Origin of the sequence: Microbacterium sp. BWT-B31, assembly GCF_041379855.1 — a bacterium.
In the GTDB taxonomy this organism is placed as follows: domain Bacteria; phylum Actinomycetota; class Actinomycetes; order Actinomycetales; family Microbacteriaceae; genus Microbacterium.
In genome coordinates this window covers 1-44,408 of record NZ_JBFECU010000022.1, presented here as the reverse complement: position 1 = coordinate 44,408, position 44,408 = coordinate 1, and the positions used below count along the sequence as shown (strand labels likewise).

The 44,408-nt window shown below is 70.5% G+C and carries 43 protein-coding genes; 26 read left to right on the top strand and 17 right to left on the bottom strand.

Annotated features, from left to right (window positions below; translation table 11 throughout):
• Window positions 1-622 precede the first annotated feature (622 nt).
• Both AB1K54_RS16315 and AB1K54_RS16310 read left to right on the top strand, forming a co-directional pair.
• Window positions 623-1,240 carry a hypothetical protein gene (locus tag AB1K54_RS16315; protein WP_371203817.1) on the top strand — a complete coding sequence of 206 codons (618 nt, stop codon included), beginning with the start codon at window positions 623-625 and terminating at the stop codon, window positions 1,238-1,240.
• Complete coding sequence (locus AB1K54_RS16310; RefSeq protein WP_371203816.1) at window positions 1,237-2,091, top strand: hypothetical protein; 855 nt, start codon at window positions 1,237-1,239, stop codon at window positions 2,089-2,091. Before AB1K54_RS16315 ends, AB1K54_RS16310 begins: the two co-directional genes overlap by 4 nt.
• A gap of 10 nt (window positions 2,092-2,101) precedes the next feature.
• Here the strand turns inward: AB1K54_RS16310 and AB1K54_RS16305 are convergent, their stop codons facing one another.
• Together AB1K54_RS16305 and AB1K54_RS16300 are read right to left on the bottom strand one after the other, a co-directional pair.
• Window positions 2,102-3,562 carry a lipase maturation factor family protein gene (locus tag AB1K54_RS16305; RefSeq protein ID WP_371203815.1) on the bottom strand — a complete coding sequence of 487 codons (1,461 nt, stop codon included), beginning with the start codon at window positions 3,560-3,562 and terminating at the stop codon, window positions 2,102-2,104.
• 122 nt (window positions 3,563-3,684) lie between these two features.
• On the bottom strand, window positions 3,685-5,148 hold the full coding sequence (locus AB1K54_RS16300) for a phytoene desaturase family protein (RefSeq protein ID WP_371203814.1): 1,464 nt from the start codon (window positions 5,146-5,148) through the stop codon (window positions 3,685-3,687).
• A gap of 102 nt (window positions 5,149-5,250) precedes the next feature.
• Between AB1K54_RS16300 and AB1K54_RS16295 the strand changes: the two genes are divergently transcribed.
• Window positions 5,251-5,850 carry a hypothetical protein gene (locus AB1K54_RS16295; RefSeq protein WP_371203813.1) on the top strand — a complete coding sequence of 200 codons (600 nt, stop codon included), beginning with the start codon at window positions 5,251-5,253 and terminating at the stop codon, window positions 5,848-5,850.
• A gap of 58 nt (window positions 5,851-5,908) precedes the next feature.
• On the opposite strand, the gene AB1K54_RS16290 is transcribed toward AB1K54_RS16295, so the two are convergent.
• Entirely contained in the window at window positions 5,909-7,993 is a 2,085-nt protein-coding gene (locus AB1K54_RS16290) for an NAD(+) synthase (RefSeq protein WP_371203812.1), read from the bottom strand.
• Window positions 7,994-8,165: 172 nt separating this feature from the next.
• Here AB1K54_RS16290 and AB1K54_RS16285 point away from each other — a divergent pair, with 172 nt between their 5' ends.
• Entirely contained in the window at window positions 8,166-11,771 is a 3,606-nt protein-coding gene (locus tag AB1K54_RS16285) for a TM0106 family RecB-like putative nuclease (RefSeq protein WP_371203811.1), read from the top strand.
• Between the two features lie 66 nt (window positions 11,772-11,837).
• Entirely contained in the window at window positions 11,838-12,149 is a 312-nt protein-coding gene (locus AB1K54_RS16280) for a DUF3467 domain-containing protein (protein WP_371203810.1), read from the top strand.
• A gap of 140 nt (window positions 12,150-12,289) precedes the next feature.
• Here AB1K54_RS16280 and upp read toward each other — a convergent pair whose 3' ends face one another.
• Complete coding sequence (gene upp, locus AB1K54_RS16275) at window positions 12,290-12,922, bottom strand: uracil phosphoribosyltransferase (RefSeq protein WP_371203809.1); 633 nt, start codon at window positions 12,920-12,922, stop codon at window positions 12,290-12,292.
• A gap of 78 nt (window positions 12,923-13,000) precedes the next feature.
• Between upp and AB1K54_RS16270 the strand changes: the two genes are divergently transcribed.
• Window positions 13,001-13,432, top strand: a complete 432-nt coding sequence (locus AB1K54_RS16270) for a nucleoside deaminase (RefSeq protein WP_371203819.1) — start codon at window positions 13,001-13,003, stop codon at window positions 13,430-13,432.
• A gap of 35 nt (window positions 13,433-13,467) precedes the next feature.
• Here the strand turns inward: AB1K54_RS16270 and AB1K54_RS16265 are convergent, their stop codons facing one another.
• The 3 genes from AB1K54_RS16265 to AB1K54_RS16255 are packed head-to-tail and all read right to left on the bottom strand — an operon-like array spanning window position 13,468 to window position 16,533.
• Window positions 13,468-14,394: an LLM class F420-dependent oxidoreductase gene (locus AB1K54_RS16265; RefSeq protein WP_371203808.1), complete on the bottom strand. Its 927-nt coding sequence runs from the start codon at window positions 14,392-14,394 to the stop codon at window positions 13,468-13,470.
• Window positions 14,395-14,407: 13 nt separating this feature from the next.
• Complete coding sequence (locus AB1K54_RS16260) at window positions 14,408-15,370, bottom strand: cation diffusion facilitator family transporter (protein ID WP_371203807.1); 963 nt, start codon at window positions 15,368-15,370, stop codon at window positions 14,408-14,410.
• Between the two features lie 50 nt (window positions 15,371-15,420).
• A complete protein-coding gene (locus AB1K54_RS16255; protein ID WP_371203806.1) occupies window positions 15,421-16,533 on the bottom strand; it encodes an alpha/beta fold hydrolase in 1,113 nt (370 codons plus the stop codon).
• A 129-nt stretch (window positions 16,534-16,662) separates the two neighbouring features.
• On the opposite strand from AB1K54_RS16255, the gene proC reads away from it, so the two are divergent.
• On the top strand, window positions 16,663-17,508 hold the full coding sequence (proC, locus tag AB1K54_RS16250; protein WP_371203805.1) for a pyrroline-5-carboxylate reductase: 846 nt from the start codon (window positions 16,663-16,665) through the stop codon (window positions 17,506-17,508).
• Window positions 17,509-17,610: 102 nt separating this feature from the next.
• Here proC and AB1K54_RS16245 read toward each other — a convergent pair whose 3' ends face one another.
• Both AB1K54_RS16245 and AB1K54_RS16240 read right to left on the bottom strand, forming a co-directional pair.
• Window positions 17,611-18,282, bottom strand: coding sequence for a TrkA family potassium uptake protein (locus AB1K54_RS16245; RefSeq protein WP_371203804.1), 672 nt, complete (start codon window positions 18,280-18,282; stop codon window positions 17,611-17,613).
• A complete protein-coding gene (locus AB1K54_RS16240) occupies window positions 18,275-19,687 on the bottom strand; it encodes a TrkH family potassium uptake protein (protein ID WP_371203818.1) in 1,413 nt (470 codons plus the stop codon). Before AB1K54_RS16240 ends, AB1K54_RS16245 begins: the two co-directional genes overlap by 8 nt.
• A gap of 124 nt (window positions 19,688-19,811) precedes the next feature.
• Here AB1K54_RS16240 and AB1K54_RS16235 point away from each other — a divergent pair, with 124 nt between their 5' ends.
• A complete protein-coding gene (locus AB1K54_RS16235) occupies window positions 19,812-20,222 on the top strand; it encodes an ArsR/SmtB family transcription factor (RefSeq protein ID WP_371203803.1) in 411 nt (136 codons plus the stop codon).
• Window positions 20,223-20,228: 6 nt separating this feature from the next.
• Here the strand turns inward: AB1K54_RS16235 and AB1K54_RS16230 are convergent, their stop codons facing one another.
• Together AB1K54_RS16230 and AB1K54_RS16225 are read right to left on the bottom strand one after the other, a co-directional pair.
• Window positions 20,229-21,017 (bottom strand): ABC transporter permease, encoded by a 789-nt coding sequence (locus AB1K54_RS16230; RefSeq protein ID WP_371203802.1) that lies wholly within the window; start codon window positions 21,015-21,017, stop codon window positions 20,229-20,231.
• Complete coding sequence (locus AB1K54_RS16225) at window positions 21,014-21,937, bottom strand: ATP-binding cassette domain-containing protein (RefSeq protein WP_371203801.1); 924 nt, start codon at window positions 21,935-21,937, stop codon at window positions 21,014-21,016. The genes AB1K54_RS16230 and AB1K54_RS16225 overlap by 4 nt, the downstream gene beginning before the upstream one ends.
• Window positions 21,938-22,043: 106 nt before the next feature.
• On the opposite strand from AB1K54_RS16225, the gene AB1K54_RS16220 reads away from it, so the two are divergent.
• The 5 genes from AB1K54_RS16220 (at window position 22,044) to AB1K54_RS16200 (ending at window position 24,125) form a co-directional block, all read left to right on the top strand.
• The gene (locus AB1K54_RS16220; RefSeq protein WP_371203800.1) at window positions 22,044-22,955 is read left to right on the top strand and encodes a TetR/AcrR family transcriptional regulator; all 912 of its coding nucleotides are present in this window, start codon (window positions 22,044-22,046) and stop codon (window positions 22,953-22,955) included.
• Window positions 22,956-23,062: 107 nt separating this feature from the next.
• Complete coding sequence (locus AB1K54_RS16215; protein WP_371203799.1) at window positions 23,063-23,254, top strand: helix-turn-helix domain-containing protein; 192 nt, start codon at window positions 23,063-23,065, stop codon at window positions 23,252-23,254.
• Between the two features lie 83 nt (window positions 23,255-23,337).
• Window positions 23,338-23,436: a 30S ribosomal protein bS22 gene (locus tag AB1K54_RS16210; RefSeq protein WP_003792170.1), complete on the top strand. Its 99-nt coding sequence runs from the start codon at window positions 23,338-23,340 to the stop codon at window positions 23,434-23,436.
• A 136-nt stretch (window positions 23,437-23,572) separates the two neighbouring features.
• Window positions 23,573-23,866: a rhodanese-like domain-containing protein gene (locus AB1K54_RS16205; RefSeq protein ID WP_371203798.1), complete on the top strand. Its 294-nt coding sequence runs from the start codon at window positions 23,573-23,575 to the stop codon at window positions 23,864-23,866.
• A gap of 7 nt (window positions 23,867-23,873) precedes the next feature.
• Window positions 23,874-24,125 (top strand): glutaredoxin family protein, encoded by a 252-nt coding sequence (locus AB1K54_RS16200; protein WP_371203797.1) that lies wholly within the window; start codon window positions 23,874-23,876, stop codon window positions 24,123-24,125.
• Between the two features lie 8 nt (window positions 24,126-24,133).
• Here the strand turns inward: AB1K54_RS16200 and AB1K54_RS16195 are convergent, their stop codons facing one another.
• From AB1K54_RS16195 to aspS, 3 genes are all read right to left on the bottom strand, one after another.
• On the bottom strand, window positions 24,134-24,316 hold the full coding sequence (locus AB1K54_RS16195; RefSeq protein ID WP_371203796.1) for a YegP family protein: 183 nt from the start codon (window positions 24,314-24,316) through the stop codon (window positions 24,134-24,136).
• Between the two features lie 142 nt (window positions 24,317-24,458).
• Window positions 24,459-25,238, bottom strand: coding sequence for a tyrosine-protein phosphatase (locus AB1K54_RS16190; protein ID WP_371203795.1), 780 nt, complete (start codon window positions 25,236-25,238; stop codon window positions 24,459-24,461).
• Between the two features lie 57 nt (window positions 25,239-25,295).
• Complete coding sequence (gene aspS / locus AB1K54_RS16185) at window positions 25,296-26,636, bottom strand: aspartate--tRNA(Asn) ligase (RefSeq protein WP_371203794.1); 1,341 nt, start codon at window positions 26,634-26,636, stop codon at window positions 25,296-25,298.
• Between the two features lie 103 nt (window positions 26,637-26,739).
• On the opposite strand from aspS, the gene AB1K54_RS16180 reads away from it, so the two are divergent.
• The 11 genes from AB1K54_RS16180 to AB1K54_RS16130 all read left to right on the top strand — a co-directional run bounded on the left by AB1K54_RS16180 (window position 26,740) and on the right by AB1K54_RS16130 (window position 37,214).
• On the top strand, window positions 26,740-27,561 hold the full coding sequence (locus AB1K54_RS16180; protein ID WP_371203793.1) for a hypothetical protein: 822 nt from the start codon (window positions 26,740-26,742) through the stop codon (window positions 27,559-27,561).
• Complete coding sequence (locus AB1K54_RS16175; RefSeq protein ID WP_371203792.1) at window positions 27,561-27,890, top strand: transcriptional regulator; 330 nt, start codon at window positions 27,561-27,563, stop codon at window positions 27,888-27,890. The genes AB1K54_RS16180 and AB1K54_RS16175 overlap by 1 nt, the downstream gene beginning before the upstream one ends.
• A gap of 428 nt (window positions 27,891-28,318) precedes the next feature.
• Complete coding sequence (locus tag AB1K54_RS16170; protein WP_371203791.1) at window positions 28,319-29,440, top strand: hypothetical protein; 1,122 nt, start codon at window positions 28,319-28,321, stop codon at window positions 29,438-29,440.
• A 120-nt stretch (window positions 29,441-29,560) separates the two neighbouring features.
• Window positions 29,561-30,190, top strand: coding sequence for a histidine phosphatase family protein (locus AB1K54_RS16165; protein ID WP_371203790.1), 630 nt, complete (start codon window positions 29,561-29,563; stop codon window positions 30,188-30,190).
• 70 nt (window positions 30,191-30,260) lie between these two features.
• The gene (locus AB1K54_RS16160; RefSeq protein ID WP_371203789.1) at window positions 30,261-30,872 is read left to right on the top strand and encodes a TlpA family protein disulfide reductase; all 612 of its coding nucleotides are present in this window, start codon (window positions 30,261-30,263) and stop codon (window positions 30,870-30,872) included.
• The gene (locus AB1K54_RS16155; protein ID WP_371203788.1) at window positions 30,869-31,717 is read left to right on the top strand and encodes a cytochrome c biogenesis CcdA family protein; all 849 of its coding nucleotides are present in this window, start codon (window positions 30,869-30,871) and stop codon (window positions 31,715-31,717) included. The genes AB1K54_RS16160 and AB1K54_RS16155 overlap by 4 nt, the downstream gene beginning before the upstream one ends.
• Window positions 31,698-33,485, top strand: a complete 1,788-nt coding sequence (locus AB1K54_RS16150; RefSeq protein ID WP_371203787.1) for a cytochrome c biogenesis protein ResB — start codon at window positions 31,698-31,700, stop codon at window positions 33,483-33,485. The genes AB1K54_RS16155 and AB1K54_RS16150 overlap by 20 nt, the downstream gene beginning before the upstream one ends.
• 10 nt (window positions 33,486-33,495) lie before the next feature.
• Window positions 33,496-34,572, top strand: coding sequence for a c-type cytochrome biogenesis protein CcsB (gene ccsB / locus AB1K54_RS16145; protein ID WP_371203786.1), 1,077 nt, complete (start codon window positions 33,496-33,498; stop codon window positions 34,570-34,572).
• Window positions 34,573-34,614: 42 nt separating this feature from the next.
• Complete coding sequence (locus AB1K54_RS16140; protein WP_371203785.1) at window positions 34,615-35,112, top strand: DUF3817 domain-containing protein; 498 nt, start codon at window positions 34,615-34,617, stop codon at window positions 35,110-35,112.
• The gene (guaA, locus tag AB1K54_RS16135) at window positions 35,109-36,716 is read left to right on the top strand and encodes a glutamine-hydrolyzing GMP synthase (protein ID WP_371203784.1); all 1,608 of its coding nucleotides are present in this window, start codon (window positions 35,109-35,111) and stop codon (window positions 36,714-36,716) included. Before AB1K54_RS16140 ends, guaA begins: the two co-directional genes overlap by 4 nt.
• A 51-nt stretch (window positions 36,717-36,767) precedes the next feature.
• Window positions 36,768-37,214, top strand: a complete 447-nt coding sequence (locus AB1K54_RS16130; RefSeq protein WP_371203783.1) for a nitroreductase/quinone reductase family protein — start codon at window positions 36,768-36,770, stop codon at window positions 37,212-37,214.
• Window positions 37,215-37,339: 125 nt separating this feature from the next.
• Here the strand turns inward: AB1K54_RS16130 and ligD are convergent, their stop codons facing one another.
• From ligD to AB1K54_RS16115, 3 genes are all read right to left on the bottom strand, one after another.
• Entirely contained in the window at window positions 37,340-38,569 is a 1,230-nt protein-coding gene (gene ligD / locus AB1K54_RS16125; protein WP_371203782.1) for a non-homologous end-joining DNA ligase, read from the bottom strand.
• Window positions 38,570-38,602: 33 nt separating this feature from the next.
• Complete coding sequence (locus AB1K54_RS16120; RefSeq protein ID WP_371203781.1) at window positions 38,603-40,690, bottom strand: alpha/beta fold hydrolase; 2,088 nt, start codon at window positions 40,688-40,690, stop codon at window positions 38,603-38,605.
• Window positions 40,691-40,802: 112 nt separating this feature from the next.
• Window positions 40,803-41,720 (bottom strand): Bax inhibitor-1/YccA family protein, encoded by a 918-nt coding sequence (locus AB1K54_RS16115; protein WP_371203780.1) that lies wholly within the window; start codon window positions 41,718-41,720, stop codon window positions 40,803-40,805.
• Window positions 41,721-41,873: 153 nt separating this feature from the next.
• On the opposite strand from AB1K54_RS16115, the gene AB1K54_RS16110 reads away from it, so the two are divergent.
• Together AB1K54_RS16110 and AB1K54_RS16105 are read left to right on the top strand one after the other, a co-directional pair.
• Window positions 41,874-42,896 (top strand): glycerophosphodiester phosphodiesterase family protein, encoded by a 1,023-nt coding sequence (locus tag AB1K54_RS16110; protein ID WP_371203779.1) that lies wholly within the window; start codon window positions 41,874-41,876, stop codon window positions 42,894-42,896.
• 163 nt (window positions 42,897-43,059) lie between these two features.
• A complete protein-coding gene (locus tag AB1K54_RS16105; RefSeq protein ID WP_371203778.1) occupies window positions 43,060-44,256 on the top strand; it encodes a glycosyltransferase in 1,197 nt (398 codons plus the stop codon).
• Window positions 44,257-44,408: the final 152 nt, after the last annotated feature.

The following is a 44,408-nucleotide window of genomic DNA, read 5'->3' as shown; positions in this document are numbered from 1 at the left end:
CCGGAAGCTAAGCCTCTCAGCGCCGATGGTACTGCAGGGGAGACCCTGTGGGAGAGTAGGACACCGCCGGACACCCCCTTAACACGAATGGCCACCCCCACCGGGTGGCCATTCGCGGTTAACTGGCCATGGCCCGTCGACCACCACAAACGAACAGCGCAGCCCACAAGGCGATAGGAGTACATGATGTCGGACGAACGAGAGCCCCGGGAAGAGCGGCAGCGTCCGCGCTACAGCGCGTCAGGCGACGGGGCCGGACGCGGCTCTGATCGCCCTGCGGAGCGCCGTCCGTCATCCGACCGCCGCGATGATCGGGCCGGAGGTCGCCGCCACGATGGCGATCGTCCGGCTCAGCGCGGAGGTGACGCGCGAGGAGGCTCGCACTCGCACGAGGAGCGCCGTCAAGGAGGCAGGCCTCCGTATGGTGACGACAAGCACGGCGGCAAGCCGGGCGCTCCTTCCCGCGGAACAGGCTCGTCACGCGATGGCCACGCCGGTGGCAAGGGCGATCACGCTTCGGGCGGTCAGCGATCGCACGACCAGCGTTCGTCGGGTCGTCCCTATGAGCGCAAGCACCCCGGTAGCGCCGACCGCGCCGACCGGTCGTATCGTGGAGCGTCGAATGACGGACGCGATCGTCGACCCGCGCAGGGTGGACGTGCGGACGGCGACCGGCCCCGCACGGATCGTCCGCACGGTGATCGCTCTTACGGCGACCGCCCTCGTGCAGACCGTCCGTCTGGTGACCGGCCGCGTACTCAGCGTCCTTATGGGGATCGTCCCCGCGCGGATCGTCCGCACGGCGATCGCTCGTACGGCGACCGCCCTCGTGCGGATCGCCCGTCTGGTGACCGGCCGCGTACTGAGCGTCCTTACGGTGACCGCCCTCGTGCGGATCGTCCGTCTGGTGACCGGCCGCGTACCGAGCGTCCTTACGGCGACCGCCCTCGTGCGGATCGCCCGTCTGGTGACCGGCCGCGTACTGAGCGTCCTTACGGTGACCGCCCTCGTGCGGATCGCCCGTCTGGTGACCGGCCGCGTACCGAGCGTTCCTATGGGGATCGTCCCCGCACCGATCGTCAGCACGGTGACCGGCCGCGTACTGAGCGTCCTTACGGCGACCGGCCTCGCGGCGACCGCCCGTACCGGGATGCACCTCGTGACTCCCGTCCGCGCTCACCGCGTGACGACGACTCCCGTGGGGAGAGGCATCCGTCGCCGTTCCTGCCGGACGAGGTGACGCCCAAGGATCTCAACCCGGCCGCGCGCAACGAGCTCAAGACGCTGAGCAAAGAGAACGCGGAGCGCGTCGCGCGGCATCTCGCAATGGCTGCGGCGCTCATCGACGAAGACCCCGCGCTTGCGCATGAGCACGCGCTGGCGGCGACCCGCAGTGCCGGGCGCATCGCGGTCGTGCGGGAGACAGCCGCGATCACCGCGTACGCGATCGGCGACTACGCCCTGGCGCTGCGGGAGCTGCGCACGTACCGGCGGATCTCGGGCAAGGACGACCAGATCGCGCTCATGGTCGACAGCGAGCGCGGCGTGGGGCGCCCCGATCGCGCGTTGGAGCTCGGCCGCAGCGTCGATCGCTCCACGCTTGCGACGCCGGTGCGCGTCGAGCTCGCGATCGCGATGTCGGGCGCCCGCCTCGACCTCGGCGAGACGGAACGCGCGCTGCTCGAGCTCGACATTCCCGAGCTGGACCCGGAGCGTGCGTTCGAGTGGAGCCCCGCGCTCTTCGCGGCGCGAGCGGCCGTGCTCGACGAGCTCGGGCGCGCCGACGAAGCCGAGGAGTGGCACCGCCGGGCGGTCGTCGCCGCCGATGCGATCGACGACGCCACAGGCATCGCCGACTCGGAGGTCGTCTTCATCGAGGAGGTCCTCGAAGAAGTGCTGGACGACGCCGTCGACGAGGTACTCGACGAGTCCGACGAAGAGCTCGAAGAGCTCGAAGAGCACGACGAGCCGGACGAGGCACCTGAAGTCGAGGCGCCCGAAGGCGAGGAACCTGAAGTCGAGGCGCCCGAAGTCGAGGCGCCCGAAGGCGCAGAGCCGGACGACGAGATCGAAGAGCCCCAGGAGGGCTGAGCCCTCGACCTCAGCGCACGCCCCCGATCGCCGGGACCACCGTGCGCCGGCGGTCGCGCACCCACCGCTCCTGGGTGCGACGGAACTCCGCGCGGCTCGCGAAGCGATAGCGGTACGACACCACCCGCACCCAAGAGGGTCGTGCGCCGTCGAACGGGTCGTGTGCGAGAAGGCGCAGCGTCGGCGGGTCGGCTTCGAGCAGGCGCACGAGCAGCCTCGTGAACCAGTCCTCGAGCGACCGCCCGAGCGGCAGGAACCACATCAGCCAGTCCAGGCGCAGATGGTACGGGGCGAATTGGCGCGGCATCCGTCGCACGTCGCCGGGCTTGCCCTTGAAGGCGTACTCGCGCCAGGTCGCGGCATCCGGATCTTCATCCGTCGTGCCCTCGATCACGTACTCGATGCGCTCCTTCGTGACCGTGCCGAAGGCGCCGTAGGCGTTGGCGAGCTGCCATCGGTTGAAGCTCGCGTTCATCAGCTGCCGGTGTGCGAACAGGTTCCGCAGCGGCCACCAGCTCAGCACCGCGTAGAGCAGGGTCACCGCGCACGTCACGACGAGCCAGTACAACGGGATGCCGCGGCTCGGGCCGTCGCCGGAAGCAAGCCACGGGAACGACACGGCCGAGAACGCGATGACGATCGTCGACCAGTTGAGCCACGCGAAGTTGCCGGTTGCGACCAGCCACAGCTGCGTGGCGATCACGATCGCAGCGGCCGACGTGCCGACGATCTGCGGCCAGGGCCCGGCAACCCACAGCGACAGCAGCGGCACGAACAGCAGCCACGGCACGACGAGCTGCGCGAAGTGGTTGCCGATCACTTCGAGCTCGTGGAACCACCGCGGCAGCAGGTGCGCCTGGCGGCTGAGCGGGCCCGGCATGGGCTGCGTCTCGTGGTGGTAGGTCAGTGCGGTGAGGTCGCGCCACTCGCGCCCCCCGCGGATCTTGATCATTCCGGCGCCGAACTCGAGCCGGGACAGCAGCCACCACAACAGCACGATCACCGCGGTCGGCGGGGGCTGGTCGTCCGAGCCGAGGAAGGCGGCGAGGAAGCCGGCCTCGCACAGCAGCATCTCCCACCCGAACCCGTAGAAGGTCTGGCCGATGCTGGTGATCGACAGGTACCCGAGCCACAGCGCGAGGAAGCACAGCATCGGCACCCAGGGCGGGCCGAGCTGGGGGATGCCGGCCACCAGCGTCGCCGCGACGGCGATGCCCGACCAGCACAGCGCGACCAGCCGCCGGTCGGTGTATCGCCACCAGCGGAAGAGGGTCGGGCGGAGCATCCGCGCCCGTGCCTTCGACGAGCGCGCCCAGCGCAGCAGTTCGGGAGCAGGCAGCAGTCCGTGCTCGCCGAGGAGGGGGCGGAACTGGTTCAGGGTCGAGACGAACGCGATGAGGAAGAGCGCCGCGACGCCCCGCTGGAGCACCTGGCGGGCCAGCTCGAAGTCGACCGCTGCGAAGCCGTCCACGGGTCACCCGCACCGGTGGCCGCTGCTGCAAAACTCCTTCGATCCGTTTGCGCAAGCCGCGCGGAGGCCGGCCTCAGCCGCCGGAGGGCCCGGATCGAAGGAGTTCTGCAGACACATGTCGGTCAGCGCCCGAAGAGATCCTCGGGGTCGACGCGCTCGCCGAGGGCGTCGCGGATCGCGGTGCGCGCGGCGTACCATCCGGGCATGCCGGTGACGCCGGGGCCGGGAGGGGTCGAAGCCGACGCGAGGTAGACGCCCTTCATCGGCGTGCGCCACGGGACGGGCGAGACCACCGGGCGGCGGAACGCCTGCGCGAACGTGAACGCACCGCCCAGGATGTCGCCGCCGATGTCGGCCGGGTTGAACTCGGCGCGCTCACGCGCCGACATCGCGTGCGTCGCGAGGATGCGATCGCGCAATCCCGGGGCGAAGCGCTCGACCTGCCGCGTGACCAGCTCGGTCGCGTCGAGCGTCGAATCCGGCGGAACGTGCAGGTACGTCCACAGCACGTGCTTGCCCGCCGGTGCGCGGGAGTCGTCGAACACCGACGGCTGCACCGTGAGCACGTACGGGTGGTCGGTGACGCGGCCGCGGGCCACCGCGTTCTCGCTCGCTTCGACCTCGGCGCGCGTGCCGCCGAGATGCACAGTGGGGGAGCGCGCGACCTCGGGGTTCGCCCACGGGACGGGCCCGTCCAGCGCGAAGTCCACCTTCGCGACGGCCGGTCCGTAACGGTAGCGCGCGATCGCGCGCGCATAGGCGGGCGGCGTGTCGGGGTGGGTCACGGCCAGGCGCGGCGACGCGTCGAGCAGCAGCACGTCGCCCGCGTGCGGGTCGCCCCAGTCGAGGCCGGCGAGCGTGTCCACGCGACGGCCTGTCTCGATGACGCCGCCGTGGGCCTCGAGGTCGGCGACCAGCGCGTCGGCGATGCGCTGCGCGCCGCCGCGCGGGTACGCCCAGCCGTCGCCCGCGTGCGCGTGCGCCACGAGGAACAGCCCGGACGCGGCCGCGCCCACCGACGGGAGGGTCGTGTTCGCGTGGGCGAAGGCTCCGGTCAGCAGCGCGTCCGCCTCCTCGGTGGCGAACGTTCCGCGGCCCAGGCGCGAGCCGAGCTGCAGGGCGCGCAGACCGAAACGGGCCACGGTGACAGGATGCCGCGGCATCCGGATCAGCTGCGAGCCGGTGAAGTCGACCACACCGTCGAGATGCCGCGCGAGCGGCCGCGTGACGGCGCGCCAGGCGTGCCCGTCGCGCCCGAGCGCGTCGGCGGTGCGCTCGAGGTCGCGGTACGCGATCGCGGCGCGCCCGCCGTCCAGGGGCTGCGCGAACGAGATCTCGGGCGTGATCCACTCGATCCGCTCGCGCAGGCCGAACGCGCGCAGGAACGGCGAGGTCAGCGCCGCCGGATGCACCGCCGAGCACACGTCGTGCACGAACCCGGGGAGGGTGAGCTGGGCCGAGCGGATGCCGCCGCCCACCGTGTCGGCGGCTTCGAGCACCCGCACGGCGAATCCCGCCCGCGCCAGCGCCACCGCGGCCGCCAGCCCGTTTGGCCCGCTCCCGATCACCGTCGCACGTCGCGCCATGACGACAGTCTGGCACCCCGCCGTAAGAGGGGTTGGCCGTGAGGCGACGGTGCAACAAGATGGGATCGGGCGGTGCCACGAGCCGTCTGTGAAGAGGGGGCCATGCAATCAGTTCAGCTCGAGACGCCCAAGGGCATCTCCGCCCGGCTCGGCTGGGACCCGAAGATGAGCGAGCACGATCGCAAGCGCGCGCTCGCGAAGGAGCTCGTCGCCGCTCGCCTCGGGATCGAGGAGCGCGAGATCACGGTCGGGCGGGAGCATCCGACGATCTTCGGCATGCGCACCGAGCTCTTCGCCGAGGTGGACGGTGTGACGGTGCCGGTTGAGATCCGCAACGTCAACTATCGGGCCGCGACGGTGGTCGCAGTCGCCGAACCCGAGTTCGTCTTCGGGCTCGATCTGCGCGACTCCCACCCCGACGACGTCTCGGTGCACGAGATGCAGCGTCACTCGCACATCTTCGACGAGGAGAACATCCCGAAGCTCCTCGAGCATTGGACGCGCGTATGCGCCATCCGTGAGGCTGACGGCCGCAAGAACCTGATCCGCGGAGACAGCGTCAAGCTCGACGCATCGCTTGCGAAGGGGTGGATGCCCGACCGCAAGCTGCGCTACAGCCTCGTCGACCTCTCGCGCGAGGGGTGGATCATCACCCTCGCGTGGGCGCCGAAGCCCGAGGACTGGGCTCCCGCGACCGAGTGAGCGGATGCCGCGGCCCGCGGTGATGCGCCGGTGGAGGCATCCGGCCGGCGCATCCGGGTCAGCGTAAGGCGTCGGGGGGCAGCGCCGCGTCGAGCTCGGCGAGCCACGCCGCCGCGTTGCCGTCGGACGGTGCGCGCCAGTCGCCGCGCGGCGACAGCGAGCCGGCCGGAGACACCTTGGGCCCGTTGGGGATCGCGGAGCGCTTGAACTGCGCGAATGCGAAGTAGCGCTGCAGGAACACCCGCAGCCACTTCGCCACGGTCGGCAGATCGTAGGCGTAGCGGTCCTCGTCGGGGAACCCGGGGGGCCAGGCGCCCGCGTCTTCGTCGCGCCACGCGTGCGAGGCGAGGAACGCGATCTTCGACGGCCGGAAGCCGTAGCGCAGCACGTGGAAGAGCGTGAAGTCGTGCAGCGCGTACGGCCCGATGCGGTCCTCGGTGGACTGCATCCGCCCGTCCTGCCCGACCGGAACGAGCTCGGGGCTGATCTCGGTGTCGAGCACCGACTGCAGCACCTCGGCGGCCTCGCGGCTCAGCTGCGCTGCCCCCTCGCCGCTGCCGTGCGAGATGACCCAGCGGATGAGGTGTTGGATGAGGGTCTTCGGCACGCCCGTGTTCACCGCGTAGTGGCTCATGTGGTCGCCGACGCCGTACGTCGCCCAGCCGAGCGCGAGCTCGGACAGGTCGGAGGTTCCGATGACCATGCCCTCGTGCAGGTTGGCGAGCCGGAACAGGTAGTCGGTGCGGATGCCGGCCTGCACGTTCTCGAACGTGATGTCGTGCACCGGCTCGCCGTCGGCGAACGGATGGCCGATGCGCTCGAGCATCTCGGTCGCGAGAGGCCGGATGTCGATGGTCTCGATCGAAGCGCCGACGGTCTCTGCCAGGGCGATGGCGTTCGACTTGGTGTGCTCGCTCGTCGCGAAACCGGGCATCGTGTACGCGAGGATGTCGCGGCGCGGCCGCCCCAGACGATCCATCGCCCGCGCGACGACGAGCAGTGCGTGCGTCGAGTCGAGTCCGCCGCTCACCCCGATCACCGGCTTCGGGCCGCCGATCGCGCGCATGCGCTGCACGAGGCCCGACACCTGGATGTTGAAGGCCTCGTAGCAGTCCTGCGCGAGCCGGGCGGGGTCGTCGGGCACGAACGGGTAGCGGTCGAGCGGGCGCTTGAGCCCGATGTCGGCTGACGGCGGATCGAGTTCGAAGTGCACGGTGCGCAGGGGAGAGGCATCGGTCTGCGTGCCCCGCCTGTTGTCATCGAACGTGCCCTGGCGCAGGCGATCCTGCCGGAGGCGGTCGAGGTCGACGTCGGCGACGCTGCGGCGCGGGCCGTCGGGGAACCGCTCGGTCTCGGCCAGCAGATTGCCCGACTCGTAGATCATCGTCTGGCCGTCCCACGAGAGGTCGTTCGTGGACTCGCCCATTCCGGCGGCGGCATAGGCGTACGCGGCGAGGCAGCGCAGCGACTGCGACTGGCACAGCGCCTTGCGGTCGTCGGCGCGGGCGATGGTGATGGGGCTGCCGCTCAGGTTCACCAGGACCGTCGCGCCGGCCAGCGCCGCGCGCGACGAGGGCGGGATCGGCACCCACACGTCTTCGCAGACCTCGGCGTGCAGCACGAGCCCGGGCACGTCGAGAGACTCGAACAGCAGGTCGGGACCGAACGGCGCCTCGAGCGCACCGACGCGGATGTCTTGGCCGGCCTGGTCGTCGCCGGGCGCGTACCAGCGCCGCTCGTAGAACTCGCGGTACGTCGGCAGGTGCGACTTCGGCGCGACGCCCAGCAGCTCGCCGCGATGGATCACCACGGCGCAGTTGTAGAGGCGGTTGCGGTGGCGCAGCGGCGCGCCCACGACCAGCACGGGCAGCAGTTCGGCGGATGCCTCGACCAGCCGCTCGACGGCGGCCTCGACGGCCTCGAGCACGGCGTCCTGCATCACGAGGTCGTCGATCGCGTAGCCGGTGAGCGCCAGCTCGGGGAACACCGCGACCGCGACCGCGTCGTCGTGGCACTCGCGCGCCGACTCGAGGATCGCGCGCGCGTTGGCGGCCGGGTCGGCGATCGCGACGGGGATCGTGCAGGCGGCGATGCGCGCGAAGCCCTGGCGGTACGCGCTCTCGAACGGGAGGGCGGTGATCACGCCCCCAGTCTGTCAGGTGTGCGCTCCGGCGTGGCGCCTGGCTCGCGAGCGCTGCGGTGTCCTGCGAGCGCTGCGCCCCGAGGTGCCGCGGTCGCACGTCTGCGGCGCGGGTCGCCGCGTACCGGATCGGATGTCGGAGACCGCGGGTACTGTCGAGCATGAAAGGGGAGGCATGCGTTACATCGAAGGCGAAGGCCGGTTCGTCTGGAGTGCGAGCGACCTGAAGGCCGCCGCCGAGTGCGAGTTCGCGTGGGTGCGCGCGATCGACGCGCGGCTCGGGCGCGTCGCCGCGGTCGAAGAGCCCGAAGACCTCACGCTCGAGCGCGCCGGGCGGCTCGGCCATCAGCACGAGCGACGCGTGCTCGAGGGCTACCGCGCGCGATTCGGCGCCGGCGTCGTCGAGATTCCCGAGACCCGGTCGTCGGATGCAGCGGCCCTCGCCGCCGCGGTGGCGCAGACCGCAGCCGCCCTCGAGTCCGGCGCCGATGTGATCTACCAGGCGGCGTTCTCCACCGACGACTTCGTCGGGTTCGCGGACTTCCTCGTGCGCGAGCCGCGCGCCGATGCCGCACCCGGCGCATGGATCGTGCAGGACTCGAAGCTCGCACGGCGCGCGCGCGTCACGGCGCTGATGCAGCTCGCAGCCTACGTCGCGCAGCTCGACCGGCTGGGCGTGCCGCGCTCCGACCGTGTCGAGCTGCTCCTCGGCGACGGCACCGTGAGCCCGCATGAGGTCGACGACCTGCTCCCGGTGTTCGAGCTGCGGCGCGAGCGCCTGCGGGCCCTCGTCGCCGACCGGCGGCTCGACCTCGGTGCGGCGGGCGAACCCATCGCATGGGGCGACCCGCGGGGCGAGCTGCAGGTCGTCGCGTGCGGGCGGTGCGCGACGTGCGAGCTCGAGGTCGAGGCATCCCGTGATCTGCTGCTGGTCGCCGGCATGCGCCCGGTGCAGCGCGAGCGGCTGCGCGCGGCGGGCATCGACACGATCGACCGCCTCGCGACTGCCGCCGCGCCGCCCGCGCGCATGAGCCCCGACACCTTCGCGAGCCTGCGCACGCAGGCCAGGCTGCAGCTGACGAGCCCTGCGGGCACGCCGGCGCCCGTCGTGGAGGCACCCGCCATCGCGCAGGCGGCCGCGGCGCCGGTGCCGACCTTCGAGGTCGTCGCCCCGACCGCGCTCGGCGCGCTTGCGCGCCCAGACCGCGGCGACCTGTTCTTCGACTTCGAGGGCGACCCGCTCTACACCGAGACCGACGGGGCGCAATGGGGCATCGACTATCTCTTCGGCTGGGTCGACGACCGCGAGGACTACACGGCGCTGTGGGCGCACTCGTTCGCCGACGAGCGCCGCGCGCTCGAGACGTTCCTCGATATCGTCGCGCTGCGCAGGCAGCAGCATCCGAACCTGCACATCTATCACTACGCCCCGTACGAGCCGACGCATCTCATGGCGATGGCGGCACGGCACGGGGTGCGCGAGGCCGACGTCGACCGGCTGCTGCGCGACGGCGTGTTCGTCGACCTGTACCCGATCGTGCGGCGCGCGCTGCGCGTCGGATCCCGCTCGTACTCGATCAAGAAGCTCGAGCCGCTCTACATGGGCGACGAGGTGCGCACCAGCGACGTGCAGAAGGGCGACGACTCGATCGTGCGATACGTCGAGGCCCGTGCCCTGCAGGAGGACGGCGACCTCGTCGGCGCCGCGGCGATCCTCGACGACCTCGCCGACTACAACCGCTACGACTGCGTGTCGACACGGCGCCTGCGCGACTGGCTCGTCGACCGAGCGCGTGAGGCGGGACTGCGCCCGGCGCTCGATCCAGAGCCCGACGAGCGAGTCTACGAGCCGTCGCCTCGTGCGCTCGCGCTCGCCGCCCGCGCGGCCGAGCTGCCGGAAGACTCCGCCGACGCCGTCGCCCTCCGGCTCGGATCCGCCGCGATCGACTACTACCCCCGTGAGGCGAAGTCGTTCTGGGCGACCCACTTCCTGCGGCTGCGCGAGCCGGTGTCGGTGTGGGAAGAGACGCGAGACGTCGTCATTCTCGACAGCGCCCGCTGCCGCGTCGTCGAGGACTGGCACCGACCCGAGGGCGCGCGCACCGAGCGGCGCCTGCTCGAGGTGCGCGGCGAGGTCGCTCCGGGCACGCGCCTCACCGAAGGCACCGCGCCGTTCGCGCTCTACGAGCAGCCGGTCGAGTTCCCGTTCGAGGCCAGACCGCGGTGGATCCACGCCGATCACCGTGTGACGGTGAAGGAGGTGCTCGACGACGGGGCGATCGTCGAGGAGTACGCCATCGACGGCTTCACCTGGGAGCAGCTCCCGATCGCGATCACCCCCGAGGCCCCCCCGCGTGCGGGCAACCAGCAGCTCGCGATCGACGCGTGGGCCGATGCGGTGATCGCCGCGGCCCCCGCCCTTCCCGAAGACCCCGCCACCGATATCCTGCGACGCAGGCCGCCCCGTTTTCTCGCCGCCGCGCTGCCGCCGTCGGACGGCGACGACATCGAGGCGATCACCCGCGCCATCCTCGATCTCGACCGCAGCTACCTCGCCGTGCAGGGCCCCCCGGGCACGGGCAAGACATTCGTCGGGTCGCACGTCATCGCGCGACTGGTGCGCGACCACGGGTTCAAGGTCGGCGTCGTCGCGCAGTCGCACAAGGTCGTCGAGCACATGCTCGGCCAGGTCGTGGCCGCGGGAGTCCCGCGCGAACAGGTCGCGAAGGCGCCGAAAGACTCTTCGCAGCCCGCCGAGTACACGGTGATCCCCAAGACCGGAGTCGCCGCGTTCACCGCGGAGCAGACCGCAGGCTTCGTGATCGGCGGCACCGCGTGGGACTTCAGCCACGAGGGGCGCATCCCCCGCGGCAGCCTCGACCTTCTGGTCATCGACGAGGCAGGGCAGTTCTCGCTCGCCTCGACGATCGCCGTCGCGCTCGCCGCGCCACGGCTGCTGCTGCTCGGCGATCCGCAGCAGCTGCCGCAGGTGAGCCAGGGCACGCACCCCGAGCCCGTCGACACCTCGGCGCTCGGCTGGGTTCTGGACGGCGCCGATGTCATTCCGCCGGAGTACGGCCGCTTTCTCGCGCGCACGTGGCGGATGCATCCCGCAGTCGCCGCCCCCGTGTCGCGCCTGTCCTACCGGGGAGAGCTGGAGTCGCATCCGTCGACGAAGCTGCGCGAGCTCGAAGGCGTCGCACGCGGGGTGCGGGCGGTCGCCGTGCGGCACCACGGCAACGCGACCCAATCGCCGGAAGAGGCATCCGTCGTCGTGGGCATCGTGCGCGACCTGCTGGGCAGGCCATGGCACGACACCGCAGGTGACGGTCAGGGCGGGCGGGTGCGGCTCGATCCGCGTCCGCTGTCGCAGAAGGACCTCATCGTGGTCACCCCGTACAACGCGCAGCAGGTCTGCGTCGAAGAGGCGCTCGCGGCTGCCGGATTCGGTGAGATCCCGGTAGGAACCGTCGACCGGTTCCAGGGGCAGGAGGCGGCGGTCGCGATCGTGTCGCTCGCGGCGTCGTCCGGGAGGGACGCACCGCGGGGCATCGAGTTCCTGCTGCTGCGCAATCGCCTGAACGTCGCCGTCTCACGCGCGAAGCACACGGCCTACCTCGTGTACTCGCCGGGGCTGCTCGACGATCTTCCGCGCACGCCCGAGGGCGTCGCCCGGCTCAGCGCGTTCGCCCGGCTCGTGGGCGAGGCGCATGTTCCGGTCACCGACGCGCCCGGCGCAGAGCCGCTCGCCACGGCGCCCGCGGTGTCGGTGGCGCGGTGACAGGCCGGGCCCGGCGCGGGCCTTGCGGCACCGGTTAGACTCGGCCCACCGAGGCAGGAGGCAGCCATGACCGACGCTCCCCGACAGTTCGAGATCGATCTTCCCCCTGAGCTCATCGGCGGCGCGTACGCAGACTTCGCCAACGTGTGGCACACGCAGACGGTGTTCGTCATGGACTTCGTCACGCTCGCCCAGCCGCCGCGCGACGACATCGATCCCGAGACAGGCGAGCACCGCACCGTGGTGCCCGCCAGAGTCGTGAGCCGCATCCGCATCCCGCCCGAGCAGGTGTTCGAGCTCGCCAAGGCGCTGACGCAGCAGCTCGAGTTCTGGGAACAGGAGACCGGCAGGCGCCCCGCCGCGCCGCCGCTCGGCTGACGCCCCCTATCGCCGCCATCGGGATGTGCGAAGAGCCGTCAATCCACGAGAGGGGCCGCAGCGCGACGTCGCAGCCTGGCCGAGCGCGCCCTGCGCACGCTGCGCCGCCCGTTCGGCACGGGGCGGGTGCCGCAGTTTCCTCACACCGTGCCGTACAGGCGATCTCCGGCGTCGCCGAGCCCCGGCACGATGTAGCCCTTCTCGTTGAGCCGCTCGTCCATCGCGCCGAGCACGAGGGTGACGTCCTTGTCGCCGACCTGGCGCTCGATCGCCTGCACGCCCTCGGGCGCCCCGAGGAGGCAGATCGCGGTGACGTCCTGCGCGCCGCGTCGGAACAGGAACTCGATCGCCGCGCCGAGCGACCCGCCGGTCGCGAGCATCGGGTCGAGCACGAAGCACTGCCGGTCGCTGAGGTCTTCGGGCAGGCGCTCGGCGTAGGTCGTCGGCTCGAGCGTCTCTTCGTTGCGGACCATGCCGAGGAACCCGACCTCGGCCGAGGGCAGCAGCTTCACCATGCCCTCGAGCATCCCGAGGCCCGCGCGCAGGATCGGAACGACGATCGGCCGCGGGTCGCTCAGCCGCACGCCCGTCGTCGTGGTCACCGGGGTGACGATCTCGACCGGCGAGACATGGACGCCGCGTGTCGCCTCATACGCCAGGAGCGTCACGAGCTCTTCGGTGAGCTGGCGGAACACGGGCGAAGGCGTCTCGCGATTGCGCAGAACCGTGAGCTTGTGCGTGATGAGCGGGTGGTCCGCGACGTGGATGCGCATACGCACAGGTTAGCGGCGAGCGCCGGGCGCCGTCGCTACGCTCGGGGTGTGGAGTTCGACGGGTCGGATGCGGCTGCGATGCGGCGCGCTCTCGCGCTCGCGTCCGACGCGGGGGCGGCCGGCGACGTGCCGGTCGGCGCGGTCGTGACCGATGCCTCGGGGGCGATCATCGGCGAAGGACGAAACCTTCGCGAGGTCACCCACGACCCCACGGCGCACGCCGAGGTCGTCGCGCTGCGGGAGGCCGCGGCATCCGCGGGCACGTGGAACCTCGAGGGGTGCACGCTCGTGGTCACGCTTGAGCCGTGCGTGATGTGCGCCGGGGCGGTGCTGCAGGCGCGAGTGTCCCGGCTCGTGTTCGGCGCGTGGGACGACAAGGCCGGGGCCGCGGGCTCGGTGTACGACGTGGTGCGCGACCGGCGCCTGCCGTACCGCGCCGAGGTCGTCGGGGGAGTGCGCGAGGCCGAGGCATCCGCCCTGCTGCGCGACTTCTTCGACGCGCGCCGCTGACCCTGCGGACGCGCCCGCGACGTCGTCGACCGCCGTCAGCGCGGCAGGTGCGGCAGCACCTCGGCACCGAGGAACTCGACGTGTTCGAGGTCCTGCAGGTCGAGCAGCTGGAAGTACACCCGTTCGATGCCGTGCGAGCGCAACACCTCGACGCGCTCGGCGATCTCGTCCGCGCCGCCGACGATGTTGACCCCGTCGCGCACCTGATCGAGCGTGCTGCCGATGCGTGCCGCGCGGCGCGCGACCTCGGTGTCGTCGGCGCCCGCAATGGTCGACATCGCGAGCGAGAGCTTGACGGATGCCGGGTCGCGGCCGATCCGCTCGCATGCCGCCCGCACGTTGTCGACGCGCTCGCGGATCTGGTGGTCCTCGGGGAAGCCGACGTTGTACTCGGTCGCGAACCGCGCGACGAGGTCGGGAGTGCGCCGCGGCCCGCTTCCGCCGATGATCAGCGGCACGGGACTCTGCACGGGCTTGGGCAGTGCCGGCGCGTCGTCGAGCCGGTAGTGCCCACCCGCGAAGGAGTAGCTCTCGCCCGGCGGGGTCGACCACAGCCCGGTCACGATCTCGAGCTGCTCTTCGAGCAGGTCGAACCGTTTGCGCGGGAACGGAATGCCGTACGCCTGGTGCTCACGCTCGAACCAGCCGGCCCCGAGCCCGAGCTCGACGCGGCCGCCCGACATCGCGTCGACCTGCGCGACCTGGATCGCGAGCACCGACGGGTGACGGAAGGTCACGGGCGAGACGAGGGTGCCGAGGCGGATGCCGGAGGTCTCGCGAGCGAGGCCGGCGAGGGTCGTCCAGGCGTCGGTGGGGCCAGGCAGGCCCTCACCTCGCCCGGACAGGTAGTGGTCCGACCGGAAGAAGCCGGTGAACCCGAGCCGCTCGGCCGCCTGCGCGTAGGCCAGCTGGTCGTCGTATGTGGCGCCGAGCTGCGGCTCGGTGAAGATGCAGTATTCCATGTGCCCCGGCGCCTCAGTCCGAGGCCTTGATCACGATCGAGTCGGTCGGCGGGTGCGGCTGATCGGGCCGGAACACGTCGGGTTCGAGGTAGATCACGCGCGCGGCTGGCACCGCGTCGCGCACTCGGTTCTCGATCGCGTCGATGTCGCGCGCGACATCGGACAGGGTGCGGTCCGTCGGGAAGCCGAGCTTTCCGGCGACGAGCAGTTCGTCGGGGCCGAGGTAGAGCGTCTTGAGGTGGATGATGCGCTCGGCCTCGGGCCCGGACTGGATCGCCTCGACGATGCGGTTGTGGTCGGTATCGGTGGCACCTTCGCCCACCAGCAGGCTCTTCGTCTCGATGCCGAGCACGATCGCCACGAGGATCAGCAGCGTGCCGATCATGAGCGTGCCGATCGCGTCGAAGAGGGCGTCGTGGGTGAGCGCGGTGAGTCCCACGCCGAGCAGAGCGAAGACCAGACCCGTGAGCGCGGCGACGTCTTCGAGCAGCACGACGGGCAGTTCGGGCGCCTTGGCGCGGCGGATGAACGACACCCACGACTGGCCCTTCGCACGGACGTGGTTGCTTTCGCGGACCGCCGTGCGCAGCGAGAACGACTCGAGCGCGATCGCGATCACCAGCACGACCAGCGGGATCCACACGTTCTCGAGCTTGTGCGGGTGGGTGATCTTCTCGACGCCCTCGTAGATCGAGAACAGCCCGCCCACCGAGAACAGGATGATCGAGACGACGAACGCGTACACGTAGCGCTCGCGTCCGTAGCCGAACGGATGCTCGCGGTCGGCGGCCCTGCGCGCCTGGCGGCCGCCCAGCAGCAGGAGCAACTGGTTGCCCGAGTCGGCGACCGAGTGGATCGCCTCGGCGAGCATCGAGGCCGAACCCGAGAAGAACCAGGCGGCGAACTTCGCCAGGGCGATGCCCAGGTTCGCCAGGAACGCCGCGATGATGGCCTTGCCGCCGCCGGATGCACTCATGGTCCGAGTCTACGGATTCCGCGACCGGGCCCACGCGCCCCCGACCGGTCTCAGTCCGACGAGCGCAGCACGATCTGCTCGGTCGGCGGCGCGGGGGATGCCGGCTGGCCCACGTAGCCGATGACCTCGAGCAGTGCCCGGCGGAACTCGATCGGACGCTCCAGGTGCGGCGTGTGGCCCGTGTCTTCCAGCGCCAGCTCTCGTGACTGGCCGCCCGCCGCCTCGTACGCGTCGAGCACGTCGCGCGTCTGCGTCACCATCGGCTGCACCGCAGCGACCTCGTCGCCGGGCCAGCCGGGCACGACCCCCATCGCCCCGAGATTGTTGAGGTCATAGAACGAGGAGTCCGAGACGATCACGTCCTTGAGGCCGTGCACCCAGAGGATCGGCGGCTTGTCGGCGAGGCCGACGATGCCTGACACGTCGAAGTACTTGGGAGCGAGCGTGTTGAGCACGCCGATCGTTCCCGCGGCGAAGCCCGGCCAGTTGTCGCTCGGCACGGAGTCGCCGGGGTAGTTGCCCTCGGCGGTCGAGGTGGAGTTGATCGACTGGACCCACACGTCCTCGTGGTCGGTCGCATACCCCTCGGCGACGTAATGCGCGCGGAAGACGTTCCGCGGCGAGACCGGTGCCTCGTCGCTCATGTCGTTCGCTTCCATCCGCGCCGCGAACTCGGCGTTGCCCGCGCCGCCGCCGACGCCCGCATCGTCGTCGGTGAGGCGTGAGCCGTCGCGCCGCGTGCCGCCGAAGCCGTACGGCGAGACGGGGGACTCGAGCGTGAGGCTCAGCACCGGGTGGTCCAGGGCGTACTGCATGATGACCCCCGCGCCCATCGACCACCCCACGAAGTGCGCGGTCGGGACGCCGAGCACCTCGAGCGTCGCGCGCACGTCGTCGCTGAAGTCGCGCACGCCCCGTGTCGCGTCGATCGGGGCGTGCTCGCTCGCCCCGTAGCCGCGCAGGTCGATCGCGATGACGCGCAGATCGGTCGGCAGGTCCTGCATGAGCTCCTGCCAGAACAGAGACGACGATCCGTTGCCGTGGATCAGCACGACGGTCTGCTCAGGGGGCGTCGTGGGGTCGTCGCCCTCTCGCTCCAGGAGCCCCACGGTCAGCCGAGGGGTCTGGACGCGTCGTTCGGTGATGCCGTCGAACAGGGTCATCGTGCGCTCCTCCATCGGGTCGCCGAGGGCGCCGCGGCCCCCTGCGCTCGACTATAGGCGCGCGGGTCGCGCATGTGAACGGCTTGCCGATGACGGATGCCTCGGCCGCGGCATCCGTAGGATTGCGGCATGACACACGACGCTGCGGCCCTCCCGCCGATCGCGATCCTCGGCGCCGGTTCGATGGGGGGCGCGATCCTGCAGGGGGTCGTTCGTTCGGGCCTGGCGGCCGGGGGAGTGACCGTCACCAATCGCACCGCCGCGAAGGCGGCGGCCGTGTCGGATCTGCCCGGGGTCGACAGCCTCGCCCTCGAGCAGCGCGCCGACGGCAACACGGTCGCCGCCTCGCGCGCCGAGGTCGTGCTCATCGGCGTGAAGCCGGTGATGGTCTCCGAACTGCTGCGCGAGATCGCACCCGCGCTGCGGCCGGGCACGATCGTCGTGAGCCTCGCGGCGGGCGTGACGATCGCGACCTTCGAGGGCATCCTCGGCGCTCAGATCCCCGTGGTGCGCTCGATGCCGAACACCCCGGCGCTCGTGGGCAAGGCCGTGACCGGCATCGCCGCCGGGGCGACGGCGAGTGCGAGCGACGTGTCGATCGTCCGTCGCCTCTTTCAGACGTGCGGGGCGGTGGTCGAGCTTCCCGAGTCGCAGATCGACGCGCTGTCGTCGATCTCGGGGTCAGGCCCGGCCTATGTGTTCCTGCTGATCGAAGAGCTCACGAAGGCCGCCCGCGGCAAAGGGTTCGCCGAGGCCGAGGCGCGGCTCCTGGCCGAGCAGACCTTCATCGGCGCGGCGGCGCTGCTCGAGGCATCCGGTGAGGGCCCGGCCGAGCTGCGCCGGCAGGTGACCAGCCCCAAGGGGACCACCGAGCGCGCCATCGCCGTGCTGCAGGCGGCGCACCTCGACCAGGTGTTCGCCGAGGCGACGGATGCCGCGCTCGCCCGCGCGCGCGAGCTCGCGGCGGGCGGGTAGTCGCCCGGCGACCCTCCCGCGATCTCGGCTCATCCTTGCGTCGACGGCTCAGAGTTCGAGCCGAAGACGCGAGGATGAGCCGACGAACGCGACCGGACCGCGTCAGCGGTCGAGCGAGGCGAACCGCTCGACGTCGCTGTTGGTGCCCGACACGATGATGAGGTCGTGGTTGGTCACCACGGTGTTCGCCTCGGCATAGCGGAACGGCTTGCCGGGGCTTTTCACGCCGACGACCGTCACGTTGTACTTCGTGCGCACGCCGGATTCGTTCAGGCCCACGCCGCGGATGAACTTCGGCGGGTACATCTTGGCGAGCACGAAGTCGTCGTCGAAGCGGATGAAGTCGAGCATGCGCCCCGACACCAGGTGCGCGACGCGCTCCCCGGCCTCGCGCTCGGGATAGATGACGTGGTTCGCGCCGACGCGCGCGAGGATCTTGCCGTGCGACTGCGAGACCGCCTTCGCCCAGATCTGCGGCACCTTGAGGTCGACGAGGTTGGCGGTGATGAGCACGGATGCCTCGATCGACGAGCCGACCGCCACGACCGCGACCTGGAAGTCCTGCGCACCGATCTGCTTCAGCGCGTCGATGTTGCGCGCGTCGGCCTGCACGGTGTGGGTGACACGCTCGGACCACTTCTGCACGAGCTCGAGGTTCTCGTCGATGGCGAGCACCTCGCGGCCGAGGCGATCCAGCTCACCCGAGCACGCGGCGCCGAAGCGCCCGAGTCCGATCACCAGCACGGGCGCGTCGCCGCGGATCTGCTCAACCAACGATCGGCCTTTCCACCGGCAGCGAGTACAGCTGCGAACGGGATGTCGCGGCCACAGCCGCGGCGAGAGTCACTGTACCAACGCGGCCCATGAAGATCGTCAGTGCCATGGCGTACACGGCCGGATCGGGCAGCTGCGCCGTCACGCCCGTCGACAGGCCCACCGTGCCGAACGCCGAGGTGACGTCGAACAGCACGTCGGCGACCGCCTCCTTGCTGATCTGGGCGATGACGATCGTCGAGACGGCGACGATCGTGGCCCCCCACGCCACGACAGACAGCGCGACGCGCTGCACGTCGCTCGGGATGCGCCGGCCGAAGGCCTGCACGGCGGGGCGGCCCTTCGCCTCGGAGAACACCGCGAGGGCGAGCACGGCGAGGGTGGTCACCTTGATGCCGCCTGCGGTCGAGGCCGACCCGCCGCCGACGAACATGAGCATCGATCCGACCACGAGGGACGACCCGTTGAGCTCGCCGATGTCGACGACGGCGAAGCCGCCGGAGCGCGTCATGGCCGAGATGAAGAAGGACTGGAACGTCGTGTCCCACGCGTTCATCGACCCGAAGGTCTTCGGGTTCCCGTACTCGAGTGCGAGGAACACGCCGGCGCCGACGAAGAACAGGAGCACCGTCGTGATGATCGTGAGCTTGGTGTGCAAGGGCCATTTGCGCACGTGCCAGTGGTGCTGCCACAGGGCGTAGATCACAGGGAAGCCGATGCTGCCGAGGAACACCCCGATCATGAGGATCGTGAGCAGCGCATAGTCGTCTGCGAACGGCGCGAGCCCGCCCGGGTTGGGGGTGAACCCGGTGTTGGTGAACGCCATCGCGGCGTAGAAGGGGGCCTCCCACAGCGCGTCGACCGGGTGGATGCCGGCCATGATCAGCGACGGGTACAGCGCCGCGGCGAGGATGATCTCGATGATGAGCGTCGACAGGGCCACCGTCCGCAGCAGCTGGCCGACCTCGCCCAGCCGCACGGTCTGACCCTCGTTGACGGGGCCGGCGTGGGCGCGCAGCGGGTTGGTGTCGCTGGCGGCGATGAGCTTCGCGCGAAGGCCCAGGCGCTTGGAGATCACCAGGCCCAGGATCGAGGCGAACGTGAGCACGCCGAGGCCGCCGACGTTGACGCCGATGAAGATGATGACCCGGCCGAAGGGCGAGAACGCGGTGGCGATGTCGATGGTCGACAGGCCCGTGACGCACACGGTCGACACCGCGGTGAACACGGCGTCCGCCAGCGGGATCGGCTCGCCCGTCGCCGACGAGGCGGGCAGCGACAGCAGCGCGGTGAACAGGAGGATGAGGATCGCGAAGATCGTCACGGCGAAACGGGCCGGCGACGAGGTCGTCGCGTCGCGGAGCGAGCTGAACCACGTGCGGGCGGTGCGGGGGATGCCGCGCATGCGCGACCCCGCCTGCTGCGTCGCCACGCGTCGCCCCCTCTTCGTCCTGCGCTCGCCCGGCATATCGGCTTCGTCCGAGACCTGAGTCATGGTACTCCGCGGGGCGCGCGGCTAGTCTGTCGACATGGCGGACATCTTCGACGTGATCGCGGACGGCACCCGGCGCGACATCTTGAAGCTGCTGCTGGATCGCTCCTCCGCCGGAGAAGACGGCACGAGCGTGTCGCACATCGTGCACGACCTGGGTGTCAGCCAGCCGACAGTTTCGAAGCACCTCAAGGTGCTGCGCGACGCGCACCTCGTGTCGGTGCGCGAAGAGGGCCAGCACCGCTATTACAGCCTGCTGACGGCTCCGCTGGATGAGATCGACGACTGGCTGGTGCCCTTCCTCGACATCGACGCCGCGGAGGCGGTCGCCGCGTCGTCCGCGGTGCTGCCCGAGTCGGCCGCGCATGCTGCCGACGTGGTGGGCCGCGCCGCGGCATCCGCGAAGCACGTTCTCGAAAGCGCGTTCAAGAAGCTGCCCGGCCGCTGAGGCCGCTCAGCGCCGCCCGGCCTTGTGGCGGAACACCCACGCGCCCCACGCGACGGCGACCGCGAGGATGCCCACGCACCACGCCAGCGCCCACCAGAGGTGATCGCCCACGGGGTGCCCCATCAGCAGCCCCCGGATCGTCTCGATGATCGGCGTCACGGGGAGCCATTCCGCGACGGGCCGCAGCCACTGGGGCATCGTGTCGATCGGCACGAAGGCACTGGACAGGTAGGGCAGGAACAGCAGGATGAACCCGAACCCGTTCGCGGCCTCGGGGCCGGAGGAGGCCAGCCCGATCGCGGCGAAGAGGTAGGTGATCGCAAGGATCCACAGGGCGATGATCGCCACCGCGCCCACCCACCCCCACGCATCGGCGGTCGGGCGGAAGCCGAGCAGCAGGGCGACCCCGATCACGATGCCCGTTGTGAGCAGGTTGCGTGCCAGGCTCGCCACGACGTGCCCGGTGAGCACGGCGCTGGCGCGCAGCGGCATCGTTCGGAACCGATCGATGATCCCCGCTTTCATGTCGCCGGCGACGTAGACCGCGGTTCCGGATGCCCCGAACCCGGCGCACACCAGGATGATGCCGGGCACGACGTAGTCGACGTAGTCGCCGGACGGGTCGAGCGCGCCTCCGAACACGAGAGTGAACACCAGCATCAGCAGGATCGGCAGCGCGATCGACATGACGAGCGCCTCGACGTCGCGGAACGAGTGCGTGAGGCTGCGCCGGACGAACACCGTCTCGGCGGTGAGGCCCGTGATGCGGGGACGGGGGAGGATCTGCGTGGTCATCGGGACTCCTGGAGGGCGGGTGCGGATGCCTCGGCCCGGCCCTGCGCCGAGCGGTCGGTGAGGTGCAGGAAGACGTCGTCGAGCGTCGGCCGGCGCAGCGACACCGTTCCGGCGGCGCCCGATTCGTCGAGCTCGTCGAGTGCGCGGCGCAGCCCCGGCACCGTCCCGTCGGTGGCGACCTCGCGCACGAGGTCGCCGTGGTCGTCGTGCAGCTCGACCGCGGCGCCGCCGATACGGGCCTTGAGCGCCGCGGCGGTGCCGACGGCGACCAGGTGCCCGTCGTCGAGCACGGCGATGCGGTCGGCGAGCTGGTCGGCCTCTTCGAGGTACTGCGTGGTGAGGAACACGGTGGTGCCCGACTGCGCGAGCGAGCGGATCACGTCCCACAGCTCCCTGCGGCTGCGCGTGTCCAGCCCTGTCGTCGGCTCGTCGAGGAACAGCACGGTCGGGGCGACGACGAAGCTGAGGGCCAGGTCGAGGCGCCGGCGCATGCCGCCTGAGTAGGTGCCGACGCGGCGAGTGGCGGCATCGGCCAGACCGAAGCGCAGCAGCAGCTCGCGCGCGCGCGCCTTCGCCGCCCGGGTCGTGAGGCCCGACAGCCGTGCGAGCATCACGAGGTTCTCGTGGCCGGTGAGCACGTCGTCGACCGCCGTCGACTGGCCGGTCAGGCTGATGCGGCGCTTGACCTCGTCGGACTGGGTGGCGACGTCGAAACCGGCGATCGTCGCGGTGCCGGCGTCGGGGCGCTGGAGCGTGGTGAGGATGTTGATGGTCGTGGTCTTGCCGGCGCCGTTGGGGCCGAGCAGGGCGAAGACCTCGCCGGGCGCGACGTCGAGGTCGAGCCCGGCGAGGACGACCTGTCGCCCGAAGGCCTTTCGCAGGCCGCGGGTCGAGATCGCCGGGGGCGTGGGGGAGTTCATGCGGGGCATCCCTTCTGCTGACTGTCGGTCAAGAAACTGTGTACGTAAGTAACTGTTTATGAGAGTAACACACTGTTTATTACATAAACAGTCCTAGACTGTCGCTATGACGGACACCGCGGACCCGGACCTTCCTCGAGGCATCGCGCTCGCGTGGGGCATCGCTGCCGACCCGCAGCGCGGCCCCAAGCGAGAGATGAGCGTCGAGCGCATCGTCGAGGCCGCCGTGGACATCGCCGATGCCGAGGGGCTGGGGGCAGTCTCGATGGCCGCGGTCGCCGCTCGCCTCGGGTACACGCCGATGTCGCTGTACCGCTACGTGAGCGCCAAGGACGACCTCATGCTGCTCATGCAGGAGGAGGCCACCGGCGTGCCGTCCGCCGAGATCGGCGCGACGGGCCGGTGGCGAGAGCGGCTCGAGGCCATCTATCGCGAGCAGCTCCAGCAGTACCTGCGCCACCCGTGGGTGCTGGAGATCCCCATCTCGGGCGTGCCGGCGACCCCGAACAGCGCGGCATGGATGGAGGCGGGCCTGGCCGCCCTCGACGAGACCGGCCTGTCGCACCAGGACCGCCTCGCGGTGATGCTGATCGTGACGGGCTCGGCGCACTGGGCGGGAACGATCATCGCCGGCTACCTGCGCCTGCAGCGCGAGCGCGGGGTCGACGAGATCGCGATCACGCAGTCCGAGGACGCGCTGTTTCGTGCGCTCATCACAGCGGACGCCTACCCGCACCTGCGTGCGGCGATCGAGGCGGGCGTGTTCCTCGACGACTCGGACGCGTTCGGCTTCGGGCTGGAGCGGGCGCTGGACGGCGTGGCGGACTACATCGCCGCCGTGCAGGCCGGCGCGGCTCCGCCCACGCCGGCGTGGCAGGGGCTCGACGACGCAGACATCGCCGACGACAAGCGCTTCCGCGAGGCGCGCAAGGCGGTGCGCGACGCCGAGAAGGCGCTGCGCGACGCGCGCAAGGTCGAACGGCAGGCCGCGCGCGAGGCGCGCGAGCGCCGGCGCTGACCCTCCCGCGGCGATCACATCGGCAACAGCCGTTTACACGCGTCGCGTGCGGCCCTAGAATCCTGGTCAGTACACCGATCCGTGGGGGAGGGGTGGAAGGAGGGGCGATGGCCGAGTTGCCGGACGTGCGGTTTCTCACGGTTGCCGAAGTCGCTGACCTCATGCGCGTCTCGAAGATGACCGTGTACCGCCTCGTGCATGCCGGGGAGCTTCCCGCCGTGCGCTTCGGCCACAGCTACCGGGTGCCCGAGTCGGCCGTGAGCGACCTCCTGCAACGGCCGGTCTTCGACGTCGGCTAGACTGTTACGAGGCATTTTTTCGTAACTGCCCGTTCCCGGGTGCGGCACGGCCGCGTCCAGACCCCGACATAGTGAGGTTTTCCGTGGGTTCTGTCATCAAGAAGCGCCGCAAGCGCATGGCGAAGAAGAAGCACCGCAAGCTGCTTCGCAAGACTCGCCACCAGCGCCGCAACAAGAAGTAACGCGGCATCGACACCAAGCGCCCCCACAGAATCTGCGTCCGATAATCGGTTTCAGAGTCTGTCGCCGGGGGCGCTTCGTGTCGCCGGGCTCGGATCGTCGGGCTCGGGTCGCAAGGCCCCCTGAGAAAGGTCAGCAGTGAAGTCGATCACCGTCCAGCAGCTTCGCGAGCGCGAAGGCGTTCCTCTCATCGACGTGCGCGAGCCGCACGAATACGCCGACGGGCACGTTCCCGGCGCGGTGAACCTGCCGATGTCGACGATCGGCGACAACCTCGACCAGCTGCCCGACAGCGCGTTCGACGTGATCTGCCAGGTCGGCGGGCGCTCTGGCCGCGTCGTGCAGGCGCTCGAGGCGCGAGGCTACGACGCCACCAACGTCGACGGCGGCACGGGCGAGTGGATCGCCCTGGGGTTCCCCGTCGAGCGCTGAGCACTCCGTGACGACCCTCACGCTGATCGGCAAGCCCGACTGCCACCTGTGCGACGTCGCGCGCGAAGTCGTCGAGACGGTCGTCGCCGACCTGCCCGAGGGCGCGGTCGACGTCGAAGAACGCTCGATCCTCGACGATCCCGCCCTCTACGCGCGGTGGTGGGAGAAGATCCCGGTCGTCCTCATCGACGGCCGCCTGCACGGGCACTGGCGCGTGTCGGCCGACCGGCTGCGCACCGCGCTCGCCGACGCAGGCTGAGCCCGCGGCTACCGCTCGACTTCGACGACCTCGGCGCCGGGCGCGTTCGTCTTGACCGACTCGATTCCGTTGAGCGCGCTCGCCTTCGACGAGTAGCCCTGGCTGGTCGCGATCACCTGGCCGTTTCCCGCCTTCAGGTTGAACCGGTACTCACCGGCCTTGTCGGTCCACAGTTCGAATGTCCCCGCCATCGCGGTGCCCCCTTCGATGAGCGGCTGCGACCGCGGTGGTCGCCGCCGGGCTCCGTCGCCACCTGAACGTTAGCGAGTGCGCGCGGGCCGCGGTAGGGGGGCGGATGCCTCGGCCGCGGCATCCGTCGACGTCACCGCGCCATCAGCCGACCAGCGCCCGCCCCAGCGCCTCGAGCTCGGCGTCGCTCAAACCGCCGGAGCGCAGGTAGGCGGCGGATCCGCCGTGCTCGGCATCCACCCAGGCCAGCGCCTTCTCGATCGCCTCGGGCGGCGTGCCCGTCGCGAGTTCGACGACCTGCGGAGTCAGCTCGATGCCGAGCTGGCGGATGCCCGCCTGGATGCGCTCGGCCCACTCGCCTGCGAGGTTTCCCGCGCTGGAGGCGTAGTCGGCGACGATCGCCTCGCGGTCTGCGCCGACGGCGTCCAGCAGCAGCGCGACCGACACGCCCGTGCGGTCTTTGCCTGCGGTGCAGTGTACGAGCACGGCGCTCGGCTGGTCGGGCGTCGCGGACGCCACGAGCCGCCCGACCTCGGCGAAGGCGGGCGCTGCGTTGTGCAGCATCGCGAGGTAGAGGTCGCTGAGCGCCGGGATCGCCGTGAGGATCCGGCTGAGATGCTCAAGGTCGATGACACCGTCGCGCACGATCGCCGCCATGCCGGGCAGAGCCCCTTCGAGCACCTCGAGCCGCACCATGCGGATCGGGCGCGTGGTCGGCAGCACGTCGGGCGCCCCGCGCCGCTCGAGCTCGGTGCGGAAGTCGACCACGACCCCGATGGGCGAGGCGGCGAGCTCGTCGATCCCCCGCGCGGTGAGCGCTGCCGGAGCCTCTGAGCGGAACAGCACGTTCTCACGCGTCGTGCCGCCGGAGGTCAGCGGCATGCCGCCGGTGTCGCGGAAGTTGACGAGTCCCTCGATCTGCATGGCGTCAGTCTAGGGACGCCATGCGGCGCCCACCGGTGGTGCCCGTCGCGCCCGCCTCTACGGCGCGAGCCGCGTCGGCCCGCGGAACAGGTACGTGACCTCGCGGATCGAGTCCTGCCCGAGCAGCAGCATCAGCACACGTGCGAGCCCCATGCCGAACCCGCCGTGGGGCGGGGCGCCATAGCGGAAGAAGTCGAAGTAGAAGTCGAGGTGCTCGGGCTCCAGGCCCTTCTCGCGGGCCTGCTCGATGAGCACGTCGACACGGTGCTCGCGCTGGGCGCCGGTGGTGATCTCGACGCCCTTGAACAGCAGGTCGTACGACTTCGTCAGCCCGGTCTCGTCGTCACGCATGTGATAGAAAGCGCGGATCTCGGGGTGGTAGTCGGTGATGAACACGAACTGGTGGCCGAAGGTCTCTTGCACGTAGGCCGAGATCTGGCGTTCACCCTCGGGGTCGAGGTCGCCGTCGGTGCGGGGGATCTCGTAGCCGCGTTCGGCGACGATGCGGCGCGCCTCGGCAAGCGGAATGCGCGGGAACGGGATCGCGGGCACCTGCACCTCGATGCCGAAGAGCTCCTCGATCTCGGCGCCGTGCTTCTCTTTCACTGCGGCGATCGCCGTCTGAAGCAGCTCCTCCTGCATCGCGGCGACGTCTTCGTGCGAGTCGATCCAGCTGATCTCGGCGTCGACCGACGTGAACTCGGTGGCGTGGCGCGACGTGAACGACGGGTCGGCGCGGAAGGCCGGCGCGATCTCGAAGATCTTGCCGAAGCCGGCGACCTGCGCCATCTGCTTGAAGAACTGCGGCGACTGGGCGAGGTAGGCCGTCTGGTCGCCGAAGTACTCGAGCGAGAACAGCTCGGCATTGGACTCGGATGCCGACGCCATGAGCTTCGGCGAATGCACCTCGATGTAGTCGCGCTCGATCCAGTACGAGCGCATCGCGTGCTCGAGGGTCGTCTGCACGCGGAAGATCAGGTTGTTGCGGCGCTGACGAAGGTCGAGAAAGCGCCAGTCCATGCGCTTGTCGAGGCCGCTGTCGGCGGCGATGGGCGTCTCAGGAAGGGCCGCGGCGGAGATCTCGAGCGTCGCGATCTTGATCTCGACGCCGCCGAGCTTGACGCGCTCGTCGTGCTTGAGGTCGCCGCGCACCGTGAGGAACGTGCCCGAGGCGAGGTTCGAGATGGTGTCGGTGAGGGCGAGGGCCGAGGCATCCTGCTCGGTGCCGTCTTCAGCCGGACGCGTGGCCGGGTTCACCAACTGCACCGCGCCGGTCTCGTCGCGAAGGATGACGAACTGCACCTTCTTCTGATCGCGGACCGTCTCGACCCACCCTGAGACGGTGACGGGGCCGTCTTGGCGGGCCTGCAGCTGGTTGACGAGAACGCGTTCACTCACGGGAGACAAGTCTACGTGGCAGGATGCCTCGGCCCGCCGTCCGGCGCTCATCGGCGCACCGTCGACGATTGACGGGACTTGCGCCAGAGAACATACTTGCCATGTGGAAAGTGAATCTCTGACCGGCTCCGCCGCACTCGACACGGTGCGCTCGGTGCGCGAGCGCGCGGGAGGAATGCCACGGCCTTTCGCGTGGCTGCTGCTGTGGGGTGCTGTGCTGATCAGCGCGTACCTCGGGGTGTGGCTGTTCATCAGCGCGGTCGGCCCGTCGTCGACCTGGGTCACCATCAGCCTGCTGCTGCCGACCGTCCTGCTGTACTCGTTGCTCGTGCAGGGGGCCCGCGAGCGGTTCGGCAGCCGCCTGCGCTTCCGGCGCACGACCGTGGCGGTGGCCGTCGCTGCGATCGTGCTCGTCTTCTTCGGCCTCGGCGGCATCTCCCTGTTCGGCGGCGGTTACCCGTGGTGGATCGCACCGCTGTTCACCGGGATCGCGCTGGTGATCCTCGGTGCGAAGCCTGCACTCCTGCTGCTGCGCCATCGAACGTGCGAGGGGAGCGGCGACCCATGGCGGTCGAGTCCGCTCGGCCTGCCGGCGAAGGTTCTGACCTCGGCGTTCGGCTGCTTCTTCGGCCTCTCGGTCGGGCTCGGCGGCGCCCCCATCGCGCAATGGGCTCTGACGATGGCGGGCCTGCTCCTCTTCGTCGTGGCGGCGTCCGCGCCGCGCGCGCGTTGGGGTATCGCCCGCGCGGGGTACGAGTGGGGGCGACTCCATTGGATCGCCTTCGGCGTGACAGTGGCGGCCGTCTATGCGGTCGCGATCGTGGGGTCGGTCGCGCCGTCGCCGCCGGTCGCCGTCTCGATCGCGTGCGGCATCCTGATCGCGATCCCGCTCATCGTCGCCGCCCTCCTTCCCCGTCCTCACTGATGGCACATCCCCGGCACGAGCTCGATGAGGCGTTCCTCACCCCTGTACGCCTCTCGCTGATGGCGGCACTCGTCGGCGACGTCGAACTCGACTTCGCCACACTGCGCGATCTGATCGAGGCCGACGACTCCGCGCTCAGCAAGGCGATCACGCACCTCGAGCGCCTCGGCTACGTGACGGTGACCAAGGGGTTCGTCACCAACCGTCCGCGCACGTGGGTCGCATCCACGGCGAAGGGGCGTCGCGCCCTGGGCCGCCACGTGCGTGCACTGCGCGCCATCACTGAGTCCGGGCGCGCCGCGGGGTCCGCCGGCACTATGCCGTCATGACCGCGCCGGGGCAGACCGGCCGCCACCCCTGCGGTTCACGGGTGTGCGGCGAAGAGCTCATCGTGCGGGGAGCGTGGGCTGTTCGGAATCGTCGTACTCAGCGGCATCCGGAATATCCAGACAAGTGATTGCCGGACGCGGGTCGAAGGTTCCCGGTCGGCGAGCATAATGACTACGTGGTACGTGGCTGGGGTCACGGCCACACCTGTTTTCGAGGTTGCGTGCCATCCCGAGGGCACTCGGCCAATGGGGTGGCGCGGCGTCTTCGTGTCGGTGCGTCGTGCGACCGGCTTGGGCCGCCGACGTCGCTCTCACAGAGTGTCGGTGTCCGGGAGCAACGCGGACCCGATACGCATGTGCGGCGCGTAGGCCGAAGCGCGTCGCTCGCACTTGGTTGAGCGGCATCTGGGGCATTGGGGAGTAGTGGGATGACTGTCGTGCAGACACGATCGAGGGTTGCTGAACGCTCGCTCGTCGGGGGATTGGGCGCGTTGGCGTTGGCGTTGGTGTTGGCGGGCTGCTCAGGGGGCGGCGGCGACGCGCAGTCTGACGCCGACCCCATCGACGTTCTGCAAGGGACATGGACTTGCGTTCAGGAGGCTGACCCAGGATCAGGCGCCGCATCCGAGTGGATCTTCACCGTGACCGACAACGGAATCACGATCGAGAATCCCGGCTCCGACATGGTGGCGGAGGAGTCGTACGAACTGAGTGGCACCGTTCTGACCCTCACCGACGTTGACGTCGATGGGGGGCGGTTGCAGGCAGGCTACGAGGATCCTGCTACTGCGGACCTCCCCACCGCTGTTCCTGCGGACGGCGAGAGCTTCACCACTGCGATCTCGCTTCCCAGTGGTGACGAGTGGGGACTGTCGGTCACTCGCGCGGGCGAGACCTACGTCATCAGGGTCGCTGAGCCGCAGGATGAAGTCTGGACCTGCGCCGCGGGCGACCAAGCGCCGACGCCGACAACCGACGCCCACTCCGAACAGCCCGAAGAACCCACGCAAGCCCCGTCGACGGCAGCCGACCTGTCAACGCCTATCGGATGGTGCCAGGCCGCGTTGTCAGACTCGGGCGTTCTCGACCTGTTGAGCGGGGCCGATGTCCGCGGGTCGGCTTTCATCTCCAACGCGGGGGCCGAACAGCTCGGATGGAGCTGGGACTGCACTTACAACTCCGCGGGAGTGGGCGGCGCGGCATCGGCGAACTTCGCACCCGCTGCTTGGGGAGACCCCGCGGAAGCGATCGACGACGTTCTCTCGCCCGATAATCCACTGTTCGCCTCGGAATCCAAGACCTGGAACGGGTCTCAGCCGGGTGCGGTCACCTACGGCACTCCGACGATGGGCGCGCTCACGCTGACGGGGGTGGCGCAGGTCACCGCCTCCGACGGCAGTCTCGGCACTCTGTCGCTGTCGATCTACTTCGGGGACGGCACGTCAGAGACGGTAGTGCCGACGGCGATCGCCGCGATGGAGGCGTACTTCGGGTTCGCGCAGACGAATCCGCCCTTCCCGACGACGGACGGCCCGGCACACTCCGGGTAGCGGTCGAGGTCGAGGCGATTGCGCAGCCGGCCAGACGGTGGAGTTCGAGATCACCTTCGATGCCTGGTCTGGGCCGAACCGTCTCGTGCTGCGCCGCCACCCCGCCCCTAGACTGACCCCGTGCCAGCCGATCGACTTCACCTCGTGCGTCACGGGGAGGTCCACAACCCGGGCCGCGTGCTGTACGGGCGGCTTCCCGGCTTCTCTCTGAGTGCGGATGGGCGTCATATGGCGCGGTCCGCGGCCGACTACATCCACTCCCTGCAGCGCCCCATCGCGGCGCTCATCTGCTCGCCGCTGCAGCGCACGCAGGAGTCTGCCGAGCCGTTCACGCACCTGTTCGGCATCGAGCCCGTGATCGACGAGCGGGTCATCGAGCCCACCAACGTCTTCGAGGGCCGGCGCATGGTGCGGGCGCTTCTGAACCCCTGGAACTGGCGTCACCTGCGAAAGCCGGCGCTGCCGAGCTGGGGCGAGCCGTATCTCGACGTCGTCGCGCGCATGAACCAGGCGATGACACAGGCGTGGGATGCCGCGGACGGCGGCGACGTCGTCATCGTGTCGCATCAGCTGCCGATCTGGATCACCCACCTCGCCGTCGCCGGCGAGCCCCTGCGTCACGACCCGCGCTCCCGCCGCTGCGCGCTGTCGAGCGTCACGAGCTTCGAGAGGGCCGGCGGAAAATGGACCGAGGTCGCCTACGCCGAGCCCGCGTCGACGGCCGGCGCCGTCGACGTCGGCGCGGTCTGACACGCCGCGGCCCCGGTGCTCAGCCGGCTTCCAGCCGGCGCACAGAAGACGCCCACGTAAACTTGGGCGCGTGCCTGCTCTTCGCTGCCTCACCACGCGCGCCGCGGCATCGGTCATTGTCGCCCTCGGGCTGACTGCGGGACTTGCGGCATGCGCGAACGACCCGCTCGCCGACCAGTACCGTTCGGGCGACAACAAGGGGTACATCGCGGGCGACTCGCGGTGGCAGGAGATCCCGACCGGCCAGCGCGGTGAGCCCGTCCAGTTCGAGGGCACGCTCGAGACCGGGGATGACGTGTCGAGCGCGGACTACGTGGGCGACGTGCTCGTGGTGAACTTCTGGTACGCCGCGTGCGGGCCGTGCCGAGCTGAGGCCGAAGACCTCGAGACCGCATACGGCGAGCTCGAGGGCGACGGGGTGTCGTTCCTCGGCATCAACACGAGCGACTCGCCCGAGGCGGCATCCGCATTCGCCGACACGTGGGGCGTCACCTACCACTCTGTGATGGCCGCCGACGACGGCGCCGTCAAGCTCGCGTTCGCCGACAAGACGCCGATCCAGGCGACGCCGACCACCCTCGTGCTCGACCGCGAGGGCCGCGTCGCCGCCCGCATCATCGGCGAGCTGCAAGAGGCCTCGATCCTCACCTCGATCGTGCGCACCGTGCTGGAGGAGCAGTGAACCCCGGCGCGCTCGTCGCCGACGGCGTGCTGTGGATCGCCCTTCCGGTCGCGATGCTGGCGGGACTCGTCTCGTTCCTGTCTCCGTGCGTGCTGCCGCTCGTGCCGGGGTACCTCGGGTTCATCGGCGGGGCGGTGACCGGCGGCGCGGGCCGCACCGACCGCAGGGTGCCGCGGCGAGATCAGGACGAGGCCGCCGATCCGGGCCTGCTCTCGGCGCAGTCTCCTGTCCCGGCGACAGCGACGGCTTCGGCGACGGATGCCCCCACCCGCAGCCGCCTGCTGCTGGGCGTGCTGCTGTTCATCGCCGGCTTCACCGTCGTGTTCATCGCGGTCAACGTGCTCGGCGGGGTCGCCGGGCGCTTCTTCGTCGAGTACGCCGACCTCATCACGAGGGTCATGGGCGTCGTCGTCGTCCTCCTCGGCCTGGTCTTCGTGGGGGTGTTCGGCATCGCCCAGCGCACGGTCCGCCCCGAGCTGCAGGGCAGCCTGGGTCTGATCGGCGCGCCGCTGCTGGGCCTGGCGATGGGCATCGGCTGGACGCCCTGCATCGGCCCGACGCTCACCGCGATCTTCTCGGTGTCGTGGAACCTCGGCGACCCGTGGCGGGCGGCCCTCCTCGGCCTCGCGTACTCGCTGGGCCTCGGCATCCCCTTCGTCCTGCTCGCCCTCGGCTTCGGGTGGGCGACCCGCTCGGTCGCGTTCCTGCGCCGCCACATCAGAGTCGTGAACCTCATCGGCGGCGGACTGCTGATCCTGCTCGGCGTGCTGATGGTGACAGGCGTCTGGTCGACCCTCATGGCGCAGCTGCAGGGGGTGGTGCAGAGTGTCCCACTCCCGCTCTGACAAGTCGGCCGACCCGCTGCGTCCCGATGACTTCGCCGGCGAGAAGGCGCATGCCGCGGGCACCGGATCGTGTGCCGCCGAAGGCGGCGTTTCGAGAGCATCCGACTCTGCGAACGACGACATCACCCAGCCCGCGCTCGGCTTCGTCGGGTGGCTGCGGTGGGGCTGGCGCCAGCTCACCTCGATGCGCACCGCGCTCGTGCTGCTGCTGCTGCTGGCGATCGCCGCGATCCCGGGATCGATCGTGCCGCAGCGCAGCGCCGACCCGAACGGCGTCACGCAGTACTTCACCGACAACCCCGATCTCGCGCCGGTCCTCGACAACCTGAGCCTGTTCGACGTGTACACGTCGCCGTGGTTCTCGGCGATCTACATCCTGCTGTTCGTGTCGCTGATCGGATGCGTCATCCCGCGCACGAAGCACCACTTCAAGGCTTTGCGCGCACAGCCTCCGCGCACGCCGGCGCGGCTGGGGCGCCTCGACGACCACCGCGAGGCGATCGTCGAACTGGCCCCCGGCGCCGACGCCGCGGCGACCGCCGAGACGGCGATGGCGCTCGCCGGGGAGCAGCTGCGCAAGGCCGGCTACCGCGTCGAGCGCTACGACGCGCGCGGGACGCTGTCGGTCTCGGCCGAGCGCGGCTACGCGCGCGAGACAGGCAACCTCGTCTTCCACACGTCGCTCATCGGCGTGCTTCTCGCGGTGGGCATCGGCGGCGGCTTCACCTATACCGGGCAGAGCGTGATCATCGAGGGGCGCACGTTCGTCAACACGATGCTCGACTACTCCTCGTTCAACCCCGGGCGCTTCGTGAACGGGGACGGCCTCACCCCTTACGCGCTGACCCTCGACGAGTTCTCGGTGTCGTACGTCGCGCCGGGTGTGAAGGGGTCGGGTCAGGCCGGCGACTTCGTCGCGCACGTGACGACGCAGTTCCCGGGCGAGGAGCCCGCCGACGGCGAGGTGCGCGTCAACCACCCGCTGAACGTCGCAGGCGACAACGTGTACCTCATGGGCAACGGCTACGCCCCCACGATCACGGTGCGAAACGCCGACGGCGAGGTCGTGTACTCCGAGTCGGTGCCGTTCCTGCCGCAGGACGCCAACATGACCTCGCTCGGGGTCGTGAAGGTCACCGACGGGATGCCGCAGCAGCTCGGTCTGGTCGGCTTCTTCTATCCGACCGCACAGGAGCTGACCACCGGCGCGTTCACCTCGACCTACCCCGACCTCGTCTACCCGATGATCACGCTCGACGTGTACGCGGGCGACCTCGGCATCGACGACGGAACCCCGCGCTCAGTGTACACGCTCGACCCGACCGGCATGGAGCAGCTCACCGGCCGCGCGATCGGCGTCGACTCGATCGAGCTGCTGCCCGGCCAGACCGCCGACCTGCCGAACGGCCTCGGCACGATCACGTTCGAGAACGAGTCGCCCGCAGGCGCGCAGGACCTGTCCGAGTCGGTGAAGCGCTTCGTCTCGTTGTCGGTCCACCGCGACGTCGGGGCGCCCTGGGTGCTCGCGTTCGCCGTGCTCGCGGTGCTGGGGCTGCTGTCGGCGCTGTTCGTGCCGCGTCGCCGCATGTGGGTCAAGGCGACGCCCGACGGCCACACGCTGCGCCTCGAGTACGCCGGACTCGCCCGCGGCGAGGACCCGACGCTCGCCGCCGCCGTCGACCAGGTCGCGCAGAGGCACGGCGACGCACTCGAGACCGCGCTTCGCGCCCACGCGAAGTCGGCCGCATCCGAATCGACCCCGAAGTAGAATGGCCGCCATGCCCGCAACCGAAACGCTGTCGCTCGATGAGGTGTCGGTGCTGCTCGTGTGGACCGCCATCGCGATCTACGCTCTGGCGTTCATCGCGTACGCGATCGACCTGTCGCGGCGCTCGGCGGTGTCGATCGAACAGAAGGATGCCGCCCGCGAGCTCGTCGGCGCCGGCTATGTCTCTGCCGCGGTTGCCGGGCGCGAGACGATCGGGCAGGTGCGCGCCGCCGAAGCGGCCGCGCAGGCGCGGCTCGAAGCCGCCCCGGCGCAGCGGACGCGCTATCTGTGGGCGCGCATCGCGACCTCCCTCACGGTGCTCGCGTTCCTCTTCCACCTCGCAGGCGACCTCACGCGCGGCATCGCCTCCGGGCGGGTGCCGTGGTCGAACATGTACGAGTTCGCCCTCACCGGCACCTTGCTCATCGTCGCGGTGTATCTCGTGACCCTCTTCAAGTACGACCTGCGATTCCTGGGCGTGCTCATCACGGGGCTGGTCGTGCTGCTCCTCGGCGGCACGCTCGTGGGCGGTCTCTACGTCGAGATCGTGCCGCTGGCCGATCCGCTGAAGAGCGTATGGCTCGTCATCCACGTGTTCGTCGCGTCGCTCGCAACAGCCCTGTTCGCCCTCGCGTTCGGCCTGTCGGTGCTGCAGCTCATGCAGGCGCGGCGCGAGCGCAAGGTCGCGCTGGCCGAGTCAACGGATGCCGCGGCGGTCGAGGCATCCGTCAAGCCGGTCAAGACCGGCCCCGGCTTCCTGCGCACCCTGCCGAGCGCCGACGCGCTCGAGTCCCTCGCGTACCGCTTCGCGATCATCGGCTTCATCTTCTGGACCTTCACGCTCATCGCCGGGTCGATCTGGGCCAACGACGCGTGGGGCCGCTACTGGGGCTTCGACACGAAGGAAGTGTGGACCTTCGTGATCTGGGTGCTGTACGCCGGCTACATCCACGCGCGTGCGACACGCGGCTGGCGCGGCTCGCGCTCGGCATGGCTGTCGATCATCGGATTCACCGCGGTCATCTTCAACTTCACGATCGTGAACCTGTTCTTCAAGGGGCTGCACGTCTACAGCGGCCTGAGCTGACGGCGAGCCGAGGCCGCGGCATCCGTTGTCTAGACTGGAACCATGCCCGCAGCCCCCAAACTCGCCTCTTTTCCGGCGATCCGCGGAGCCCTGAAGTTCTACCAGGTCTGCTCGATCATCACCGGCACGATGCTGCTCCTTCTGGTCGCCGAGATGATCGTCAAGTACGGATTCGGCTACGAACTGTTCGCCGGAGGTTCGGGCGGGTTCCTGTGGTTCGCCCCCGTCGTCGAGGGCCCGAGCGGCAGCGAGTCGACCGGCGACGGTCTCAACCTGTCGCTGGGCATCCTGATCGCCCACGGCTGGTTCTACGTGGTGTACCTGTTCGCGTGCTTCCGGGTGTGGAGCCTCATGCGCTGGCCGTTCCCGCGGTTTCTGCTGCTGGCGTCGGGCGGCATCGTGCCGCTGCTGTCGTTCTTTCTCGAGGTGCGCGTCGCGCGCGACGTGAAGCGCTACCTCGCCGAGCGCGAGGCGCCCGCGGACACCCTGGCCGAGCACTCCAGCCTCACCACCACCCTCGACATCGAAGGCACGAAGTGACCGAGCAGACCGAGACTTCCCCCGAGCCGGCGGCAGCCACCCAGCAGCGACCCGTCCTGGTCGTCGACTTCGGCGCGCAGTACGCGCAGCTGATCGCGCGGCGTGTGCGCGAGGCCGGGGTCTACAGCGAGATCGTCCCGCACACCGCCACCGCCGCCGACATCGCGGCGAAGAACCCGGTCGGCATCATCCTCTCGGGCGGCCCCTCGTCGGTGTACGAAGAGGGAGCGCCGCGACTCGACGCGGGCGTGTTCGACCTCGATGTGCCGACCCTCGGCATCTGCTACGGCTTCCAGGTGATGGCCCAGACCCTCGGCGGCGAGGTCGCGAACACGGGCCTGCGCGAGTACGGGGCGACGGATGCCGCGGTCACGGGCGACGGCGGGGTGCTCCTTGCCGGCCAGCCCGTCGCGCAGAACGTGTGGATGAGCCACGGAGACCAGGTCGCGCGTGCTCCCGAGGGCTTCGACGTGCTCGCGTCCACTTCGGCGACGCCGGTGGCCGCATTCGGGAACGACGAGCGGCGCCTCTACGGCGTGCAGTGGCATCCCGAGGTCAAGCACTCGGACTACGGGCAGCGGGTCATCGAGAACTTCCTGCACCGGGCCGCGGGGCTTCCCGCCGACTGGAACAGCGGCAACGTCATCGCCGAGCAGGTCGATCGCATCCGCGCCCAGATCGGGAGCGGCCGGGTGATCTGCGGACTGTCGGGCGGCGTGGACTCCGCCGTTGCGGCAGCGCTCGTGCACAAGGCCGTGGGCGACCAGCTCGTGTGCATCTTCGTCGACCACGGACTGCTGCGAAAGAACGAGCGCGAGCAGGTCGAGCAGGACTACGTCGCCTCGACCGGCGTGCGGCTGGTCACCGTCGACGCGCGCGAGCAGTTCCTCACCGCGCTCGCCGGCGTCAGCGACCCCGAGCAGAAGCGCAAGATCATCGGCCGCGAGTTCATCCGCACATTCGAGGCGGCCGAGAAGCAGCTGGTCGCCGAGGCCGAGGCCGACGGCGAGCCGATCCGCTTTCTCGTGCAGGGCACGCTGTACCCCGACGTGGTCGAGTCCGGCGGCGGCACGGGCACCGCGAACATCAAGTCGCACCACAACGTCGGGGGGCTTCCCGAAGACCTGCAGTTCGAGCTCGTCGAGCCGCTGCGCACGCTCTTCAAGGACGAGGTCCGCGCGATCGGTCGCGAGCTGGGGCTTCCCGAGGTGATCGTTGGCCGCCAGCCGTTTCCGGGCCCCGGCCTCGGCATCCGGATCGTGGGCGAGGTCACCGCTGACCGCCTCGAGATTCTGCGCGACGCCGACGCCATCGCCCGCGAGGAGCTGACCCGGGCGGGACTGGACGGCGAGATCTGGCAGTGCCCGGTGGTGCTGCTGGCCGATGTGCGCTCGGTGGGCGTGCAGGGCGACGGCCGCACCTACGGCCACCCCATCGTGCTGCGCCCGGTCTCTTCGGAGGACGCCATGACCGCGGACTGGACGCGCCTGCCGTACGACGTGCTGTCGAAGATCTCCAACCGCATCACCAACGAGGTCCGCGACATCAATCGGGTCGTGCTCGATGTCACCTCGAAGCCCCCGGGGACCATCGAGTGGGAGTGACGCCGAGGCGCCGGCTGCGTGCCCGGGCCGCTGAGCGGGCATGATGGACGCGTGACCGAGCGGTACATCAGACCCACCCGCGCCGACGGCGTGTTCAACGGCTTCGTCGGGTTCCTGACACGCATCGGCCTGCCCCTCGCGGGCAGCCGCGTCCTCGCGGTGCGCGGGCGCACCAGCGGCCAGTGGCGCACGACCCCGGTGAACCCGCTGCGTGTGAACGGCGTGCGCTATCTCGTGGCGCCCCGCGGCAACACGCAGTGGGTGCGCAACCTGCGGGTCGCCGGCGGGGGAGAACTGCGCAAGGGCGGCAAGGCCGAGCGCTTCACGGCGGTCGAGATCGCCGACACCGACAAGCCCCCGGTGCTGCGGGAGTACCTGCGCGCGTGGGCGTGGGAGGTCGGCATGTTCTTCGAGAACGTCGACAAGAACTCGCCCGACGAGCGACTCGCCGAGATCGCGCCGGGCTTCCCCGTGTTCCGCATCGAGCCTGCGGGGTAGTGCGGGTCGCGGGTTCGGGTCGTCTTCTCGTCTTGCCTGCGGCTCGCTCAACGCCTCGCGGGTGAGCCGCCGGGCCAGGGCTTCCCCTCTCTGGGCTCAGGCGGCCGGAGGCTCCGCGCGGCGCGTCAGCGATGCGTGGCGGGGCCGTGGGGAGGGTCGTAGTCCGCGAGCAGCGCGCCCTGCGCGGGCCGGTCCGCCTTCGGCACATGCTGCAGGTTGATGCGCACGCGGTACCACAGCGAGCTCGACCCGCGCATGCCGTCCACGAGCACGTCGGCGGGATGCAGCATCCGGGCGATCTCGACGTTCTCGGCGCGCCAGCGCTCGAGCACGGCCTCGGCCTCGGGCTTCGTGCGGGTGCGCGCGATCTCGATGAGCGGCATCGTCGAGGCGCGCCGTCCTGAGCCGTCGCCCGATCCGCGCGGCGGCTTCTCGGCGGGGCCGAGCTCGGCGGCGAGGGCGAGCAGTCCGTCGAGCACGCCGACCGCGTCGTCGATGCCCGCGTGCGGGTCGCCGATGTCGGCGTAGCGCTCGCGGACGGTGCGCACGGTGAACTCGTCGGGGCGGCGCATCCGCACCTCGTCCCACGCGAGCGGGGTCGACACCCGCGCGTCCGGCAGTGGCCGGATCGAATACGCGGATGCCACGGTGCGGTCCTTCGCGTTCTGGTTGAAGTCCACGAACACGCTCTCGCCGCGCTCCTCCTTCCACCACTGCGCGCTCGCGAGCCCGGGGGCACGCCGCGAGACCTCGCGGGCGAGGGTCTCGGCGGCCAGGCGCACGTCGGCGAAGCTCCATCGCGGCTCGATGCGGACCAGAACGTGCAGTCCCCGCGACCCGCTCGTCTTCGGCCAGCCCGTGAGACCCACGTCATCGAGCACGTCCCGTGCGACGTGCGCGACGTCGACGATCTGGGCCCATTCGACCCCCGGCATGGGGTCGAGGTCGACCCGCAGCTCGTCGGGGTGGTCGAGGTCTTCCGCGCGCACCGCGTGCGGGTTGAGGTCGAGGCATCCGAGGTTCACGACCCAGGCCAGGCCCGCGGCATCGCGCACCACCGCCTCTTCGGCCGACGTGCCCCGCGCATAACGCAGGATCGCGGTGTCGATATAGGCCGGATGCCCCTCGGGGACGCGCTTCTGGAAGAAGGGTTCCTGCGTTATGCCCTTCACGAAGCGCTTGAGCACCAGGGGCCGCCCGCCCGCGCCGCGCAGCGCGCCGGCGGCGACGGCGATGTAGTACTCGATGAGGTCGAGCTTGGTCAGGCCGGGCTGGGGGAACACGACCTTGTCGGGGTGCGACACGCGCACCTCGTGCTCTGCGACCTGGACGAAGGTCTCGGCTCTTGCCGCCACCCTCGCCACGCTAGCGACGGGCGGATGCCTGCGCTACGGCGTCAGGAACCCGCGCACCAGCAGCCACACGCCCAGTCCCACCAGGGCCAGGGCCGACAGCGACAGGAACACGCGGTGGCCCACGCCGCCGTCGTCGTCGACCCACGCGCGCACGACGGTGACGACCAGCAGGACTGCGCCGGCGAACGCCATGTACGGCAGCACGACGAACGGCCACGTCCACGACGGCAGTCCGAACCCGGCGACGAGCTGGTCGACGCTCAGGACCACGATGGCCATCGCCGCGAGGTAGGCGACGTAGAGCCCCGATGAGAACGCTGCCGCGGGGACGGCGCCGGCAGGCGCGGTGCCTGCGCCGCGCATCACCCGGCGCAGGCCGTATACAGCGGTGTAGACGAGCGTCGCGACGGTGAGCGCGAGCGTCGAGAGCAGGATCGCGATCTGCAGCGGCTCGCCCTGCTGCAAGACGTCGCGGTTCAGGAGGAACACGGCCGACGTGGTGTCGATGCCGTCGCCGACCACGAACTCCGCCGGCCGCGCGCTGCCGACGCATGCGCTGTCGGGCTCGCCGCTGGGGTCGTCGAGGAACTCTTCTGCCATGGAGGCCGCGCACGGGTCGTACCAGTTCGCCCAGACCGAGCCGTGACCTTGCGTCGGGAAGACGAACGAGTAGTGGTTCTCGAGCGTCGCTGCGGCGGCATCGGCCCACGAAGCCGGAGTGATCGGATCGTACCCGCCCGACATGAGCAGCGTCGGGATCGAGCTGGACACCCGGGCGTTCTCGCCCTCGCCCGCCGCCGGCACCTGCCACAGCTCGCACTCGTCGCGCCGGTCGGTGACCGAGAGGTGTTCCAGCAGGGGGTCGGCCGCAAGCTCCTCGCTCAGCCGCGTCTCGTCGGTGAACGGCACCTCCTCGGCGCACTCGATCGACAGGTCGAGACCCTCGCTCAGCCAGCCGTACGAGTCCACGAACCGCTGGGCGAGGGGCAGGGCGACGCTGTCGTCGCCCTTCGCGAGGCGATCGATCACGAACGGCAGCACGCGCACGAGTCCCGCGTCGTAGAACGCGTCGAACAGTCCCGCGGTGATCGCGGTGTCGTCGAGGTCGAGGGTGACCGCGGTGCCGTCGGGCGTGTCGACCGTGATGGTGATCGGCTCGCGCGCGGTGCGCTCCAGGAGCGACCGCAGGCTCTCCTCCAGGTCGGGGTAGGCCGTGCGGCACCCCACGGCGTCGGCGCACGCGTCGAAGAGATGGCCCACCGCGCCGAGGAAGCCTGCGGGGACCACCTCGTAGCGGTTGACGTTCGGCGGGTAGACGCCGTCGAGGATCACCGACCGCAGCCCGTCCGGATGATCCCGCATCGCGGTCAGCGCGAGGCGGGCGCCGTACGACGTGCCGTACAGGTTCCAGGCGCCGTAGCCGATGGCCGCGCGCAGGTCCGCCAGATCGGCCGCGCTGGCCGCGCTCGTGTACGCCGCCAGGTTCACCCCGTCGGCGATCAGGCGCTGGTGGCACTCCTCGATCAGTGACAGGTAGCGCGCCCGGCCCGCGCTGCCCGTGGGCCACGCCCCGTCGACGGGGAACGCGTCGGCGCTGTTCTCGGGGCAGTCGAGGGTGGGATCGGAGGCCTGGTCGCCGCGCTGCTCGACGAGGATCACCTCGCGGTCGTCGGTGGCCCAGTCGGCGTGGTCGAGGAAGTACCACAGCGCCGAGACCGAGCCGCCGCCCGGCCCGCCCGAAGTCGGGAAGACGAGCGGATCGGCGGCGGGCCTGGCCGCGCGCGCGGCGATCCGGATCACCGGGAGCTCGATCACCCGCTCGGGGTCCGCATCGGGCGCGCGGCTCTCGGGCACCGTCAGCGTTCCGCACGACACCCGGTCGCGTTCGGCCGCGGGGATCTCGACCGCGCACTCGACCTGCACGTACGGGTCGACCGCGTCCAGCGGCAGCGGGGAGGCCGCCGCATCGCGTGACGCGGCATCCCATGCCCGGACGGACGGCGCCGAGGCGGCCGCCGGGCCGGCCACGGTGAGGGTGACGAGTGTTCCGACCGCGAGCGCGATGAGCGGATGCCGCCACCCCCTCGCGCCGTCGTGCGGGGTCGGGGGGCGCGTGCGCATGTGGTCACTATAGAGACCAACGCCCGCATTGTTGCGGATTGCCTCCGCCCGGTGCCGGTGAACGAGAACGGCCGCCCGGTTTCCCGGACGGCCGCGCTCAATTGCGTGCAGGTCAGCTGTTGCCGCGCGCGATCGCGAGGATGCGCAGGATCTCGAGGTACAGCCAGACGACGGTCACCATGATGCCGAAGCCGCCGAGCCAGCCGTACTGGCGCGGAGCGCCGTTGCGCACGCCCTGCTGGATGTTGTCGAAGTCGAGCACGAGCGAGTAGGCGGCCATGATGACCACGAGCACGCCGATGATCAGACCCCACTGGATGCCGAACGGGCCCTCTTGGCTGCGCAACCCGAACGGGCCGCCCGCGATCGGCGCGTTGAAGAGCATGAGCCCGACGTTGATGAGCGAGAACACGAAGTAGCCGATCATCGCGATCATGAAGACCTTCGTGGCCCTCTTCGAGGCGCGCACCTTGCCGCTGGCGAACAGGGCAAGGGTCACGCCGACAACCGCGAGGGTCGCAAGCGTCGCCTGCAGCACGATGCCCGGCCAGGTGAGCTCGAAGAACGCCGAGATGCCACCGACGAACACGCCCTGGAACGCGGCATAGGTGAAGATCAGCGCGGGGCGCACCTTCTTGCGGGACGTGAAGATGATGACCATCGCCAGGACGAAGCCGCCCAGTGCGCCGATGAGCCAGGGGAGGACGTTGACGCGGCCGGTCGAGGTGGCCGACGCCATCGTCCACACCCATCCGCCGACAGCGGCCACGACCAGCACCGCAAACAGGCCCACGGTCTTCCACACCGTGTCTTCGACGGTCATGCGGCCGGTCTCGAGCGAGCCGGCGGGCGGGGCGGCGAAGGCGCCCTCGAGCTGCGCGTTGGTCGCGGCGGCCGTGGCCTGCGCCTGTGCCGTGGAGGCCTGTGTGGGGCCTCCGATGGTGGCGGCCTGCGGGCCGCCGGGGTACGACTTCACGGCTCGCGCATCCTGGAACGCCGGGTTGTTGAATGCGGGATTGTTGAGGGCCACTGCTCTCACACTCCAAATCAGGGGTCGACAGCGAAGCGCTGTGGCTCCACGATAACCGACGCATGGGGACATCGGTCAAGCGAACGGCTGTGAGACGTCTTTGAACGGATGCCCGGGCCCGCGGCATCCGGAACCGGCTTGTAGCCTGGGGCGATGCCTCGCCCGAGCCCCCTCGTGATCGGCCATCGCGGAGCGCCCGGCTATCGCCCGGAGCATTCGCGGTCGTCGTACGACCTCGCGCTCGCGATGGGGGTGGACGCGGTCGAACCCGACATCGTGGTGTCGAAGGACGGCGTGCTGGTCGTGCGGCACGAGAACGAGATCTCGGGCACGACGGATGTGGCACTTCGCCCCGAGTTCGCCGCGCGACGCACCACCAAGATCGTCGACGGCGCCCAGCTCACCGGCTGGTTCACCGAGGACTTCACATGGCAGGAGCTCTCGACGCTGCGCTGCCGCGAACGGCTGCCGAAGCTGCGTGCGACCAGCGCCTCGTTCGACGATCGCCAGCCCGTGCTGCGGCTGCGGGACGTGCTCGACCTCGTGCGCGAGGCGTCGCTCGAGCGGGGGCGCGAACTGGGCGTCGTGCTCGAGATCAAGCACGCCACGTACTTCGAGTCGCTCGGCTGGGACCTCGCCGCGCTCATCGAGCAGGAGCTACGTGAGGCCGGCTGGGCCGACGGGGCGCTGCCGCTGTGGGTCGAGGCGTTCGAGCGCACGATTCTCGAGAAGGTGCGCTCGCGCGGCGTCCGCGGCACGTACATCTACCTCGTCGAGGCGAGCGGCTCGGCGTTCGACCTCGTCGACCGCCTCGGGTCGGATGCCCCGACCTACGCCGACGAGGTCACGCCCGCGGGCCTGGACGCTCTGGTCGGGGTCGTCGACGGCATCAGCGTCGACAAGCGGATGATCCTCGCGCCCGACCGCCGCGGGCGCACCGCCGGTCCGTCGTCGGTCGTCGCCGACGCGCATGAGCGCGGGCTGCTGGTGTTCACGTGGACCGTGCGCCCCGAGAACGCCTTCCTCATCCCGCAGTTCCGCGGCACCGGCGGCAAGGCCGCCGCAGGCCACTACGAGGGCGAGTGGGCGGTGATCCGGGACGGCGCGATCGACGGCGTCTTCGTCGACCACCCCGATCTCGGGGTCGCGTTCTTCGGGGGCGGCACCCGCGCGTAGGCATTCTTTTTACCTACCCGTAACTCGCAGCCCATGGACAGCGGGGGCGTGCGGCCCCCACGATGTGAGCGACGGCGTCGGCGCCGGTGCGCACCGCGCAGGGTCCTCGTGGGCCGGCGGTGCGTTGGCATCCCCCCATCGTCCGCACACCCCCGGAGACGCTATGACGAACCGTCCCCTTCGCGTCCTCTCCCTCTACGAGGGCTTCTTCGCCGGCGGCGCGCGCGTGCTGCACACCGAGGTGGTCGCGGGGCTGCACGGCGGCCCCGACCAGCACCACACGGTGCTCTCGCTCGCCTCCAGCGCCCGGCGCGAATCGACCGTCCAGCGCATGCGCGACGACTCCCGCTATGCGCGCCTGCAGCGGGCGGGCGTCGAGGTCGTGAGCCTCGGCGCGACGGCCGGGGGCGCGCCGATCGCTCCGGAGGCCTTCGGACGGCGCCAGCTGCGCCGCGCGGCGGCCGCGCTCTCGCACGCGGATGTCGTGCTCTCGCTCAAGGAGCAGCCGCTGAGCCTGCTGCTCGCGCTGCGGGAGCGGGGCCTCATGCCCGACGTGCCGGTCGCCGTGTGCCTGCACCGGTCCGACCCCACTCATTCCGGGCCCGCGCTGGGGTGGCTGTCGGAGTCGGTCCAGTCCGGGCTCGTGGCGGCGAGCATCTCGTGCGCCGAGTCCACCGAGTCGGCGTACGGCAGGTTCCTGCACGGCGCCGACCGTCACGTCGTCGCCAACGGCGTGGACCTCGAGCGCTTCCGGCCGGCGCCGTCACCCGAGCAGGCTCTGACGCGCGCCCGCCTGGGAATCCCCGAGCGTGCGCCGGTCGTGGTGTTCGCGGCGCGCTTCGACGCGATGAAGGACCCCGGGCTCTTCCTGCGCGCGGTGGCCGAGCACGCGCGCCGCCGGCCCGGCACGCACTACGTGCTGTGCGGGGCGGGGATGACGCCCGAGAACGCGGGGCTTGCCGCGATGATCGCCGACGCCGGCATCGACCCCGCCGTGCACCTGCATCCGCTCGGCATCCGCGAGGACATGCCCGCGATCTACGCGATCGCGGACATCGTCTCGCTGACGAGCGCGTTCGGCGAGGCATCCCCCCTCTGCCTCATCGAGGGCGCCGCGTGCGGCGCGACCCCCGTGACGACCGATGTCGGCGACGCGGCTGCGCAGATCGCGGGCTTCGGGGTGGTGACCTCGCGCGAGCCCGAGCGGATCGCCGGGGCGTGGGAGGGCGTGCTCGAGGTGAGGTCGCACCATCGGGGACTCGCCGAGGCCGCCAGGCCGCGGCTGTCGCACCACCGCATGATCGACGAGTACCGCACCGCGGTGGAGTCGGTGGCCCGTCGCGCCCGCCTCGCCGCGTAGGCGCCGACGCGAAGGGCCGCCCCCGGATCGGCGGGTTCTAGCGATCCCCGCAACACCCTGAGTTTCAGGGGGTTGCGGGGATCGTGGTTTCTGAGGAGTTGAAGGTTCGGTTCTTCGAGGCGCTGGATCGTGAGGAGGGCGGTGTCACAGCG

Bases quoted from the DNA above. Each gene is read 5' to 3' on its own strand.
- AB1K54_RS16315 (WP_371203817.1), top strand. From the start codon at position 623: ATGACGGACGCGATCGTCGACCCGCGCAGGGTGGACGTGCGGACGGCG.
- AB1K54_RS16300 (WP_371203814.1), bottom strand. From the start codon at position 5,148: ATGGCGCGACGTGCGACGGTGATCGGGAGCGGGCCAAACGGGCTGGCG.
- AB1K54_RS16295 (WP_371203813.1), top strand. From the start codon at position 5,251: ATGCAATCAGTTCAGCTCGAGACGCCCAAGGGCATCTCCGCCCGGCTC.
- AB1K54_RS16285 (WP_371203811.1), top strand. From the start codon at position 8,166: ATGCGTTACATCGAAGGCGAAGGCCGGTTCGTCTGGAGTGCGAGCGAC.
- AB1K54_RS16280 (WP_371203810.1), top strand. From the start codon at position 11,838: ATGACCGACGCTCCCCGACAGTTCGAGATCGATCTTCCCCCTGAGCTC.
- upp (WP_371203809.1), bottom strand. From the start codon at position 12,922: ATGCGCATCCACGTCGCGGACCACCCGCTCATCACGCACAAGCTCACG.
- AB1K54_RS16270 (WP_371203819.1), top strand. From the start codon at position 13,001: ATGCGGCGCGCTCTCGCGCTCGCGTCCGACGCGGGGGCGGCCGGCGAC.
- AB1K54_RS16265 (WP_371203808.1), bottom strand. From the start codon at position 14,394: ATGGAATACTGCATCTTCACCGAGCCGCAGCTCGGCGCCACATACGAC.
- AB1K54_RS16260 (WP_371203807.1), bottom strand. From the start codon at position 15,370: ATGAGTGCATCCGGCGGCGGCAAGGCCATCATCGCGGCGTTCCTGGCG.
- AB1K54_RS16255 (WP_371203806.1), bottom strand. From the start codon at position 16,533: ATGACCCTGTTCGACGGCATCACCGAACGACGCGTCCAGACCCCTCGG.
- proC (WP_371203805.1), top strand. From the start codon at position 16,663: ATGACACACGACGCTGCGGCCCTCCCGCCGATCGCGATCCTCGGCGCC.
- AB1K54_RS16240 (WP_371203818.1), bottom strand. From the start codon at position 19,687: ATGCGCGGCATCCCCCGCACCGCCCGCACGTGGTTCAGCTCGCTCCGC.
- AB1K54_RS16235 (WP_371203803.1), top strand. From the start codon at position 19,812: ATGGCGGACATCTTCGACGTGATCGCGGACGGCACCCGGCGCGACATC.
- AB1K54_RS16230 (WP_371203802.1), bottom strand. From the start codon at position 21,017: ATGACCACGCAGATCCTCCCCCGTCCCCGCATCACGGGCCTCACCGCC.
- AB1K54_RS16225 (WP_371203801.1), bottom strand. From the start codon at position 21,937: ATGAACTCCCCCACGCCCCCGGCGATCTCGACCCGCGGCCTGCGAAAG.
- AB1K54_RS16220 (WP_371203800.1), top strand. From the start codon at position 22,044: ATGACGGACACCGCGGACCCGGACCTTCCTCGAGGCATCGCGCTCGCG.
- AB1K54_RS16215 (WP_371203799.1), top strand. From the start codon at position 23,063: ATGGCCGAGTTGCCGGACGTGCGGTTTCTCACGGTTGCCGAAGTCGCT.
- AB1K54_RS16195 (WP_371203796.1), bottom strand. From the start codon at position 24,316: ATGGCGGGGACATTCGAACTGTGGACCGACAAGGCCGGTGAGTACCGG.
- AB1K54_RS16190 (WP_371203795.1), bottom strand. From the start codon at position 25,238: ATGCAGATCGAGGGACTCGTCAACTTCCGCGACACCGGCGGCATGCCG.
- AB1K54_RS16175 (WP_371203792.1), top strand. From the start codon at position 27,561: ATGGCACATCCCCGGCACGAGCTCGATGAGGCGTTCCTCACCCCTGTA.
- AB1K54_RS16170 (WP_371203791.1), top strand. From the start codon at position 28,319: ATGACTGTCGTGCAGACACGATCGAGGGTTGCTGAACGCTCGCTCGTC.
- ccsB (WP_371203786.1), top strand. From the start codon at position 33,496: ATGCCCGCAACCGAAACGCTGTCGCTCGATGAGGTGTCGGTGCTGCTC.
- AB1K54_RS16140 (WP_371203785.1), top strand. From the start codon at position 34,615: ATGCCCGCAGCCCCCAAACTCGCCTCTTTTCCGGCGATCCGCGGAGCC.
- AB1K54_RS16120 (WP_371203781.1), bottom strand. From the start codon at position 40,690: ATGCGCACGCGCCCCCCGACCCCGCACGACGGCGCGAGGGGGTGGCGG.
- AB1K54_RS16110 (WP_371203779.1), top strand. From the start codon at position 41,874: ATGCCTCGCCCGAGCCCCCTCGTGATCGGCCATCGCGGAGCGCCCGGC.
- AB1K54_RS16105 (WP_371203778.1), top strand. From the start codon at position 43,060: ATGACGAACCGTCCCCTTCGCGTCCTCTCCCTCTACGAGGGCTTCTTC.